At 35.0% G+C, this 57,671-nt stretch carries 42 protein-coding genes, 1 tRNA gene and 3 pseudogenes (1 of these 46 running past the window's edge); 26 read left to right on the top strand and 20 right to left on the bottom strand.

What is annotated here, in order from left to right:
• The 4 genes in view from SP041_RS14690 to sdhC are tightly spaced (at most 13 nt apart) and all read right to left on the bottom strand, a layout consistent with a single transcriptional unit that may run on beyond the window.
• Nucleotides 1-388: the 5' portion of a succinate dehydrogenase iron-sulfur subunit gene (locus SP041_RS14690; RefSeq protein ID WP_025562956.1), read on the bottom strand. It extends 329 nt beyond the left edge of the window; the window shows 388 of its 717 coding nt (coding positions 1-388); it begins with the start codon at nucleotides 386-388; the stop codon falls past the left edge of the window.
• Between the two features lie 13 nt (nucleotides 389-401).
• Complete coding sequence (gene sdhA / locus SP041_RS14685) at nucleotides 402-2,168, bottom strand: succinate dehydrogenase flavoprotein subunit (protein ID WP_025562955.1); 1,767 nt, start codon at nucleotides 2,166-2,168, stop codon at nucleotides 402-404.
• A 1-nt stretch (nucleotide 2,169) separates the two neighbouring features.
• Complete coding sequence (gene sdhD / locus SP041_RS14680) at nucleotides 2,170-2,514, bottom strand: succinate dehydrogenase, hydrophobic membrane anchor protein (protein WP_025562954.1); 345 nt, start codon at nucleotides 2,512-2,514, stop codon at nucleotides 2,170-2,172.
• Entirely contained in the window at nucleotides 2,508-2,882 is a 375-nt protein-coding gene (gene sdhC, locus SP041_RS14675) for a succinate dehydrogenase, cytochrome b556 subunit (RefSeq protein WP_137297900.1), read from the bottom strand. The genes sdhD and sdhC overlap by 7 nt, the downstream gene beginning before the upstream one ends.
• A gap of 395 nt (nucleotides 2,883-3,277) precedes the next feature.
• On the opposite strand from sdhC, the gene gltA reads away from it, so the two are divergent.
• Complete coding sequence (gltA, locus tag SP041_RS14670; RefSeq protein WP_025562952.1) at nucleotides 3,278-4,555, top strand: citrate synthase; 1,278 nt, start codon at nucleotides 3,278-3,280, stop codon at nucleotides 4,553-4,555.
• Between the two features lie 69 nt (nucleotides 4,556-4,624).
• Here the strand turns inward: gltA and SP041_RS14665 are convergent, their stop codons facing one another.
• Complete coding sequence (locus SP041_RS14665) at nucleotides 4,625-5,230, bottom strand: hypothetical protein (RefSeq protein WP_025562951.1); 606 nt, start codon at nucleotides 5,228-5,230, stop codon at nucleotides 4,625-4,627.
• Between the two features lie 331 nt (nucleotides 5,231-5,561).
• Between SP041_RS14665 and aat the strand changes: the two genes are divergently transcribed.
• Nucleotides 5,562-6,272: a leucyl/phenylalanyl-tRNA--protein transferase gene (aat, locus tag SP041_RS14660; protein ID WP_025562950.1), complete on the top strand. Its 711-nt coding sequence runs from the start codon at nucleotides 5,562-5,564 to the stop codon at nucleotides 6,270-6,272.
• Between the two features lie 255 nt (nucleotides 6,273-6,527).
• Here the strand turns inward: aat and SP041_RS14655 are convergent, their stop codons facing one another.
• The gene (locus SP041_RS14655) at nucleotides 6,528-6,926 is read right to left on the bottom strand and encodes a CBS domain-containing protein (protein WP_025562949.1); all 399 of its coding nucleotides are present in this window, start codon (nucleotides 6,924-6,926) and stop codon (nucleotides 6,528-6,530) included.
• Nucleotides 6,927-7,063: 137 nt separating this feature from the next.
• Between SP041_RS14655 and SP041_RS14650 the strand changes: the two genes are divergently transcribed.
• A complete protein-coding gene (locus SP041_RS14650) occupies nucleotides 7,064-7,609 on the top strand; it encodes a DUF2058 domain-containing protein (RefSeq protein ID WP_025562948.1) in 546 nt (181 codons plus the stop codon).
• Nucleotides 7,610-7,728: 119 nt separating this feature from the next.
• On the top strand, nucleotides 7,729-10,056 hold the full coding sequence (locus SP041_RS14645) for a PilZ domain-containing protein (protein WP_025562947.1): 2,328 nt from the start codon (nucleotides 7,729-7,731) through the stop codon (nucleotides 10,054-10,056).
• 284 nt (nucleotides 10,057-10,340) lie between these two features.
• Here the strand turns inward: SP041_RS14645 and serB are convergent, their stop codons facing one another.
• Nucleotides 10,341-11,366, bottom strand: coding sequence for a phosphoserine phosphatase SerB (serB, locus tag SP041_RS14640; protein WP_025562946.1), 1,026 nt, complete (start codon nucleotides 11,364-11,366; stop codon nucleotides 10,341-10,343).
• Nucleotides 11,367-11,481: 115 nt separating this feature from the next.
• On the opposite strand from serB, the gene SP041_RS14635 reads away from it, so the two are divergent.
• The 3 genes from SP041_RS14635 to SP041_RS14625 all read left to right on the top strand — a co-directional run bounded on the left by SP041_RS14635 (nucleotide 11,482) and on the right by SP041_RS14625 (nucleotide 13,739).
• Nucleotides 11,482-12,132, top strand: a complete 651-nt coding sequence (locus tag SP041_RS14635; protein ID WP_025562945.1) for an AhpA/YtjB family protein — start codon at nucleotides 11,482-11,484, stop codon at nucleotides 12,130-12,132.
• A gap of 117 nt (nucleotides 12,133-12,249) precedes the next feature.
• Nucleotides 12,250-12,325: transfer RNA gene (locus SP041_RS14630), tRNA-Val, on the top strand.
• 172 nt (nucleotides 12,326-12,497) lie between these two features.
• The gene (locus tag SP041_RS14625) at nucleotides 12,498-13,739 is read left to right on the top strand and encodes an integrase domain-containing protein (RefSeq protein ID WP_025562944.1); all 1,242 of its coding nucleotides are present in this window, start codon (nucleotides 12,498-12,500) and stop codon (nucleotides 13,737-13,739) included.
• A 909-nt stretch (nucleotides 13,740-14,648) separates the two neighbouring features.
• Here the strand turns inward: SP041_RS14625 and SP041_RS14620 are convergent.
• Nucleotides 14,649-14,903, bottom strand: coding sequence for an AlpA family phage regulatory protein (locus SP041_RS14620; RefSeq protein ID WP_037048000.1), 255 nt, complete (start codon nucleotides 14,901-14,903; stop codon nucleotides 14,649-14,651).
• 476 nt (nucleotides 14,904-15,379) lie between these two features.
• A complete protein-coding gene (locus SP041_RS14615; RefSeq protein WP_051368429.1) occupies nucleotides 15,380-16,090 on the bottom strand; it encodes an ATP-binding cassette domain-containing protein in 711 nt (236 codons plus the stop codon).
• Between the two features lie 1,824 nt (nucleotides 16,091-17,914).
• Between SP041_RS14615 and SP041_RS14610 the strand changes: the two are divergent.
• A pseudogene (locus SP041_RS14610) lies at nucleotides 17,915-19,081 on the top strand (IS3 family transposase).
• 672 nt (nucleotides 19,082-19,753) lie between these two features.
• On the opposite strand, the gene SP041_RS14605 reads toward SP041_RS14610, so the two are convergent.
• The 5 genes from SP041_RS14605 to SP041_RS14585 all read right to left on the bottom strand — a co-directional run bounded on the left by SP041_RS14605 (nucleotide 19,754) and on the right by SP041_RS14585 (nucleotide 23,149).
• Entirely contained in the window at nucleotides 19,754-21,010 is a 1,257-nt protein-coding gene (locus tag SP041_RS14605; RefSeq protein ID WP_025566086.1) for a Y-family DNA polymerase, read from the bottom strand.
• The gene (gene umuD / locus SP041_RS14600) at nucleotides 21,010-21,420 is read right to left on the bottom strand and encodes a translesion error-prone DNA polymerase V autoproteolytic subunit (RefSeq protein WP_025566087.1); all 411 of its coding nucleotides are present in this window, start codon (nucleotides 21,418-21,420) and stop codon (nucleotides 21,010-21,012) included. The genes SP041_RS14605 and umuD overlap by 1 nt, the downstream gene beginning before the upstream one ends.
• A gap of 145 nt (nucleotides 21,421-21,565) precedes the next feature.
• Nucleotides 21,566-21,982: a hypothetical protein gene (locus SP041_RS14595; RefSeq protein WP_025566088.1), complete on the bottom strand. Its 417-nt coding sequence runs from the start codon at nucleotides 21,980-21,982 to the stop codon at nucleotides 21,566-21,568.
• Nucleotides 21,975-22,430, bottom strand: coding sequence for a tyrosine-type recombinase/integrase (locus SP041_RS14590; protein ID WP_025566089.1), 456 nt, complete (start codon nucleotides 22,428-22,430; stop codon nucleotides 21,975-21,977). Before SP041_RS14590 ends, SP041_RS14595 begins: the two co-directional genes overlap by 8 nt.
• On the bottom strand, nucleotides 22,376-23,149 hold the full coding sequence (locus SP041_RS14585; RefSeq protein ID WP_137297899.1) for a hypothetical protein: 774 nt from the start codon (nucleotides 23,147-23,149) through the stop codon (nucleotides 22,376-22,378). The genes SP041_RS14590 and SP041_RS14585 overlap by 55 nt, the downstream gene beginning before the upstream one ends.
• 413 nt (nucleotides 23,150-23,562) lie before the next feature.
• On the opposite strand from SP041_RS14585, the gene SP041_RS14580 reads away from it, so the two are divergent.
• From SP041_RS14580 to SP041_RS14550, 7 genes are all read left to right on the top strand, one after another.
• Nucleotides 23,563-24,195, top strand: coding sequence for a restriction endonuclease subunit S (locus SP041_RS14580; protein WP_240791479.1), 633 nt, complete (start codon nucleotides 23,563-23,565; stop codon nucleotides 24,193-24,195).
• Nucleotides 24,196-24,264: 69 nt separating this feature from the next.
• Nucleotides 24,265-25,782, top strand: coding sequence for a type I restriction-modification system subunit M (locus SP041_RS14575; protein ID WP_025566092.1), 1,518 nt, complete (start codon nucleotides 24,265-24,267; stop codon nucleotides 25,780-25,782).
• On the top strand, nucleotides 25,772-26,989 hold the full coding sequence (locus SP041_RS14570; protein ID WP_025566093.1) for a restriction endonuclease subunit S: 1,218 nt from the start codon (nucleotides 25,772-25,774) through the stop codon (nucleotides 26,987-26,989). Before SP041_RS14575 ends, SP041_RS14570 begins: the two co-directional genes overlap by 11 nt.
• A gap of 12 nt (nucleotides 26,990-27,001) precedes the next feature.
• Nucleotides 27,002-28,927 carry an AAA family ATPase gene (locus SP041_RS14565; RefSeq protein ID WP_025566094.1) on the top strand — a complete coding sequence of 642 codons (1,926 nt, stop codon included), beginning with the start codon at nucleotides 27,002-27,004 and terminating at the stop codon, nucleotides 28,925-28,927.
• On the top strand, nucleotides 28,924-32,226 hold the full coding sequence (locus SP041_RS14560; protein WP_025566095.1) for an HsdR family type I site-specific deoxyribonuclease: 3,303 nt from the start codon (nucleotides 28,924-28,926) through the stop codon (nucleotides 32,224-32,226). Before SP041_RS14565 ends, SP041_RS14560 begins: the two co-directional genes overlap by 4 nt.
• A gap of 5 nt (nucleotides 32,227-32,231) precedes the next feature.
• The gene (locus tag SP041_RS14555) at nucleotides 32,232-33,083 is read left to right on the top strand and encodes a SprT family zinc-dependent metalloprotease (protein WP_081695457.1); all 852 of its coding nucleotides are present in this window, start codon (nucleotides 32,232-32,234) and stop codon (nucleotides 33,081-33,083) included.
• 5 nt (nucleotides 33,084-33,088) lie between these two features.
• Nucleotides 33,089-34,327, top strand: a complete 1,239-nt coding sequence (locus SP041_RS14550; RefSeq protein WP_025566097.1) for a hypothetical protein — start codon at nucleotides 33,089-33,091, stop codon at nucleotides 34,325-34,327.
• 58 nt (nucleotides 34,328-34,385) lie between these two features.
• Here SP041_RS14550 and SP041_RS14545 read toward each other — a convergent pair.
• Nucleotides 34,386-34,589 (bottom strand): annotated as a pseudogene (locus SP041_RS14545) (N-6 DNA methylase); the annotation flags it as partial.
• 323 nt (nucleotides 34,590-34,912) lie between these two features.
• Nucleotides 34,913-35,758, bottom strand: a pseudogene (locus SP041_RS14540) (IS982 family transposase).
• An 825-nt stretch (nucleotides 35,759-36,583) separates the two neighbouring features.
• Here SP041_RS14540 and SP041_RS14535 point away from each other — a divergent pair.
• Nucleotides 36,584-37,057 carry a GNAT family N-acetyltransferase gene (locus SP041_RS14535; RefSeq protein ID WP_025566099.1) on the top strand — a complete coding sequence of 158 codons (474 nt, stop codon included), beginning with the start codon at nucleotides 36,584-36,586 and terminating at the stop codon, nucleotides 37,055-37,057.
• Between the two features lie 1,890 nt (nucleotides 37,058-38,947).
• Nucleotides 38,948-40,125, top strand: a protein-coding gene (locus tag SP041_RS14530; protein WP_137297898.1) for an IS3 family transposase whose coding sequence is annotated in 2 segments (ribosomal slippage) — nucleotides 38,948-39,206 and nucleotides 39,206-40,125 — 1,179 coding nt in all. Because the reading frame shifts where the segments join, the coding sequence is not laid out codon by codon here.
• Between the two features lie 450 nt (nucleotides 40,126-40,575).
• Here the strand turns inward: SP041_RS14530 and SP041_RS14525 are convergent.
• Nucleotides 40,576-41,079 carry a hypothetical protein gene (locus SP041_RS14525; protein ID WP_025566102.1) on the bottom strand — a complete coding sequence of 168 codons (504 nt, stop codon included), beginning with the start codon at nucleotides 41,077-41,079 and terminating at the stop codon, nucleotides 40,576-40,578.
• A gap of 492 nt (nucleotides 41,080-41,571) precedes the next feature.
• Between SP041_RS14525 and SP041_RS14515 the strand changes: the two genes are divergently transcribed.
• Complete coding sequence (locus SP041_RS14515) at nucleotides 41,572-42,495, top strand: IS1595 family transposase (protein WP_025566103.1); 924 nt, start codon at nucleotides 41,572-41,574, stop codon at nucleotides 42,493-42,495.
• Between the two features lie 162 nt (nucleotides 42,496-42,657).
• Here the strand turns inward: SP041_RS14515 and SP041_RS14510 are convergent, their stop codons facing one another.
• Nucleotides 42,658-44,037 carry a DUF4172 domain-containing protein gene (locus tag SP041_RS14510; RefSeq protein ID WP_025566104.1) on the bottom strand — a complete coding sequence of 460 codons (1,380 nt, stop codon included), beginning with the start codon at nucleotides 44,035-44,037 and terminating at the stop codon, nucleotides 42,658-42,660.
• Between the two features lie 1,085 nt (nucleotides 44,038-45,122).
• Between SP041_RS14510 and SP041_RS14505 the strand changes: the two genes are divergently transcribed.
• The 4 genes from SP041_RS14505 to SP041_RS14490 all read left to right on the top strand — a co-directional run bounded on the left by SP041_RS14505 (nucleotide 45,123) and on the right by SP041_RS14490 (nucleotide 49,456).
• Nucleotides 45,123-45,425 (top strand): hypothetical protein, encoded by a 303-nt coding sequence (locus SP041_RS14505; RefSeq protein WP_025566105.1) that lies wholly within the window; start codon nucleotides 45,123-45,125, stop codon nucleotides 45,423-45,425.
• Nucleotides 45,426-46,170: 745 nt separating this feature from the next.
• Nucleotides 46,171-47,628: a hypothetical protein gene (locus tag SP041_RS14500; protein WP_025566106.1), complete on the top strand. Its 1,458-nt coding sequence runs from the start codon at nucleotides 46,171-46,173 to the stop codon at nucleotides 47,626-47,628.
• Between the two features lie 1,130 nt (nucleotides 47,629-48,758).
• Nucleotides 48,759-49,031 (top strand): hypothetical protein, encoded by a 273-nt coding sequence (locus SP041_RS14495; protein ID WP_025566107.1) that lies wholly within the window; start codon nucleotides 48,759-48,761, stop codon nucleotides 49,029-49,031.
• 53 nt (nucleotides 49,032-49,084) lie between these two features.
• On the top strand, nucleotides 49,085-49,456 hold the full coding sequence (locus SP041_RS14490; protein ID WP_025566108.1) for a PEP-CTERM sorting domain-containing protein: 372 nt from the start codon (nucleotides 49,085-49,087) through the stop codon (nucleotides 49,454-49,456).
• 26 nt (nucleotides 49,457-49,482) lie between these two features.
• Here SP041_RS14490 and SP041_RS14485 read toward each other — a convergent pair whose 3' ends face one another.
• Both SP041_RS14485 and SP041_RS14480 read right to left on the bottom strand, forming a co-directional pair.
• Complete coding sequence (locus tag SP041_RS14485; protein ID WP_137297897.1) at nucleotides 49,483-50,088, bottom strand: reverse transcriptase domain-containing protein; 606 nt, start codon at nucleotides 50,086-50,088, stop codon at nucleotides 49,483-49,485.
• Between the two features lie 345 nt (nucleotides 50,089-50,433).
• Nucleotides 50,434-51,612, bottom strand: a complete 1,179-nt coding sequence (locus tag SP041_RS14480; RefSeq protein ID WP_137297896.1) for a helix-turn-helix domain-containing protein — start codon at nucleotides 51,610-51,612, stop codon at nucleotides 50,434-50,436.
• 88 nt (nucleotides 51,613-51,700) lie between these two features.
• Here SP041_RS14480 and SP041_RS14475 point away from each other — a divergent pair, with 88 nt between their 5' ends.
• The 4 genes from SP041_RS14475 (at nucleotide 51,701) to SP041_RS14460 (ending at nucleotide 56,462) form a co-directional block, all read left to right on the top strand.
• Complete coding sequence (locus SP041_RS14475; RefSeq protein WP_137297895.1) at nucleotides 51,701-51,901, top strand: helix-turn-helix domain-containing protein; 201 nt, start codon at nucleotides 51,701-51,703, stop codon at nucleotides 51,899-51,901.
• Between the two features lie 104 nt (nucleotides 51,902-52,005).
• Nucleotides 52,006-52,956, top strand: coding sequence for a DNA-binding protein (locus SP041_RS14470; RefSeq protein ID WP_137297894.1), 951 nt, complete (start codon nucleotides 52,006-52,008; stop codon nucleotides 52,954-52,956).
• Between the two features lie 54 nt (nucleotides 52,957-53,010).
• Nucleotides 53,011-54,057: an IS110 family transposase gene (locus tag SP041_RS14465; RefSeq protein WP_137297893.1), complete on the top strand. Its 1,047-nt coding sequence runs from the start codon at nucleotides 53,011-53,013 to the stop codon at nucleotides 54,055-54,057.
• 863 nt (nucleotides 54,058-54,920) lie between these two features.
• Nucleotides 54,921-56,462: an amidase family protein gene (locus SP041_RS14460; protein ID WP_137297892.1), complete on the top strand. Its 1,542-nt coding sequence runs from the start codon at nucleotides 54,921-54,923 to the stop codon at nucleotides 56,460-56,462.
• Nucleotides 56,463-57,671: the final 1,209 nt, after the last annotated feature.

Below are 57,671 nucleotides of genomic sequence, written 5' to 3'. Positions count from 1 at the left end.
CAGGCGGTGTACGATCGTCATTAATTAAAAACGGTTTCACTTTTTCATACTGAGTATAAAACTGTGTCATATCGATAACTAAATCGCGTATCACTGGCAAGCCTGGTAGTGGACGAATAATTACTTTTTTGCCTTTTGATAACACGTCAGACAATGGCGTAATACATGCAAGTCCATTTTTACCATTCATATTAACACCATCAGATCCACAAACACCTTCGCGGCATGAACGACGGAATGAAAGTGACGCATCTTTTTCTTTAAGTAAGATAAGGGCATCAAGGACCATCATGTCTGAACCTTCAGGCACATCTAATGACGAGTCCTGCATATAAGGTTTCTTATCAACATCAGGGTTGTAACGGTAAATTGAAAAATTAATATTCATATCTATAAACCTTCTAGTAAACACGCGCTTTAGGTGGGAAAGCTTCACGTAGTACTGGCGCCATATTAACGTCACGTTTACACATACTTTCTGTTTCTGCAATGTACATACTGTGGTGTAACCAGTTAGCATCATCACGATCAGGGAAATCGAAGCGGCTATGCGCACCACGACTTTCTGTACGGAAATTAGCAGACTTAGCGGTTGCTAAAGCTGTTTCCATTAAGTTATCTAATTCTAAACATTCGATTCGGTCAGTATTAAACTCACTGCTCTTATCGCTTAGTTTTGCATTTTTAAGACGTTCACGAATTGCTTCAAGTTCAGCAAGACCTTCAGCCATTGCAGGACCATCACGGAATACACCAAAATTATTCTGCATACATTCTTTCAAATCTTTACGAATTTCGTTTGGACATTCAGTGCCAGCACCTTTTTCCCAACGATTATAACGTTCTAATGCAGCTTCAATATTTTCTTCAGTGGGTGCTTTCGACGTATTTTCTTCACTTAATACTTTACCAAGATGCTTACCTGCAGCTCGACCGAAGACCACTAAATCTAATAAAGAGTTACCACCTAAACGATTAGCACCATGAACGGATACACATGCGATTTCACCTACCGCAAACAACCCTTTCACTTCAATATCTTTACCATCTGCATCAAGTTTTAATGCTTGACCGTTAACCGTTGTTGGAACACCACCCATCATATAATGACAAGTTGGAATAATTGGAATCGGCTCATGTACTGGATCAACATGTGCAAACGTACGAGATAATTCACAAACACCTGGTAAACGACTTTCTAAAACATCTTTACCAAGATGATCTAGTTTCAATTTAATGTGCGTTCCCCAAGGACCTTCACAACCACGACCTTCACGAATTTCAATCATGATAGAACGAGCAACAACATCACGACCGGCTAAATCTTTAGCATTCGGTGCATAACGTTCCATGAAACGTTCGCCGTCTTTATTAAGCAGGTAACCACCTTCACCACGACAACCTTCTGTAACCAATGTACCCGCACCCGCTATACCGGTTGGGTGAAATTGCCACATTTCCATATCTTGTACTGGCACGCCAGCACGTAATGCCATACCAACACCGTCACCAGTATTAATGTGTGCATTAGTCGTTGAAGCATAAATACGCCCTGCTCCACCCGTTGCGAGTACTGTCGCTTGCGCCTTAAACATGCAAACTTCACCCGTCTCAATTTCAATGGCTGTACAACCTACAACATCACCATCGTCATTTTTAACTAAATCAAGTGCATACCATTCAGAGAAAATGGTTGTCTTGTTTTTAATGTTCTGTTGATAAAGCGTATGTAGTAGTGCATGACCTGTTCTGTCTGCTGCCGCTGCAGTACGTGCCGCTTGTTCGCCACCAAACTCTTTAGATTGGCCACCAAAAGGACGTTGATATACAGAACCGTCTTCAAAACGAGAAAAAGGCAGTCCCATATTTTCTAATTCACGAACAGCTTCAGGGCCCTCATTACACATATATTCGATTGCGTCTTGGTCGCCGATGAAATCAGAACCTTTAACCGTGTCGTACATGTGCCATTGCCAGTTATCAGCATGTGCATTACCAAGCGCTACAGTAATACCGCCTTGAGCTGATACCGTGTGTGAGCGCGTTGGGAATACTTTCGTAATCAACGCACAGCTTTTTCCTTCCTGCGAAATAGACAATGCCGCGCGCATACCTGCACCACCAGCACCAATAACAATCGCATCAAATTCACGAATAGGTAAACTCACCTTAAACACCCCACAAAATTACAAAACCAAAAACAACATACGCAAATGCAACCGTCGTTAACACAAACTGTAATGTGCCACGTAATAACGTACATTTAACGTAATCTGTTAACACCTGCCAAATACCAATCCAAGAATGGACAAGCATAGCGACCAACGCCATTAGCGTTATCACCTTAGTAAATGTTAAAGAGAAAAAGTCCGTCCAAACCTGATAAGTAATATCAGTAGAAACAATGAAGCCTACAAGATATATAATGTAGGCGAGAAGAATGACAGCACTGGCACGCAATAAAATGTAATCATGCACACCACTTCGTCCAAAAGTACCTGCAACCTTTACCATACTAAAATCCCCGCTAATATTGACAGTACAGCAGTAATAGCAAAACAAACTTTTGCACTTAATGAAGCACTCTCTAACTCTTCCCAATGTCCTAAATCTTGAATCATATGTCTAATACCAAATACAGCGTGGTATGCAAGACCTGTTAATGATCCCCAAAAAACAAATTCTACAATAAACAAGTCAAAGTAACCTTGTACATTTTGAAAGTCTTCAGCGGATGATAACGAACAGTTTAGGAGGGTTAAGAATATTGCCAAGGCAATAAAAACGATAATCCCAGAAACACGATGCAGAATAGATGCTGTTGCAGTAATGGGAAATTTAACCGTGGATAGGTCTAAATTTTTTGGTCTCTCTTTGCGCACAATTTTTCTCTTTATTAATGGCTAAAAGTAAGGGGTTGTTTTCACGGGCACTATTGTTAGCATATTGTTAACAATTTGTAACAAGTAAAATATTTCTTTTGTGAACCAAACACAATTAAAAATAAAATTTGTGACTTATCAGACATAAAATAAACACAAAAAATTTCAGCTCACTCAGGTCCCAGATTACCAGAGACGCGGGCAGACTTGTAGTGCTAATTAAGATAATTTTATTTTTTATTGATTGTACTTTATGCAAGTTCAGGGTAATTTTAATTGTTAACAACTTCAGCTCTCAAAGTTGAAATGTTAAATTTGACAAGGTCAATGTTAGACTGTAAAAATATGCCATCAAAAAAAAGAGTATAAATAATTTTAAGTCAAGGGAGAGAATAATGTCGGATAAAGTCGCAATACTTCATTTACCGGGTCAAGATCCTGTAGAACTACCTATCCACCAAGGATCAGCTGGTAATGATGTAATTGATATTCGTAGCTTAGGTAAAACTGGTTACTTCACTTACGACCCTGGATTCCTTGCTACAGCTTCATGTGAGTCAGCAATAACTTACATTGACGGTGACAAAGGGATCTTATTACACCGTGGCTATGCGATAGATGAATTAGCAGATAAGTCAGATTACTTAGAAGTTTGTTATCTGTTATTAAACGGTCAATTACCTAGCACAGAAGAATTTGCAAAATTCAAACATACTGTACTTCACCATACAATGCTTCATGAACAGCTTGTTGCTTTTTACCGTGGATTCCGTCGTGATTCACACCCAATGGCTATCATGGTTGGTGTTGTTGGCGCACTATCTGCTTTCTACCACGATTCATTAGACATCTCTAACGAATCGTGTCGTGAAATAGCAGCATTTCGTCTTATTTCAAAAGTACCAACACTTGCAGCAATGAGTTACAAATATTCTGTAGGCCAACCATTCATGTACCCAGATAACACATTATCTTATGCGGGTAACTTCTTGAAGATGATGTTTGGTATTCCTTGTGAAGAATATGTGGTTAACCCTGTTTTAGAAAGCGCGATGGATAAAATTTTAATCCTTCATGCTGACCATGAACAAAATGCATCAACGTCTACTGTACGTTTAGCCGGTTCATCTGGCGCTAACCCATTTGCATGTATTGCAGCGGGTATTGCTTCTCTATGGGGTCCTGCACATGGCGGCGCTAATGAAGCATGTTTAGAAATGTTAGAAGAAATTGGTTCTGTTGATCGCATTCCAGAATTTGTTGCAAAAGCGAAAGATAAAAATGACCCGTTCCGTCTAATGGGCTTTGGTCATCGTGTTTACAAAAACCATGATCCACGTGCAACAGTAATGCGTAAAACATGTCATGAAGTGCTTGAAGAATTAAACATTGACGATCCACTTCTAGATGTAGCAATGGAATTAGAGCGTATTGCGCTTGAAGACCCATACTTCATCGAGAAAAAACTTTACCCTAATGTAGATTTCTACTCAGGTATCGTTTTACGTGCAATGGGTATCCCACGTACCATGTTTACAGTAATCTTTGCTGTATCACGTACTGTTGGTTGGATTTCACACTGGAAAGAAATGTTAGATCAACCTGGCCAAAAAATCGGTCGTCCTCGTCAGTTATACACTGGTGAAGTAGATTTAACGTACCCAGAGAAGTAAATAGTGAAAGAAAAATAGCCATAAAACGCTAAATCAACCCTCACCTTAATTCGTGAGGGTTGATATTTTTTAACTCGACTGCTTTGACCATTGAATTAACTTTTTCTTCGGATATTTTTTCATTACTTCTCTTTGAACCTGCAAGCAATAATCATTGTTAACATCATCTACTTTAAGTAACGTATTGGCATAGAGCATTCGCGCATAAGTGTATTTTTTAAGCGTAAGATGTTTCAGCGTACACACCTTAGCGTAAACCTCAGCTTTACATAAATCTCCTGTTTCCGTTTCTCTATCAACATTGATGCTGTTTTCAACATCACTGATATGTGCCAATTCGTTTATAAGAAAAACATATCGATATGCGGCATTCATTACCTGAACATCAGAATCAGCACGGTATGGGATAAATTCACTTTGAATGAACACAACCGCTTTATCTTCGTTATTTAATGTAAAAAAAGCTGTCGCGCCGCCTTTCTTTGCAGCTGTCATATTAATCATCGCAGACGTTTCTTTAAAATTAACAATATGATCAAATTTAATACGGTGTCTAATCATCAAATCTTGCGTTGGAATACTTAAATCAGGGGTTAAAATAATCGTTACCTTCCCTTTAACGTCTTCTTTTTGTTTCAGAACTTCAAACAAATTTTCATAATTAACATCGCTCATCAATACTCACTTCACTTTTTATTACAAAAAAAGAAATTTAAACACACTAATTAAAGATAAGATAACTTATATTTAAGTTAAATTGAGTTAAGCGCTTACTACTTGAATCTAAGAAAGTATTAACAGATAACCGTTATGATTTACTTTTATCTGTACGTGATTATACTATTTTCACTATATTTGGACTTATTGTGAATAAAACAAGCACAAAACGCAGCTTAATAGCGTCACTTAGTGGTTAATTTGCATTGTAAACAATGTCGTGAAAAACGTTGTAAAAACCTTACTAATAAAGCCAAATTACTCATTGTTACAATACTTTAGAGATCTTATGTCAAAAAAACTGTTTGTATTATCTAACGATGATATATATTTTCCTGACCCAATAAATGCATTGGATGATCCTGAAGGTTTACTGGCTATTGGGGGAGACTTATCGACTTCACGTTTACTCAATGCTTATCAACAAGCTATCTTTCCGTGGTTTTCTGAAGGAGAGCCTATTTTATGGTGGAGCCCTATAGAGCGAGCGGTGATCAAACCTCAAGAAGTCTATATAAGCAAAAGTATGGCCAAGTTTATCCGTCAAACTACTTTAACCATTACTATCAACCATGCATTTTCTGATGTGATTGATGCTTGTGCCCTACCGCGTAAAACGCAATCAGAAACATGGATAAGCCCAGTAATAAAAAAAGCGTATATCGCATTGCATCAAATAGGCGCTGCGCACTCAGTCGAAATATGGAATAAAGAAGAATTGGTCGGTGGTTTATATGGCGTGAACATGGGTGGCGTATTTTGTGGCGAATCGATGTTTCATCAACAAACTAATGCGTCAAAATTAGCTTTCATAGCCTTATGTAAACATTTCAGTTTTTACCAAGGGCAAATCGTTGACTGTCAAATGATGACGTCTCATTTAGCAAGCCTAGGCGTGGTCGCCAATACAAGAGATAACTTCATTCAACAATTAAAACAAACAAGTAACATGGTCATCGATAAAAGCTGTTGGGATAAACAAAAAATTACCCTGCTTTAATTTTTCTGCTGAGGTTTTATCGTCAGCAAGCGTTAAATGAGATCTAAAATAAAAACAATGGCAAAAAGACTATATCGACATATTGAATGAACAAATGAGCAGGCGCATAAATAAACAAATGAACAAATGAACAAATGAACAAATGAACAATCACTTAAACAAAAAATGTGCAAAAAGTTGCACATTTATTTAAGCGATATAATTAACAGCGGGCTATTAACAACATTAATAAACATTAATAACATTGGCAACAAACTATAGCTGCGTTTTTATTGCTCCTAACACCATTTTACGCGTGATTAATCCCACATAAATATCATCTTCATCTAATACCGGATACATCTTTGGTTTTTCGTGTATCATTTTTTGTGCTAAATCAACAATACTAAGTGTAGAGGGAATACTTAAAGGAGAATCAGACATAACATCTTCAACTAGCGCAGAATGATCACTGTAGTAGCTAGCTTCAATAATTTTAGCTAAACAATCTTGCTCTGATAACCAGCCAACCACATGCCCTGACTCATTAACAACCGGACCACCAATCAAATTCGAGGCTAATAGTTTTTCCACTGCGGTTTGTAAATTCATCTCTTTCGTAAACGCGATACTTTTACCCGTCATGAATTGCTTTACTTGTAGATTTTCTAACATAGTTAGCTCCTTTTATCGTTGTGTACATCCTATACCCATAGTTTTAATCTAAACCATTTTAATAACAAAGTCGATATTTCGAATAATATAGTGTGATAAACTAAAACCTATATATATCATCACTAAAGGGTTTCAATATGGCTTCATTACAAGATCAATTAATGAATTCAGGTTTAGTTAATAAACAGAAAGCAAAGCAAGCACAAACAGACAAACGCCGCCAAGCAAAACAAAAAAAGAAAAAAGGCACCGTTGTCATCTCAGACGTACAACTTGCTGTACAAGCAAAAGCAGAACAACAAAAACAGAAAGACCTTGAAAACAACCAGCAAACTCAACAAGAGCTAGCGAAGCGCGCTGCACATGGGAAATTAATACAAATGATTGCCCAACATTGTGAAAAGAATTATCAAGGTGAATTAGACTATCACTTTACTTATGACAATAAAGTAAAGCGTATTGCCGTTAAACCAGAAATTCAAAAAGGCCTAATCAAAGGCGCCTTTGCTATTTGTGTATTAAACGAAGAATTTTATCTTATCAATAAAGAAGCCGCAGAGAAATTACGCGCTATTGATGAGTCAGTGTTAGTTGCATTACACGACCAAACTGATGTTGAGTCTAAGAGCGATGAAGACGACCCTTATGCAGAGTTCGCAATACCCGATGATTTAATGTGGTAAACGACTAAAAAATCTAGATAAATAAGTGACTTATTGCCAGTAGGACTTAAAATGGTTTAACTAAACTATGCTAATTCACTCTGGCAATATTCTATCAACAATATGAGACTTTCCCATTTATGAACGTGAAGGATTACCAATCACAAATCGAAACCTTAATACCATTTTATAATAGTGCTGATTTTAATAGCATGATTGATAAGGTTTTTTTTGGTGAGAGTAATAGTGATAAATTTTTAATTAAAATGGAAATAAGTCGTATTGCAAAGCCTTGTACACGCATTATCGATCTACGTGAAAAAGTCATTGAGAAAACGGCACAATATACCTACTTCAATTTAACTCACTACCTTACAACCGCTGCTGATAAAGAATTAGCGACAGCTATTAAGGTATATGGTGAATATACCGTTGGCGCTTACGAGCAAGTTTTAGGTTATGTGCAAAAAATAAAACAACAACAAAGCACCGAAGCAACGCCAAAAATCACCACCGATATCAATCAAAACATAACTGAAAATATTCAATTAAATAATCACCGTAAACAAACAGCTGCACGCATGTTTTTTGTTTCAAAAATAGAAGTCACCTTTGAAGATGGTGTTGTATATCAAGCAACCACGTCTAATATTTCTATTTCAGGTTTAAAGATAAAACTACTAGAGCAACGCAGTCATTTAGATGGTCAATTAATCCAAGTTAGTTTTACAACGCTCAGTAATGAATATAAAGATAAAGCAATAGTCGATCAAAAAATCAATTATCGTTTAGTCAAACAACAACAAGAAAAAACGGGCTTTTATCTTTACCTAAACCTTGAGGACGACAAACCAGAGTTTGTTCAATTCATTAAATCATTCATCAGAGCGAACCAACATAAATATAAATTAGATGTGCTTTATTATTTCCGCCTTGCTCGTGAAAAGTCGCTAAAAAACAGTACATTAATGGCAATGAATAGCTTACCTATTTACCTTAACGCCAATAGTCATAAACCCATTTTATTTATGTTGAGAAATGCGGTCAATAAAGACATATTGAATGATTGGCGCTGTGAAAACACCAACCAACTGCCTTTTTTATTCAGCGAATCGCGACTCAAAAAACTCCTCTCTTTCGCAAAACCTAAACTGGTGACAACGGTTTATAGCTTTACCTATATTAGTGAGGGTGAAGAGTTTCTCTTGTCAGCGACAGAAGAAGAATTGCAACAAGATAATTTAAAACATTTGTTCATTGAATATGGCAGAAGCAAAGCAAACTGGCGGTGTTACCACCTCACATTGCAAAGCTACACATACCAAGCTATTAAAAGTTACCAGTTAACAGATATACGCCCACAAATCTTTAATGACATAACGCATCTAGCAACGTTAACGTCAATCTCAACCAAAGAAATAATAAAGATCGATACACGCTCAGAAAAAGGTAATCCAAACCTATTAAACAAATACGTGCATCGCGAAAAAGAAGAAGGGTTTACACCTGTTTATGATTTATTCCCTGAAGAACTGCGTAAAGAGGAACGTTACCGTTACAGCAGTTCAATAACCTTACACACGAGTGATGCCGCTTTAGCCGGTAAAGTTGTTGATTTCTCTAACTCAGGTTTAAAAATACAACTTGATACACCTAAACTGTTAACTAGACGTAGTTTGGTCACCATCGATTTTCTTGACCTACAAAAAATATCAACTCAATTTACATTGAAGAATATAGAGTACCGTGTCATTTCATCTAGTCCAAAAGGTGTTTATCATTTACAAATAGCATCTCGTGAAAGCTATATGACCATGTATCAGTTCTTTTCAGTGTTAGTCGTCAAGAACCCTACACACTTTAAAGAGATCCCACTCAAATCTCACAAACAGCCCGTAACAACACGGTTACATGAAGCGGCAGAATCAGCCCTCTCTCAAGCGTTCTTTTATGTATCGACTCAAAATGGGCGACCTAAAATCAGTTTCTCGTCAATCGCTGAAGACGCTAAAACGTTGAAACAACTGTTTAACTTTGAGTGTAAAAATGAAAATCAAAATAACCATATCGCCCTGTCTAATAACAAACTATTAGACAGGTTGTTAACGGCCCCACTTCGAGCGGCTTGCACACAACAAGAACCACTCAATTTTGAGCGAACTATTTATATTAACAAGATACAAAACGACAGTAATAAATGGTCAATTGAAAGTTATTTAGATGAAGATTTTGAATCTCAACAGAGTAAAAGAGACTTTGTCATAAAACATAAAAAACTGAATCAATTACAAATACTACATTACCGTCTAACACCGATAGAAGCCCCGAGCCTAAAAGTGATCAGTTCAGAATTAAACGTTATCTCTTGTTATGCAATGCATCTAAGTAAGCGTATAGAAGATGAAATATTGAATATCAATGCCATCATTGAAATAACGGATCGCACCGAACAAATATTAGGGGGATAACTTAAGTTAGTCGTTTAGATTACTAACTTAAGTAGAACTCTTAACTAGGTAACTTAGATAGATAACTTAGTTAGATAGCTTAGATAGGCAATTTAGATAGATAACTTAGTTAGGTAGCTTAGTTAGTTAGGCAGCTCGATAGCTTAAGTTAGTCGCTTAAATAAATAGCTTAGCTAAGTCATTTAAACAGAGTTTACATAAACCGTTAAAGCAGACAATCAATGCAAAAGGTTAAACAAGGCTGACACGACTAAGTGGTTCACCTTGTTTAACCTTAACTAACTTTAATGAGAGACTGAACTCGCGTTTAATAAACACAACGCACCGTCTAAATCCAAGTTATTTAATGCAACAGATGCTTTCTCTTGCACAATTGGCTTAGCATGAATAGCAATACCAAGAGAAGAAGCCGCCATCATCACCAAATCATTCGCCCCATCGCCAATAGCAACCGTTTGTGACATAGGAATGTTATAACGAGTCGCTAATTCCTTTAACGTACGGGCTTTAACATCCGCATTAACAATCTCACCCGTTACTTGACCTGTTAACGTATTATCAACGATCTCCAGCGTATTTGCATAAGCCGCATCAAACCCATGATCGTCTTTTAATCTATTAGCAAAATAAGTAAACCCGCCAGACGCAATAGCCACTTTCCAATGAGCCGCTTTTAAGCCTTTAACCAACTCAACTAAACCAGGCATTAATGGCATATTATCCGCCACTTCTTTAATCAAGCTTTCAGGAGCGCCGGCTAATTTCCCAACACGAGTACGTAAACTTTCATTAAAGTCTAACTCACCACGCATTGCAGCGGCTGTCACAGCAGAAACTTGCTCTCCTACACCATATAGACGTGCGATCTCATCGATACACTCCATTTGAATAAGCGTCGAATCCATATCCAACAACACTAAACCGGGTAGATTAAAATCAGGTAATTTAGCCACTAATGCAATATCACACCCCTTTTCACTAGCAAATAACTTGACGTTATCTTTTAAGCTCGCTTCTGACGCATTAAGAGATAATCTAATAAAATCAACACCTTCAACAGAGCCTAAATGTGTTAATTTAACTTGGGTAACGTCGTTATTAACTAATAATAAAGTTAATTCCACTAACAAGTCTGTGTTCAATTCTTTACCCATTAACACTAATTCAGATTCAGGTAAAAATGCCATATCAAGTTCATCATTAATTAAAAATAATGCATGATTATTGTCAAACTCTGATTGTAAATCAGAATGCCATTGCATAATTGAAAGAGAGTTTGTAGGAAGTTGAAGTGCTATAGTAGTTTCCACTGTAGTATGCCTATGGGTTAATTGCTGTAAATTCTGTGATAAAAATAAGACTCACAAGATAGCGATTGCTAATTTATAATGCAAGCATAGATAGAATAACTGGAAGGTAAAGCATATGAGTAATAAGTTTTTTTGGTTTACACGTACATTACAAATAGTAGCGATACTCGTATTATTTGCGGTTATAGCTTATCAATTCATTACCTTACAAAATGAATCGAATGCTGTGCGTTATCAACAAACCGAAAAATTCTCTTATTCTTTAACTAATTTAGCAGCAGCAGAAGCATCTCGTTACTTATCTCAAAAGAAAGAAAAAGATCTACAACTATTAATAGATGACCTAAGCGGCGACCCTATCGTAAGAGATGCCACCATTTATGATGAATTCGGCAAAATCATATACCAATCAAAAGAAACCTTACCTCTGCCATTACTCTTAAAGCTGGGCGACAAAGAAAGTGATGAGGCAGAAGGCGTTATCCCCTATATTGCAGAACTATACTCTGAGGACACTAAGATTGGTTATATACGTGTGACATTAGAGCAAGACCGTATATTAAGTTTAATCCAAAACTATCAAGAACGTGGTTTATCTATTTTAGGTCTGTTAGTTATCTTAGCGTTCGTCGCAGGCATATTATTAATGGCCGTATTCTATAAAAAATTAAACCGTTTTTATGAACAACTTATTTCTGAAGTACCAAAATTGATTGAACGCACTAAACAAGAAGCCGCAAAACTACAAAAAACGGAGCATAAATAAGCACTTAATCACCACAGTGCACAAAAATACATCAAACAAACTAATGTTAGCAAAGTTTTATTGACAGCGTCACCGATATGCAGCAAAATCACTTCACTTTCAACAGCTTCTATATAAGCTCGCTTAACTCAGTTGGTAGAGTGCCGCCATGACATGGCGTAGGTCACTGGTTCAAGTCCAGTAGCGAGCACCACTCTCTTGTTTCATAACGTCCCGTAAAGTACCCAAACACCTATTAAAGCCACTAAAATCAGCTATTTTAGCCTTTAAGGAATCCCAGAACGTCTATTACCATCTTGTAGAATCCACGTTTTAATGTAACACTCAATGTAACACATACACAAAATAGGATTCAGCGTGTTACAATGGCAAATAAAACAACCCCGCTTAATGCTACGCAAGTAGATAAATCAAAACCTAAAGAAAAAGAATATAGTCTTAACGATGGCAATGGTTTAGCGCTTCGAATAAAACCGATTGGAACAAAGGTATGGATTTTTAATTATCAACGACCAATTACCAAAAAAAGAGCTAATTTAACTTTAGGCAAATACCCTGCCCTTTCTCTGGCTAAAGCAAGAACTAAAGCAATAGAAGCACGAGAACTTCTCGTTGATGATATTGACCCTAAAGATTATAGAGATGAACAATTACAATCTAAACAAACAAAGTTAAATAACACTCTACAAATTGTGTTTGATAATTGGTATGCCGTTAAAAAGACAAGTATTAAAGAATTAACCGCCAGAAAACTAAAACAACGCCTCGATAAATACTTATTATCCTATATGGGTAAATCCCCAATTAATGAAATAACTGCTCCTCAAACAATCAAAGTACTACAACCTTTAGCGAATGAAGGGAAACTAGAAACAGTGGGGAGAATATGTCGTAATCTGAATGAGATCATGACTTTTGCTGTGAATACGGGAATTATCGAACACAATAGATTAGCAGGTATAGGTAAAGCATTTGCAGCTCCCAAAGTAACTAATCAAGCTTCTCTAAAACCTGAAGAGTTACCTAAACTATTAACCGCTTTAAACTATGCTAGCATTAAACTCATTACTCGCTGCTTAATAGAATGGCAATTACATACAATGACCCGCCCTTCTGAAGCTGCAGGTACACGTTGGGATGAAATTGATATAGATAATCAACTTTGGAATATCCCAGAAGAACGAATGAAAAAAGGAAGACCGCACACGATCCCTCTTACAGCTCAAACTTTAGCTTTGCTGCAAACAATAAAATCAATCACACCAGAAAGTGAATTTGTTTTTCCTGGCCATACTAGTCGCAAAAAACATGTCAGCAGCCAAACAGCAAATAAAGCATTAGAAAGAATGGGATTTAAAGGTCAGCAAACTTCACATGGCTTACGTGCACTTGCTAGCACGACTTTAAATGAACAAGGATTCGATGTAGACGTCATTGAAGCTGCACTATCACATGTAGATAAAGATAAAGTAAGAAGCGCTTATAATCGCACTGATTACCTCGAACGCCGCAAGGTCGTAATGAACTGGTGGAGTAACCATATTATAGAAGCATCTAATGGTTTTAACTCTATAACGGGATTACAAGCATTAAGAGTTGCAAGATGACAACCAACATCAGAAACTAAGTGGCAACACACAGCCACATATTACGCAAGCGCTTAAACTATAAATATAATTAAATCGACAATCAAATTCACGTATCAAAAAATTATATTTACACCTTACAAATTGAAGTATGGATACCTCAGTTTGATCAATACAAAAACAAAGCATAATGGCTATAATTATTACTAAAATAGAAAAATATAAGGAGCATGTCGTGTTTTATGTCTATGAAGCAGGAAGGATGCAATTCTATATCAAACCAGGTATGTGCCATTATTATTAAGAAGAGATGTTTCACTGAACCATCAATAAAAACAGCCATTTCTAATGGCAATATTTACTGAACAATTATGTTATCCACCTACTTTAATATATCTTCTAACATTAATAATAATTTTTCCTATTAAAGGTAATAAAACAGCTACTGAAAATATGTTTAGATAAGTCATTGGTAAAATAATATCAATAAGTAATGACGCTATACAATTGCTTTACGGGAAATTCCTTTTTGATTGCGGAGTCTTTAACATCTAAGTAACGAGCAACCGAAGAAAACCGAACAGATTTAAATGTGAATTTTGACCAATTAAAATAAGGATGTCACCAGTTATTTTTAAGTCAATATCACTTACACTTTCTATTCGAATCAAAATAGCTTTGTTTTTGATTCGAATAAAGTGCTTATTCGAATCATTCGTTCATTATCGTCAAAGTTTGTGCGTTTTGATGAAAATGTGAGATCACTTAGAGTGTAGACGTAAATTAATAAATTTTAGATTAATCTTTCTTATTAAAAGTTAAAAGCAAATCAATTATCTACTGCAATAAATTTCTAAATAATGAGTATTATAATAGCTAGTTGCTTAACATTTAAAATACTCATTTTATTAAATATTTTAGAAAAAAGTTTTATATTAATAGCTGTCTTTGCTCAATTAAGTCGCACACTATGCTCTTAAGAACATCATGGTTTTTCCCAGAAACTAAACCTCTTAGAATTGTTTGTAATTCACTTTCTACCCAGCCAACCGCTCGATCTCCAAGTGAAATTGGTGGAGGGTAAATGCCGATTTCAATTCGTTTATAAAAACAAGATCTGCTAATCCCAAACATATTACAGGCATCTTTAAGTCTAAGTATTTTAATTTTTTGTATTGGTTCCATATTTGAATTCTTATTCTAAATGTTAATAAAGCTTGCAAACTTTAATAGTCTTTAAAGCTTTAAATTAACTATATAATCCCATGTTTTTTTACATAGTCAACAAGAATAAAATTAAAAACCCAATTATAACAACAACTTATAGTTATGCCAATGATTAGGTAACTGTATTTTATAGGTATATAGAAAATACTGATTGAAATTTTTTTTATATTTATATTAAGTTTAAATTTAATTTACACATCAGGTACAGTTAATAACAAACTACTTTTCTAAGAATATTACATAAATAAACATTTGATTTAAATAAGCCAACTTCATTGATTATATTCGCTGTTGTACTTTTATAGTTTTGCCCACCAATAAATCGATATTTAGACCGTAATAATTAGCATATAACTTGTTCCTACAGAAAACATACATTCCAATATCCACTTAAATATTTTTACTTCATCACATTCCTACTAGCTACAACGCGATTAGTTAGCAGCTTCAGAAATAATGCTAATTAATTGCAACTTCATGTTTCTATTGAAAATTTCATATTTAGTTAACTCTTCCTTCGCATTACTCCAATAAATCGGATTTACTAACTCATGAATGTCTAATAAGGACTTAAAATCACGTCTGCTATTTAGTTTTGCTATAGGTACAGCTTGCATAAGTCTTTTTGTGTAGCTATGTCGCGGGTACTGTACAACTTGTTCAGTAGGCCCCATTTCCAATATCTTCCCACAGTCCATTACTGCAACTCTGTGGCATATTTGTTCAATCACAGCCATATAATGTGAGATAAATAGAAAACTAATACCTAGTGTTTTTTGTAAATCTTGCAATAACTCTAAAATTTGAGCCTGTAATGTTACATCTAAAGCAGATACAGATTCATCAGCGATAATTACTTTCGGTTCAGAAGCGATTGCTCTAACGATAGAAATGCGTTGGCGTTGGCCGCCCGAAAATTGATGTGGATATCGGTCTAAAGCACTATCATCTAAACCGACTTGAAATAACAACTCTGAAACACGTTGCCTGACTTTATCTTTGGTTACTATTTTATGTAATAATAAAGGCTCTGTAATTAAATCAATTATCCGCTTTCTTGAATTCAATGAGGCATAAGGATCTTGAAAAATCATTTGTATGTTTTTACGTATATTTCTTAATGCCGAACCTGACAAACCATTCATTTCTGATTGTTATAATTTAACACTCCCTTCAAAATTAATTAAATTCATGATTGCTTTACCGGTTGTTGATTTTCCATAACTACTTTATCCAACGAGCCCTAAGGTTTCAGCAGGCATAATGCTGAAACTTATATTGCTAACGGCCCTAATTTCAAAATTCTTGCGACTAAAAATGTCCTTAAAAAATTAAAAAAAAAGGCTAAAATAAAGCTGTGTCATAGCTTTATTTTAGGCTTCGTTACCAATGAACTTTTACTTGAGGCTTATATCTTGCACGCTTTTAGCTCTTAAATTGTGCCAAATAGGTGCATATATACAGAATGCTCATTTATAATATGTATATAACTGGTAAAGGAAGTTTCATGCCAAATTTAAAATTTTATTAGAATTATTTAGAAAGATAAACTGAAAATTCACATTCTAAAGTATGCAAATTGACGTTTTAGATTAAAGTCCAAATACGAATTTAAGACTCGCGAGGATAACCTTCTGCTCTAAAGTCATATACCCATTTACTGCTTTTGAGATCTAAATACTCTTAGAACGTTTCCTTCCTACACCCATTATGTTGCATAGAAATATTGCCAAACCAAGATATGATATGCTTTATTTTCTTTTAAAAATCATAAAAAGTTATAAATAGTTTAGTAAACAATGGATGGTTAGATTTATCATCTATAAAAGATCGAAATTTAAAAATTCACAAAACAAAAAAAATATATTATAACTATTATAACTATTGTAATTATTATAACTATTATATAACTAATATAAGAGATAAATGCTCTTAAAGTAGTTTTTTGGTTATAACAGTTAAAATACACTAATAATTTTACTGCCGTTATTGGCAGATCAACTGCCACTTCCGGCAGTTTAACTTCCATATCCGGCAGATCAATTGCTAATCATTCACACACTTATACTGTGAAATCATTTTTATACTGCAACCAACGAGAGTGAAATCAACTTTTCACCACTCTCTCCCACTGTGAAATTAATTTTAAACCCCAACTACCGACAGTGTTTACAACTAGTTCAACTCAATCTATTTATTTTAAATCTAAGACAGATTATTCAATAAACTGAAAAGGAGTGTCTGTTCTAATCAATTTATATTGCATGTCGAAAGATATATGAGCAATATGATGACAAACTAGAATGTTAAGAATTTTCAGACACTCCTAGTAACTTGGTGGTCATGTTTTTGATTTACAAATAATACTGCGAGTGCAGTAACGACGAACATAAAAGTATGCTAATTGGCTTCGCAAAGTAGAATATAATAAGAGTCAAACCTTTTACACCTAATCATGGTCATGTTGTACCAGCAAAGTGTCAAACCTTATACACCCTAATCATGTTGATGTGGTCCCATAAAAGTGTCAAACCTTTTACACCCTAATCATGTTCATGTGGTCCCATAAAAGTGTCAAACCTTTTACACCTAATTATTAGCATATTGCACCAGGAAAGTGTCATACCTTTTACACCCTAATCATGTTCATATGGTCTCTGAAAAGTGTCAAATCTTTTACACCCTAATCATGTTCATATGGTCTCTGAAAAGTGTCAAATCTTTTACACCCAGTAATGAGTATGCCATCTAATAAAAGTGTCAAACCTTTTACACTCAGTAATGAGCATGCCGTCTAATAAAAAGTGTCAAACCTTTTACACCTAATCATGGTCATGTGGTACCAGCAAAGTGTCAAACCTTTTACACCCTAATTATTAGCATGTTGCACCAGGAAAGTGTCAAATTGACGTGGTTTAATTGATACGACTAACCCAGTTAAGACATAATTGATTCAACTGGAGATTAAAATGAAAACACGTCAAACCTATTCAAAAGAATTCAAACTTGATGCTATTGCGCTAGTAAGGGAACAAAATTACAGTACTGCTGAAGCAGCTAGAAATTTAGAGCTTCCTCCTCAGATTCTGGGACGTTGGATAAAAGAAGCAGAAAATGACGATGGTCATGCATTCAGAGGAAACGGTAAGCTCACACCTGAGCAGGAAGAGATCCGCAAGCTAAAAGCACAAGTTAAACGCTTGGAAATGGAACGTGAAATATTAAAAAAAGCGACGGTCTTCTTTGCCAAAGAAACGAAGTAAAATACGCGTTTATTGCCCAGAATAAGAAGATCTGGCCTGTGATATTGAAGTGTCACATGTTGGGTGTGAAAAACAATAATTACTACAGTTATCAAAAGCGGAAGTCTCTGAAACCAGTAAATACAGATCACCAAGAGATGCTGCGATGGGTTAAGAATATTGCCGAGTTTAGATAATACCTACGGAGAAAGACGTATTCAGTAAGCATTAAATGCCCTTGATTTCGGCGTTGGGCGTAGGAAAACAGCACAACTAATGAAAGAAGCAGACGTTTGGGTGCGGTATAAGAAGAAATATAAAGCAACAACGAATAGCGATCACAAGAGGCCTGTATATGATAATGAACTCAAACAGGATTTCGATGCTCAACATCCGAATCAAGCATGGGTACAAGATATCACGTACATATGGACTTCTGAGGGATGGTTGTATTTAGCCGTCGTAATCGATTTGTACTCTCGTAAAGTTGTTGGCTGGAGCATGGGTAGCAGAATGAAAGCACAGCTTGTTTGTGATGCGCTCACCATGGCTATATGGCAACGCAAACCTAAAGCTGGCTTGATAATACACTCAGACCAAGGCGTTCAGTATGCGAGTCATCAATATAGACGGATACTGAGATTGCATAAGTTTGTAGGCAGTATGAGTAAAAAAGAATGTTGCTGGGATAATGCAGTAGCCGAAAGCTTTTTCGGTAGCTTGAAGCAGGAGAGAGTTCATTGGCGCAATTACAAAACACGTTATTCGGCTCAGCAAGACGTCTTGAATTACATCACGATGTGGTACAACAGCCAACGAATGCATTCATACATTAATTATCAAAGTCCGAATGAATTTGAGCGTATGGATAAAGCATTAAAAGAAGTAGCTTAACGAACTTAACTAGGGTGACCGAATTCAGTTGACCAGGTCAAACCTTTTACACCTAATCATGTTCATATGGTCCCAGAAAAGTGTCAAATCTTTTACACCCAGAAATGAGTATTCCGTCTAATAAAAGTGTCAAACCTTTTACACCTAATCATGGTCATCTGGTCCCATAAAAGTGTCAAACCTTTTACACCCTAATCATGTTCATATGGTCCCAGAAAAGTGTCAAATCTTTTACACCCAGTAATGAGTATGCCTTCTAATAAAAGTGTCAAATCTTTTACATCCTAATTATTAGCATGTTGCACCAGGAAAGTGTCAAACCTTTTACACCCTAATCATGTTCATGTGGTCCCATAAAAGTGTCAAACCTTTTACACCTAATCATGGTCATGAGGTCCCATAAAAGTGTCAAACCTTTTACACCCTAGGTAATTATTATTGAATCAGCAAAGTTTATTTAAAATTAGGCCATTTCAGGCAAAGCCTGGACACTAAATATATTAATTAAGCAACAATCTATACTACCGAAGAAAAACTATTAGAAAAATTTTATTAAGTTTCACACAGAATAATATTCAACAATAATAAATATTAACGAAGAAGTATTAAAAATCTTTTTTTATCTGCTTTGAAAAAATCTCATGTTATGCATGACCTTTATTGGTAATTATTTTAACAAGAAATATACGGAATGTGATGCCAGTTAGTGGTGTATTGAGGTGTCAGCAGGTTTCTACGCATTGCCCATTTTTCAGCGATCCCTTGCGCTATAAAAAATGCGCTATTAGTGCCATAGCGTTGATTAATATTATCAAGCACATTCATTAATGGCGCATTTCCATGTGGGGGATTAAATAAATCCCACTGCTGATGTGTTTCACTGCTTAAATTGAGTAACCCAACGCCTATTTTATAATAAGCAATGCTTGGATTAAAAATAAGGTAAATATAATCACTTATTGCTTTAAGAAAATGAGTAGTATCATTAGTAGCAGGATTAAAATGATGTAAAAATTTATAGCTACATGGATTGTCATCAAAGGGACTATTCGCCGCAAAGACTAATAACGTACCGCATAATGAACCTTGCTTTCTGGCTTTTTCAGCGGCGATACTCGCATGCTTTGCTAATGCTTGGTTTAGAGATTCAATACTTGTGATTCGCGCTCCTAAACTTCTTGTAGAGAATATTTGTAGTTTGTCGGCTCTGACGCTATCCCATAATTTGCAAGCCGTACCATTCAACTCTTGAATCGTTCTGTCTAATTCCACATTAAAACCAACAGGTAGGTTTTTTATATTCAACTCACTTAACTGGCGAACGTTTACAACACCATTTTGCTTTAGTTTTTCATTCGTTTTTTTACCAATACCCCATACATCGCTAGGCGATAGTTGTTCAAACACTTCTTGTTTAAATGCATTGTCATCAAATACACAAACACCATTAAATCCGGGCCATTTTTTAGCAACGTGATTAGCGACCTTTGCTAAGGTAAGTGTTTTCCCAATACCAACACAAACAGGTAAACGCGTTTCTTTCCAAACAGCAAGACGTATTTTTTGAGCATGTAGGGCTAAATCTGGGATGGCCTGATTACAACCATTAAAATTTAAGAAAGATTCATCAATCGAGTAGATATATTGCTCAGGGCCAAACCGAGCAATGACTTGCATCATTTTGTGGGATAAATCAGCATAAAGCTCGTAATTAGAAGAGCAAACAATGATGCCGGCTTGCTCACAAAATCGTTGTACTTTAAAAAATGGTTGAAATTTTTTGATGCCTAATGCGAGTGCTTGTTTATTCGCAGCAACAATACAGCCGTCGTTATTAGATAAAACAATAATGGGCTTACCTCGCCATTCAGGCCTAAAGACTTGCTCTGCACTACAGTAAAATGAATTGGCATCAATTAAAGCAAACACTAAATATGCGCCTCTAAAAGCTGGCTAGGACGGTGACAGCGGATAGAGCGGATAACCACCCCTTCAATCGTAAATTGGTCATTTTCATTAATTGGAATTGTTTTATATTGTTTGTTTGCAGAGAGTAAAAGACGCTCTTTTATATTGATAATTTTACAAATAAATTCACCATTCAGGTTGGCAACAATGACATCGGCATCTTTTGCTGTGACATGGCGGTCAACAATCAAGACATCACCACTAAAAATACCAACACCCTGCATAGAATGACCATACGCTTTGCCAATAAAGGTAGCGCTTGGATGCTCGATGAGCAACGCATCGAGACTGAGAGGAAGTTGTAGATAATCACTGGCAGGACTTTCAAAGCCGGTAATTCCTGCACTTGCTGTAATGGGAATAAACTTCATAATTAATCACTGTATAAAAAAACAGTTAAATTATATGATAGATAAATATAAGTGCAAGTGGGTATTAAAAAATAAATGCCTAGGACTGTTTATCTTTTAAGTTTATTTTTGTGACAAGTTGCTGGCTTTATCTACAAGGCTGAGCTTATGATGTGTAGTTATTCCAAATAAATAAGCAAAAACGCAGTAGATGTCCGAGTCGAAAGCTTTTTCTATACCAATGTAATAAATCAATGTCGGTATCAAAAACCTTTACAGCACTGGGTCTTATTACAGAAGGCTCCATACATTTAGCAAAGTGAAACAAACAACGTCTAAATAGCACATCGTCACCTTTATCTAATTGCTCAGCCAATATTTCAAAGTTCAACCACTTGTCATCAGTCAGAAAAACATGAATATCATCCAGTATTGTCTTGGTTTCTGAGCGTAATATGGCGTATTTTAATAATAAATTTTTAAAGAGCCTTAAATGCAATAGCACTCGTTTAGCATTTTCTTCTGTCATAAAAGCAGCAAGCTTGGTTGTGAGGTTCGACAAATCAATAGTTTGATCAAGCATTAGCGTCTGCCTCGATCTCTGCTTTAAATGCGTCTTCTTGTAACGGTGCAACAAACTCACCAAACAATTTGTCTACCCAACTTGCCATTTGCTTATCAAATGTTAAAGAACGAGCAAAGTTGATATATTTTTGTGTTGTCGAAAAATCAGCATAACCCATTAACTGCATTAGTTTGAATTGCACAAAGCCAATAGGCAGGTTTTTATGGATCAAAAAGCCAGCAAGGTTTGTGGCAAATGTTGATCGCAAGTAGTGGAAATCACGTTTCAATACCTTTCCAACAAGCCTAAGTTCTTTACGTACTTTAGAGATCACATTTCCAACTGATTTAGGTGACATAAAATTGCCTGAGCGATTTAAGAACAAAGGCGCATAATCACAACTGCCTTTGGCTAATTGCCACTTCGAAAGTCTGTGTTGATGCTCTTCATCGTTACGGTTAACCATAATGATGTTATTAATCCTTTTGAAACCATGATGGTGCGTTCTTTATCGTACTTACCAATAATAGTGACGAAGTAAATAGATTTATCACTAAGAGCAGGATCAACAACATGGTTAGCTTCAAAAGTTGCCACCTCATCTGCCCTAAGTCCACATTGCACCGCTAAATCTACTCTTAATCTTGGCCCAAGTTTACTTAGTGCATTACTGGTATAAAGTAACTGCAACTCATCTTGATCATATGGTGATAAACTCGTATCGGTAGATTTTTTCTGCTTGTATTTTTTGGGGATCAATAGATCTGTAGTGGTGACAGTAAAGCCTTTTTCTTCAGCACCATATTGAGTGAACAATAAATGAATGTTGCCGTCTTTACGTTTTTTCTTAATCACTTTTGTTTTATATTTGAAAGGAAGCTTCTCAATGCGGTGTTGCTTTCTAGCCCATTCGTAAAATTGACGCACATGATTGATATACAAATTTGCTGTATCTCTATCAATTTTCTTAGTAATAATCTGATCAATAAGGTACTTACGATAACGATACACAGGCAACCAATATTTAGATTTATCGCTATCACTCACCGCATATACTTCATGCCAATCAACGTTATGTAATTCTATCCATTGTAAAAATAAAGACATCGAATTTGCCAATGAATGCATGGTAACAAGCGACACCCGACCCAAAGCGTTCTTTTTACCGCCTCGCTGGGGTGGCATAAACAAACCTTTGTACCTGTGTTCCAAAAATAAGTTAATTTCTAGCGCATCTACAACTCGCGTTAGTGATAATACTCTTGGAAATCGATCAACAATATGATCTTGATGGAACATAACTATGTGCTTTCCATTCTCATCAACATCAGAAAAATAAGGCAACTTTCCTAAATTAACGGTTTTTTTACAACTTTTGGTAAATTTCCGCTCATATTTAATGATCCATTTCAATATAGCATTAAATATGGTGTCGAAATGAATGCCTGTCAATACAAATTGCTATATTTAAATACTGCATAAAATGATTGATATTTACTTGCATCTAAGTCAATATAATTAAGGATAAATTAAATAAGTGTCAATAAGTGCCTTCAAAGTACTTATTGGCTAGATATGTTTGCCCATAGATCAATAAAATGCCCAACAAGGTTAAAAATCTAATGAATACGAGTATTTATGACGCTACTCATGGTACTAGGCTTGGTGATATTGCACATATCTGTTCAGGACACCCATTTAGGGGCTCTATAGAGCCAGATATCAATGGTGATGTGCATGTTGTACAGGTTCGAAACACAAAAGCCACTGGTGAGATAGTTCAGGATGAATTGATCAAAACCACGCTAACAAGTAAAAAACAGCCCGATTGGTTAAAGTCTGGAGATATACTCTTTGTGGCAAAAGGAGCCAAACATTATTCCGCAGTGGTAGAAGACTTACCAAAGCAAACGGTGTGCTCACCACATTTCTTTTTAGTACGAATAAAACTAGCATTTAAAGAGTTAGTGACGCCAGAATTTATATGCTGGCAACTAAATCAACTCCCTGCACAGCGCTATTTTCAGACAACGGCAGAAGGCTCACTTTATTTGAGTGTACGTAGGCAAATTTTAGAATATGTGCCTATTACAATGCTGCCAATAGAAAAACAACGACAATTAACAGCTATGCACCGCTGCGGAGTAAAAGAACAAAAAGTATTACAGCAACTCATTGAAAACAGACAACAACAACTTGATGCGATTGCATACAAAGCGTTAACAGCGTAATGAGCAATCAAGTTGATAAAAAACAATCGACTAAACAAACGAATCTATAGTTATACAAGGAATAAAAAAATGCCAAATAGCCAAATCAATCAGGACGATATCAACAAAGCAGTATGGGCCGCTTGCGACACCTTTAGAGGTGTTATCAACGCAGATACCTACAAAGACTTCGTGTTGACCATGTTGTTCTTAAAATACATCTCTGATATTTATAAAGACGATCACAGCAAGCTAGTTGAGCAATATGGCGATAATCCGAAATTAATAACAGCCATGATGTCTAAGCAGCGTTTTGTATTACCTCAAGGTGCTAGCTTTTGGGATTTATACGAACAACGTCACCAAGCAGGTAACGGGCAACGTATTGACCAAGCACTACATGCTTTAGAAGAAGCCAACGGCACTAAGCTTAAAAACGTATTCCAAGACATCAGTTTTAATACCGACAAATTAGGCCAAGAAAAACAAAAGAACGATTTACTGCGTCACTTATTAGAAGATTTCGGCAAAGACATTCTTAACTTAAGCTCGGAGCGTGTGGGCAGTTTAGATGTTATTGGTAATGCCTACGAATTCCTCATTAAACACTTTGCCGCTGGCAGTGGTGCCACCGCAGGTGAATACTACACTCCGCCAGAAGTTTCAGACTTACTCGCAATCATTTTAGAGCCAGTTGAGGGTGATCAAATATGTGATCCGTGTGTCGGTAGTGGCTCATTATTATTAAAATGTGGCGCAATGGTGCGTAAAAACTCAGGTTCAAAAAAATATGCGCTATTTGGTCAAGAAGCCATTGGTGCAACTTGGGCACTAGCCAAAATGAACATGTTCCTGCACGGTGAAGATAACCACCGTATTGAATGGGGAGACACTATTCGCAACCCTCAGTTATTAGATAAAGACGGTATAGGTTTATTACACTTTGACATCGTCACAGCCAACCCACCATTTTCTCTTGAAAAATGGGGGCATGAAGATGCTAGCAGTGATTCATACGGCAGATTTAGACGAGGCGTACCACCTAAAACCAAAGGTGATTATGCGTTTATCAGCCACATGATTGAAACCCTTAAACCAGAAACAGGTCGCATGGGTGTAGTTGTACCGCATGGCGTGTTATTCAGAGCATCATCTGAAGGTAAAATTCGTCAACAACTTATTGAAGAAAACTTACTTGATACCGTTATAGGTTTACCAGAAAAACTATTCTTTGGTACAGGTATTCCAGCCGCTATTTTGCTCTTTAAAAAGCAAAAAACGGATAATAATGTGTTGTTTATTGATGCCAGCCGTGAGTTTAAATCAGGCAAAAATCAAAACCAATTAACACCAGATAATATTCAAAAAATCATCGATACTTATAAAGCCCGTGAAACTGTTGATAAATATGCTTACCTAGCCAGTTTTGATGAAATTGCTGAAAATGATTTTAACCTCAATATTCCTCGTTATGTTGATACCTTTGAAGAAGAAGCTGAAATTGATTTGGTGACAGTACGTACTGAGCGTGTTGAGCTTAAAAATGAACTCAATACCCTTGAAGCAGAAATGGAAGGCTACTTAAAGGAGTTGGGTTATGGTGCCTAATGGATGGGAAAATAAGCACTTATACGAACTAAGTACAAAAATCAGTGATGGAATTCATTCAACTCCTAAGTATGTTGAATCTTCTGGTATTTATTTTGTGAACGGTAATAATTTAAAAAATGGTTCAATAAAAATTACTGAAGGAACTAAAAACGTTTGTGCTGAAAATGCGGAAAAACATTGGCGCGATTTAACTAATAGGACAATCCTAATGTCTATTAATGGCACTATCGGCAACCTAGCATATTATAATGGAGAAAATGTGGTTCTTGGCAAGAGTGCTTGTTATATCAATGTAGCCGAGTGTACAGACGTAGATTATATTTACTACGCTTTAAAAAGTTCCAAAACTCAGTCTTTTTATACATCTGAACTGACTGGTTCAACGATTAAAAATTTGTCGTTAAAAACTATCAAGTCTACAAAAATTTTAACCCCACCACTCCCAGAACAACAAAAAATCGCCACTATCCTTGGAACTTGGGATAAAGCGATTAGCATCACCGAGCGCCTAATCGACAACAGCAAGCAGCAGAAAAAAGCCTTAATGCAACAATTACTCACAGGCGCTCATACCCAAAGAAAGCGCCTACTTGATAATTCAGGTAAACCGTTTGAGGGTGAGTGGGAAGAGATTGAAGTTGGTCAACTCACCAAGATCTATGATGGTACACACAGTACACCAAAGTATGTAGAGAAAGGAGTTCCCTTTTATAGTGTTGAGCACTTAACACGCAATGATTTCTCACGTACAAAGTTTATTTCTGAAGACGTATTTGAAAAAGAGAACAAACGAGTGAAGCTAGAAAGAAACGATATATTGATGACAAGGATCGGAGATATTGGAACAGCCAAGTGTTTGACTTGGGATGTACAAGCTTCTTTTTATGTTAGTTTGGCTCTTTTTAAGTCTAATGTGCAATTCGATTCCAACTATCTAACTTATTACATTAATTCTAAAGAGTTTCACAGAGAATTATGGAAACGAACAATTCATGTAGCCTTCCCAAAGAAAATAAACTTAGGTGAAATAAGTCACTGCTTTGTAAAACTACCATCACTAGAAGAGCAACAAAAAATAGCAGCTACGTTAACTAATTCCCATAAAGAAATCGAATTACTAGAACAACAACTTGCCGATCTAAAACAAGAGAAAAAAGCGTTAATGCAGCAGTTGTTAACAGGTAAGCGCAGGGTTTTAGTCTAGGGATTGACGGTTATGAAATTAAGAATTAGCTATATAAATTTAAAGAACTTCAAAACATTCGCAGAGATTTCTATACATCCCAATCCAGATTTTAATATCATTATTGGTGAAAATAGCTCAGGTAAATCTACCGTTTTTGAAGCAATTCATTTGTGGGAAAAGTGTTATCAAACTTATATTCTTGGCTCAAGAAAAGGATTTTACAAGGTCAAAAAATCTACTAATCGATATGTAAACTATCAAGATTTAGACTTTCTAAGGATAACGAAAGACGAAGACTTATTTCATAACCCTAAAGATCCTGAGCTTGGAAAGTGTTCTGAAATTACTATTGCCTTAACCAATGATGAGGAAGAAGCTCAAACTTGGAACTTAGGGTTTAAGGTAACTTGTCCAAGCTCGATAGAAAATGCTTTTTATCGTGTCCAGCCAACAGATGAGGAACAGTTTACCGCTTTTGCTGAAGCGTTTTGTGGCGCAGGTAAATTTTTAGATGAAGCCATTTTTATTTATCAAACTCGACCTGTGGCTGGAGTCCATCAGTTTGAGCCATATTACAACGAGGCCCAAATTAAGAAGAAAATACAAAAAGGCTCTTCTCATGAAGTTTTAAGAAATAAAATCATATCTAAAAGAAAGTCCATTTCTGACCTAGAAGCAAGTATTTCAGAAATAGTTGAAAAAGAGGTTAAATTTACCCTACCACCAACTACCAGACGAGAAAAAGATGAATATGTCCGCCTTGATGTTTCAGTTAATGGTTCTAAACCATATGATCTTCATTTACAAGGCAGTGGCTTTTTACAAATAGTCGAGATATTAGCCACCGTTGAATTTATTGATGCTCCTTTAAAACTACTATTAGTTGATGAACCTGACTCACATATCCATTCTAAACTGCAACAAAATTTATTGAATCACCTAAGAAAGATCGATCACAACCAGTTTTTTGTCATCAGTCATAATGACCAATTTGTTACAAATGCTGGAGAAGGAGAAGTTTTCTTTTTAAGTGATGACGCTAAGCATTCTGGTTCACTAGAGCCAATTGATATTACAGGCTTTGATGCAATAAAGAATGCTCTTGGTGGAGTAATATTATCGCTAGAGTTATTAAATCAAGCTAAACATATAGCTTTTGTTGAAGGGAGCGATGATGCTAGTTACCTTCATTTGATTAATCGAAAAATTAAAGAGATTCATCCTGTTCAAGGATGTTTGTCGGAAGTAACTTTCTTTCCTTTAAGAGGAAAAGATAATATTGTCAAAAAGATTGAATATAACAAGCGTACATTATCATCCTTAATAAAGGGGAAGTCGTGGAATGCAATATTTGACAGAGATTTCTCAACAGCAGCTATTGATGAAAGTCTGAAAAATATAATCATTGGAAAAAAATGTACTCCACATAGTCATGAAGGGTATTGTATTGAATCAGTGATCTTTTCAGATATAACAATATTCAAAAGGTATATTTGTTCATTGATTGACTTTTTACCTGATGCTGAGACAGAAATTCATATAGTAGATCTATTACAACAACTCTCCGCTGATATACGCAACCCTGATTCACCATTAAATAAATCTGTCGAAGAGCGTTTCAATGGACAGAAAAACAACAGACCTGAGTTTGAAAACTTACAGTTTGTTGAAGTTATGCGCTCTTGGTCTGACGATGGTCAATTTAAACCAGAACGAGTGATGTCAAAACCGTTGATTAGAGATTTCGTGATTCAACTTGAATCCAAAATAAAACAGTCTCTTTTTATTAGAACTTCAAATAAAGATGAAGAAGTAGCATCAATACTTTTTAATAAATATATCGAATTTATAGCATCAATTGATGATTTAGTTCCATCGTTAAAACAGTTGTTCACTCAGCTTGGCGTACTTGCTGTGCCAGACAATGAAGCAAATGCAGAGGGACAAGGCGCATGATAAATAATACACTTAATTTCCAAGAAGAATTTAGCTCAAAAATCCCTGCACTAACCTTGCTTACTAATTTAGGTTATCAATTTATTCCGCCTAGTGAGTGTGAAGCCTTACGTGGCAATCCATTTGTGGCAGATAAAAAAAGCACCCATCAAGTGGTGTTAATGCCTGTAATGCGCGAGTTTTTAGCTAAACAAACCTTTCCCTTTGCTGGCAAACAACACAAGCTCACTGAGGCCGCAATTGATAAAGTGATGCACGAGTTAAACCCAGCAATGAATTTAGGGCTTAAAGCCGCTAATGAAAAGCTCTATAACGCTATGATGTATGGCGTGAGTGTTACTGAGTTTGTTGATGGAAAAAAAGCCTCTCCGACTATTCAGCTTATAGATTGGCACACTATCGAAAACAACCAATTCCATTTTACTGAAGAATTGGTTGTACAAAATGCTGAAGGCACTGGTAATCGCATTCCTGATATCGTTTGTTTTGTAAATGGCTTACCTTTAGTGGTGATTGAGGTAAAACGCCCTGACTCTAATAAAGAAGGTAAATCGACCAATGCCGAGGCAATTTCTCAGCAAATTCGCAATCAAGGACAGCAAGAAATTCCACACTTGTTTGCTTATAGCCAGTTACTGTTATCGGTTAATGGGCACGAAGGTTTATATGCTACATGCGGCACACCTGAAAAATTCTGGGCAAAGTGGAAAGAAGAGTTAATACCTGAAGCTGAGTTTGTTCGCTTAAAAAATCGTAGTCTTAATGATAAACAGCTTAATAGTTTGTTCAATCATCGACCTGCTTACGCTAAAGATGACTACTTATCGTTAATATCCGCAGGTGATTTAATCGTTACCGACCAAGATAGACTGATCATCAGTTTATTACGCCCTGAGCGTTTACTTGAGATGACCCGATTGTTTACTTTGTTCGATAAGAAAGCAGGCAAAATTGTCGCTCGTTATCAGCAAGTATTTGGCATTAAAGCTTTAGTTGAACGCATTAATACCTTTGACGCAGCAGGTGCTCGTGAAGGCGGTGTTATTTGGCATACAACGGGCAGCGGTAAGTCGTTTACTATGGTGTTTTTATCCAAAGCCCTTGTTTGGTTGGAAGAGCTATCACAAGTTCGTGTGATCATCGTAACTGACCGAGTTGACTTAGAAGATCAGCTTAGCCGTACTTTTGCCTCTGGTGGTGTACTGACTGACAGAGATAAAAAAGATGCTATGGCAACATCTGGCAAGCGTTTAGCCGAGCAAATTGGTAAAGGTAATGAACGTGTTATCTTTTCAATCATTAATAAGTTTGGTTCAGCCATTAAGCAAAAAGAATGCTTTAACGACAGTCCCAATATTATTGTATTAGTAGATGAAGGTCATCGCAGTCAAAACGGTGAAAACAATATTCGAATGCAGCAAACACTGCCCAAAGCTGCCTTTATTGCATTCACAGGTACGCCACTATTAAAAGATGATAAGACCGAAAACAAGTTCGGTAAAATTATTCACTCTTACACCATGCAACAAGCCGTTGAAGATAAAACCGTAACGCCTTTATTATACGAAGAGCGCATTCCTGAGTTAAACGTGAATGACAAAGCCATTGATGCTTGGTTTGAGCGCAGCACCAGTAAATTAAGCGAAAAACAACGAACTGATTTAAAGAAAAAGTTTTCACAAAAAGGTCAAATTTACCAAGCTGAAGGCCGAATTGATCTGATTGCTTATGATATTTCTGATCACTTTCAAAACTTCAAACAGCAAGGTTTAAAAGGCCAACTGGCCTGTGACTCTAAAGCCTCGGCTATTCGCTATAAGAATGCATTAGATAAAATAGGATCTTTGACTTCTGTTGTAGCTATGTCACCGCCTGATACCCGTGAAGGCCATGACGTTGTTGATCAAGACAGCAAAGACATCGTTCAAAACTGGTGGAAAGGTAACGTAGCGCAAACCTATGGGGGCGATGAAAAAGCTTACACAAAAGCCATTATAGAAGATTTTAGCCGTGACGATGGCCCAGACATCATGATAGTGGTCGATAAGCTACTAACGGGCTTTGACGAGCCTAAAAATACGGTACTTTATATCGACAAGCCACTTAAAGAGCACAATCTGATACAGGCTATTGCACGCGTAAATCGTTTACATAGTAAAAAGCAGTTTGGTTACTTAATTGATTACCGTGGCATTCTTAAAGAACTAGATACCACCATTGAAAAATACCAAGACTTGGCTGAACGCACCCAAGGTGGCTTTGATATAGATGATCTTAAAGGTTTGTATAACCGCATGGATACGGAATATAAAAAGTTACCAGGCTTACATAGTGAGCTATGGGATATTTTTGCTAATGTTAAAAATAAGCAAGATGGCCCTGCATTAAGACAAGTATTAGCCCCTAAAGTACAGGATGTAGATGGTAAACTGATTGATACTAATCTTAAAAAGCGTGATGACTTTTACTCTGCCCTGACTGTTTTTTCTAACTGTATTAAGGTCGCTTTACAATCTGCTAGCTACTTTGAAGATAAGTCTTTCGATAGCAAACGTGATTTGTATAAAAGTGACTTAAAAGCCTTGGTAGATTTACGCAAACAAGTGCGTGAAGATGCCAATGAAACCGTCAATTACGATGAATACGCTGAAGATATCCGTAGCTTATTAGATAAACATATTGCGGGTATTGAGGTAAAAGAACCTGATGGTGCTTACTTGGTTGGTAATCTGGGTAAAAACGTCAAGCCACAAGATCTGAGTGATGATGAAGCTCGAAACCAAACAGACAAGATCACGGGCCGCATCACCAAGATGATTGAAGAAGATCTTGCTGATGACCCTTATGCACAAGAGTATTTTTCTAATCTGTTAAAGAAAGCGATTGAGAAAACCAAAGAAATGTTTGATGCGCCAGTTAAACAATACATCTTGTTTGCTGACTTTGAACAAGAAGTAAAGGAGCGAAAAATTGCCGATATACCAAACGACTTTACCGATGATTCAGGCAAGTTAAACAAACATGCCCAAGCTTATTTTGGTTTGTTTCAGCATGTGTTTGGCGCAGACTACTTAATCGAACAATCATTAGATAATGAGAAATTAGTAGAGTTTGCTTTTAATATTGATGAAGTGGTTAACAATGCAGTAGCTGAATACTCTATCAACCCTGCCGAAATTGAAAATGCCATCAGTATGAAATTACTGCCGATGTTATTTGGCGATATAGGTATTGATAACGCTGAAAAGCTCATTGAAGCAGTGCTTAAAATTACCCGCCTTGGTTTATCAAGAGGTTAATGGTTATGGCGAATTCATTAACAGGTGCTAGTTCTTCAATTGCGGCTGACATTGTTACTAAAAAAAGCAACACTAAAACGGATGAGCGTGGTGCTTTTTATTATGGTAATGACATGATTCATTATGATGTGATACGTAAATCACAAAGTAGTAAATTTAGTTCTAGTAAAGCTGTTGCTCGTAAGGTGGTAATAAAGGTGCATCCCGATCAACGTGTGGTTGCAACAGTGCCACATGATGCCACCGATGATTCGATTCAAGATGCGATGCTAAAACGTGCCCGATGGATTTGGCAAAATATAGAAGAATTTGCAAAGCAAAAAGATTACGTTTTACCCAAGCGCTATGTCAGCGGTGAAACCCAGTTTTACTTAGGCAGACGCTATGTTTTAAAAGTTCTCATTGATTCTGAGCAAGTGTCTAACGTTAAGCTTAGTCGTGGTAAATTGAACGTAACGCTTAAACATGAAATAGGCCAAGATAATGATGATCGGGTAGTTAAAGTTAAACCACTAATAGACAAGTGGTATCAACGTAAAGCTAAAGCAATTTTTCATGAACGCTTAAATAAAATGTTAACTAAAGCGACATGGGTAACAGATATTCCATCATTTAGAGTGATGGCTATGAAGAAGCAATGGGGAAGCTGTTCTACCAAAGGTAATTTGATGCTCAACCCTCATTTAATTAAAGCCCCTAAAGAATGTATTGATTACGTGATATTGCATGAGCTTTGCCATATTGAAGAACATAACCACAGTGACAAATTTTGGCGTTTGTTAACCCAAGTAATGCCTAATTGGAAAGAAGTTAAATCCAAACTGGATGATATGGCGGAGATGTATTTGAATGAGTGACTATCATGGCTAAGCCTATATACACATGGAAGAAGAACCTTAAACCACAAGTTCTATTAGATAAGCTATCACAAATAGTTCAAGTAACGGCAGATGGAAAAGTGTCATTTGTTGGCTGGGATTATCATGAAATCATTGTTGCGTTAGAAAATATGGTTGAAATTAAAAACGCTTCACGAGATTTATACTTACCTTCTCTCATATCTAAAGCTGTTACTCAGTCGGCAAAAGAAAACCTAGACAACAACACTGTACTGGAAAACTTGAATAGATTAGCAAGAGATCATTTAGCTACAAAAATTAAAAATTATAGAGTGCTTACTTCATTATCACTACCTCTGTCATACCCACAAAAAAAATTCAATGTCGGCAACAGTCAAATTCATATTGTTGCTGACTTCCCGAAAAAATATCAGGTACAAAGAAATGATTTATTATCACAAGCAGATGATATGTCAAAAAGTAATGGTTCAGACACCCATTACTCAAAAGTTATTGTTTACTGCAAATCGAAATCACCTTATGGCGCAATTAAACAAGCGCTTGAAGATTTAGATCTATGGCGTGGAATATTATGTCTTTTCACTAACTATAAAATGGAAATGGTCGGTGACTCGTACAAGCCAGTTAATACTATTAGGCTTGGCAAATTCCATACATTACATGAAGAGAATGGCAATGCCGCATTGAATAAATTGTATTGGTTTGAACCAAACTTTGTATCCGCTAACAATTCAAAATTGAATAATCCTAAATTACTTATCAAGAATACTCTTTTTTTTATAAACACAATTGCAGAACATAAAGATAAATCACTTCTGACCGAAGGAGTTGTTCGCTATGTCAGATCTCTTGATGAAAAAGATCAAAACACTGCGGTAGTAAAATTATGGGCTACTTTAGAAACTTTAGCGACCAGAGGTGAAAGCAACTGCGATGCAATATCACGAAGAATTTCTTTTCTCTTTGAAGAATATAATTACCATGCTCAGATCTTAGAGCATATCAGAGAGTATAGAAATTCAAATATTCACTCAGGTTTAGAAAATCAAAATGCTAAAAACTTCGCATTTCAACTTCAGTTTTATTTTTATAGATTGTTTCTATTTTATGTAAAGTCTATAAAGGATTTTAAAAGTATTGATGAAGCGAATAAGTTTCTTGATAGCCCGAAGGAAAAAAATAAAATAAAGGAAGAAATTGAAAAGCTAAAACTAGCCTTAAAAATGCATGGCAAAGAGTAACAGTTTATGCAGCTTTATGAAGGTGGCATTCGTTGGGTAAAAATAAAGATGACATTATATAGAACTCACCCGCTTTTTTACCCGCACCACTGGCAAACTGACCAATCAGGTATTCATAAGCATCGCCTAATACATCAATCTCAGTATCATCAAGGCAGAAGTCAATCTCATCTAAATGCCCTAAGAATGTGGTGATCAGTTCATTTTTAGCCTTTTCACTTTTTCCCAGTTTATTAGAGGTTAAATCGATATCATCAAACAACTGTTTATTAATACCTTTTAAATAAATCTACTAATTTGATAACCTTTTATGAAAACAGAGCTAAAAAATGATTTTTAGTAACAAGGTTCATAAATTATAAAAAAGTAAAAAAACCCCAAAATTGATCAATAAATAAGCAAATAAACACTATTTACAATTATTTACTGTAAATTTTTAAAAAAGTGTCCTCCTCTTATATTTGAGAACAATAAATTATTTAAACAGAGTTGCTAGTTTGTTTAACCTGAGATCTGGATAAGCAATAGCATTTATCAAACTGCCTTCATCTCTAATTCACTTTTAGATACCTTAATACGTGGCTTTTACTTATTTTAGGCAATAAGCCACTATTCCTGAAATAACATTGAGCATAAACCCTTTTTCACTTCGGTGGGGGCTATGCTCTATTTAATATATGTTTTTTAGTTGGTTATTAACCGTTTCTATTATTTATCTCTTTGATAACATAGCTCTATCGAAAGCTGATATTACTATTTTTTTCATATTCTTACGAACAGTCGTGACTAAATCAATATCTGACATCTTTAGTTTTTCTTTTACTTATTTCCAATATCCCTTATCTGCATATAACTTACCTGCTAGATTTCTACATAAATCAGGTATTGGTGTACCGTCATTCGTGCTACCTGGACTAATGTTTAACGCAAGGATTTAACCTTGATAATTACTTAAAAGGTGAAGTTTAAAACCGAAAAACCACGCCATCGTACCTTTCCCACGTTTTTCTGTCTTAGCAAATACTTTATTACTAGGAATTCTAATATTGTGGCATCCCTTAAGACTTGTCGAATCGACAAATGCAATCCCTGTCGGTTTACCTTTAATTGTTTGGAAATAAGCACACATAGGGGCAATAAGTTCAGACATAGTATTGATAAGACTGGTATAACTTATGAGAGTTGGAAAGTACTCTGTCCAATATCGTTCAACTAATCCGATGTAGAAGTTCTTGAAATCTCTGTGATTTGATTGATAAAATGAGAACATAATGGTCATCCTCTCACCGAAAGATATTGCCGAACTGCGTTTTCGCTTACGAATCCCATCAGTGATGAGTTGTATTTCCAATTGAGGTATAAATCCAATTGAGGTATAAATTGATGACAAAAATTATCCACATCACAAAATAATTCTACTAAGTTATTCATCTGCCCACCTTATGTTGCTTTCAAATCGTTATTGGTCGAAAGATCTGATCGCTAGGTGGGCATTTAGTTCAATTCCTTAAGCAGAATTGAGGTTATTTATTAAAAAATAATAATTGCTTTGTTTAATATATCGTTGTTTTTTTATCGCGAAGCGACGCCACCGCATTGCGGTGAAATAATCGAGTTGACTAAAAGAAATAAACGCCTACTTAATTGTAATAATTTTTTATTCAATAAATATAACTTTATTAAAATCAGATAGTACATTTAAACACATTTTAAATAACCCAATGAATACAATAAGAAAACTAATCAGAGCAAGTGGATTAGGTAAACTCGCTTAAATTAAGTCGAACGAAGTGAGACTGGCAAAATAATACATTTGAAAGCAAAAACACAAAAAACTAAAGCATTAGGGGGACTTCAGCATTTAAGTGCCCATCGATAAACTTAAGATGTACTATCAATCAATGAAGATAAAGAGAAGGTAAAATTCATTAACGAAATTAATTATTTAATAATTGATTTCTTTTTTTATTTTTTGAATTACACAAATAATCTACATTGCCTTTGTAGCTAAAAATCTAAATAACAGCATCTGAGCAGTGTTTGAAGTTAATTAATACGATTACCAATTTTGAGCAATGAATGCTTTAGACGCATTGTTTTAACGCTTAAAAATTAACATAACAATTATTAATTCTAGATTCGTTGCACATGGATAATAACAGAAGGCCTTTTAACACGGGTGCTTGTAACAAATTATAATGGAACGGAAAAATTAAATAATAACCAAATAAAAATACTGCCTTCAAAGAGCAAAGTATGCGTATAAAACTCGGAAAGAATCTAAAACAAGTATTAAAAACACCTAAAACTGAAGTTAATATAACTACTGGTAATAATATAAAATCTCATAAAGAAATTCTTATTCAAAACAATCAGTTCTGTAATCAATTAAGAAACTACTTTAATAATGAATTCTATGATTCAACATTCAAATACGAAGATAGCAGTAGTTCAATACTTAATATAGTAGATGACAACGTAAGGCTCTATCTACGCATTCAAGTGATTTCAAATCCAAATCTAAAAAGAACTATAGAGATTGCAACTATTGGATTCAAAAATGAAAGATCAGGTCATGGGACAGCTCTTTTAAAGTACATTTTAGGAATTGCAGAATCGTTTAATATTAAAGAAATTAAAATTTTAAGCACAAACGATAAATCAAAAGCTTTTGCACTAAAAAATGGATTTGAATTATTAAATTGCAATGACTATATTGCTAGGCTTTAATTATCTTGTTTATAAAAGAACACAAATTAACTATAATTTTTTACTGCTAAAAAGCTGAATTAATTATCTAGAAGCAACGTTCCAGTTACCTAATGCCGCTTTAATAAGGTTTAAAATTTAAAAGCATGGTGAAATTGACATGCTAAACAGTTAAAGCTTAATAAAATTTCAACGGTTCTCCACCTAAATGGAGTCCCCAGTAAGTAACTAATCCTTTTAGATCACATGTAGTAGTAGCATAAATAATTTTTCATACTCTTTATTATCCAGCTAAATCATACAATGCCCTGCTTTGCGACTATCCTACAGAGTGTAAAAACTTTGAAACTTTTATTACTACTTTTATTTAAGTATTTTCAGAAATACACTTAGCTAACTTAACTAGTGTGACCGAATTCAGTTGACCAGATCACGTCTTCTTTACTGATGGACTATTAAGCATTGAATACATCGCCTCACTGAAAAGTTTACTTACATAAAGAATTTATGTTCCTAAGTATGACATGTCAACTTTCATATTTGTAACCTATTATTTTTAATAGATTCATATTCTGATTAGTTAGGTGTGCTTCGCTAAAAGCATAGAATCTAACGAATCAACTAAATAGTCTCATTTAAGTATACTTAACAAAAACCTCTCCTACTGAATGGAGATAGTATTATTTTGTACACTGCAACAACTTAAATGATAATGTGTCACATGAGTTACATATAAGTATTTTTGGCTCACCCGAGCCAAACTGTTGCTGAAGAGAATAATCGTCATTTTATACGCATACCTCGTTTATTAGTCCTTGTTCCATAACTTTTACTACCAAAACGAATGACACTCCGCGTTTTATTGAATTTTTCTTACTGTAAAATTCAATATTCACCCATTAATGGTTAATTTTTTTCTTTTATCTAATAATTAGCTATGTTCATTGGCAAATAAATACAGCAACCAATGACTTCAGTAGGGATCTTTATGAAAAAAACAGTGTAATCATATAAATTAAGTAATAAAACTACGTAAAATGAATGACACTCCTCGTTTATCGAATGACACTCCTGACTTTTAGCTTTAAAACGAATGACAATTCTTGTTTCTCGTAATTTTATTACTATAAATAGTCTTATTGTTTAAAAAAACAGGCACTTTCACCCTATTTAACACACAATTTAGTAATAATATTAAAGCTAAAAAAGAAAATTTCATCATAAGATGTTCTTTTTTATTGCCAATAAGACATTCAAAAAAAATTATTTATTTTAAAACAATGACTTGCATTTTTTTAGAGATATATAACGAATGACACTCCGCGTTTTATTGAATTTTTCTTACTGTAAAATTCAATATTCACCCATTAATGGTTACTTTTTTCTTCTATCTAATAATTCGCTATGTTCATTGGCAAATAAATACAGCAACCAATGACTTCAGTAGGGATCTTTATGAAAAAAACAGTGTAATCATATAAATTATGTAATAAAACTACGTAAAATGAATGACACTCCTCGTTTATCGAATGACACTCCTGACTTTTAGCTTTAAAACGAATGACACTCCTTGTTTCTCGTAATTTTATTACTATAAATAGTCTTATTGTTTAAAAAACAGGCGCTTTTACCCGATTTAACACACAATTTAGTAATAATATTAAAGCTAACAAAAAGAAAATCTCATCATAAGATGTTCTTTTTTAGTACCAATAAGACATTTAAAAAAATTATTTATTTTAAAACAATGACTTGCATTTTTTTGAGAGATATAAAACGAATGACACTTTTTCTTTTAAGAGTGTTATTTCTATTGGTTTTTTCTAATCTATTTATTTGTAGTGGTACAGTGATTTTGGCCACCTAGTTAGAGGTGATATTATTCATCTCACTCATTAAATAGGTGACAAAATGAAGAGAACAGGCAAACGTAATTTCACTCCCGAGTTTCGATTAGAATCAGCTCAATTAGTTGTTGATCAGGGCTACTCAGTAATAGAAGCAGCAACTGCAATGAATGTTGGTAAGTCCACCATGGATAAGTGGGTTCGCCAACTCAAAGAAGAGCGTAAAGGTGTTGCCCCTAAAGCCACGCCAATGACACCTGATCAGCTTAAAATTAGAGAGCTAGAAAAGAAAATAGCGCGTATTGAAGAAGAGAAAACCATACTAAAAAAGGCTACCGCTCTCTTAATGTCAGACTCCCTGAACAGTATTCGTTAGTTAAAAAGTTACGAGAGAGCCACTCAGTCAAGCGATTATGTAACGTGTTTTCAGTGCATCGCAGTAGTTATAAATATTGGGTTAATCGGGATCGGAAAATATCACCAGAAACCGTAAAGTTGCATAGCGAAGTTCGTTCAATACATAAGCTCAGTAATGGTTCAGCAGGTGCGGGAACGATTGCTAGTATTGCAACAAATAATGGACTTGAGTTAACCCGCTATCGTGCAAGTCGACTGATGAAACAGCTTGGTTTAGTTAGTTGCCAACTTCGTAAGCATTCATACAAAAAGTCTGCTACTGAGCATATCTGTATTCCAAATACATTAGCGAGGGAGTTTAATGTACTAGGACCTAACCAAGTTTGGTGTGGTGATGTCACTTACATTTGGACTGGAAAACGTTGGGCGTATTTAGCCGTTGTACTTGATCTATTTTCAAGAAAACCGATTGGTTGGTCTATTTCATACTCCCCTAATACAGAACTAACTGGTAGCGCTTTAAAAATGGCATTTGAATTGCGTGGTCAACCTAAGGGCATCATGTTTCATTCTGACCAAGGCTGTCATTATACAAGTAGGAAATACCGCCAATTGTTGTGGCGATTTAAAATACAGCAGAGCATGAGTCGTAGAGGAAACTGCTGGGATAACGCACCAATGGAGCGCTTCTTTAGAAGTTTAAAGACAGAATGGGTACCTGGAATAGGTTACTCAAATATCGATGAAGCTAAGTATGCGATAACCGATTACATTGTTGGGTATTACAGTCAAACAAGGCCTCATCAACATAACGGTAGAATAAGTCCAAATAGAGCAGAAGAGTTATATTGGAATGACTACAAATCCGTGGCCAAATTAACTTGACCACTACATGCCATAAGCTACGTTAGAGATGAATAACACAGATGGTAGTAGTAATTTCATATAGTTCTCTCTTTTGAATGAAGTACGAATAATAGTTTCAAGTCACACAATTAATAAGGGAATACTATTCAATAATCCTCCTTCCTAAGAATAACACTCGTAACAATAGAACTTTTCTAATTACTGTTTAAAAAAGATGACCTTCTTAGATGAAGTCTAAACAAAACACCTTTAGAAGAGTAACCGAATCATAATGAGCAAAGCGAATACAACCAGTTAGTGTAATGAACCAAGTGAGTAATAATAGGTCCATATTATTAGAGCTTTTAAGCCAACACACCTTATGATGAATCAACCTAATTAGCTGTGCTAAAAAGAAGGGACTAATCGCTTTTAAAATTTTCAATTAAATAGTTAAATTTCATTAGTGGTCTATCTCAGGACACGTTGTTAATTGTTAATTAAGTCAAGTCGCTCTGCGCTTTGTAATAACAATAAGATATCTGAGTCAGTTAACTCTTCATATTGTTTATAAACTACGCCAATTTTTTTCAGTTCGTCAGAGTCATAAATTAAATAAGATGTTTCATCAAATAAGTTTAATATATTTAATATATTTGAAATCACTTCAGGTTTGTACTTGGAATGAATTGCTCTAAATATTGAAAAATCGTAAATCGTACCAGAAATAGAAACCCAAGCATGACCTCCCCAATTCCTCAATATGTCTCCGCTAGGAGATATAGCGGATGCTATATCCGAATGATTAAATATAATTTCATCTTGAACGACTAAACTACCAACCACTAATTTTGCATCTAATTTAGTATTGTCATTTATCATAGCTACAAACAATGCGCTGATATACAAACATTCGCCGTAAACTCTAGGCATTCTATCTAAAATAACACGAGCACTATCTACAATTTGAGAAATGTCTTCAGAAACAATCATATGACTCCAATCGATGAAAAACTACTAACCAGGTGGTAGAATTCATCATTTTAAACTCTAATTATAGCAACACAATATTTCATATTTACTTAATATTCAGATAATTAAATAGAAGCTATTAAGGCACCATTTCATGTTGGGAAAACGGTAATCGCTTGCGGTAAGTTAGTCGAATTAAAAAATCTTAAAAGTAAAACGTTTCTTAATCTAGACAAAAAATACCCAAGTCAGTCTGTATCAATATTAATTTGGAATAAAAACTTAGATAAGTTTAACAAAAAACTAGGTAATTTAAGTGAGCTTAGAGGAAGAAGGCTCTGCGCTAGAGGAAAAATCACCGAAAATAAAGATAATTTACAAATATCTGTCAGTAAAGAAAATAACTTACGGTTAATGCTTTAATCGGATTATATCTTTTATAAAGGCTATGTTGTCTTTCGGTGTGGGTAAACTATACTTAATGTACTGAAACCTAATAACGGTAGGTGCAACATGGCTTCCAAGCAGTTTCAAAATATACTACATAACGTTACAAATCTAAACTACGCCCAGCTTAAAAAACTTCGCCATGAAGTCGAATCAAATATAGCTAGCAATCAGGTAGGTCAAGCTATTGCCGATCATGAAGAAACAATATCTCACTGTCTTCATTGTAATTCTCATCAATTAAATCGTTGGGGGATGACAAGGCAAGGAATTCAACGGTTTAAATGTAAATCATGCAACAAAACTTTTAATGCACTTGCTGATTCACCTCTTTATCGCATGAAAAAATCGGAGAAATGGATTGAGTACACGAAACTAATGTGGGAAGGAGTATCCTTGAGGAAGTCTGCTAAAGCCTTAGACATAACGCTTAGAACGTCATTTCGCTGGCGACATATGTTTATCAAAACCCCTGCCAGCTTCAATCCATCAGAACTTACAGGAGTTATTGAAGCCGATGAAACATTCTTACCGGAATCTTTTAAAGGTAAGAGAGTTATTGACCGTAAATCACGCAAACGTGGTGGTGGACGAATCAAACAAGTCCCTATCTTTATTGCGCTTGATCGTAGTGGTGCTGTATCGCACAAGGTTTTAGAGCGCAATACAAAAGAAAATATTCAAGCCCAATTAAAACCGCTATTATCATCAGGCTCAGTGCTTTGTACGGATGGTAATTTATCATACAAAGATATTGCGAAGGAACTAGATGTTGACCATAAGCGATTGATAGCACTTGATAATCAACTAGTTATCGATGGTGTATACCATATTCAAACCTTGAATAATTACATGAAACGCTGGAAAGGTTGGTTGAAAAGGTTTAATGGCATTGGAACAGACTACGTTGAGAATTATTTAAGTTGGTTTAGATTTATGGAAGATAACGGTGAGTATTCAGATCAAACGTGGATAAAAGAGGCTTTATGATCTTAATTTTAAACTACAACATAGCCATTCAAGAAAGTGCTCAGCTAAAAAAATAATTAAATCAATTTCAGAAAATACTTAATCTTATAGGTGTTACTGTTTTATTTGTGTTTACAAAAGTGTATACATTAGTTGGGGTCGCAACATGCGATCTCAATCAATTTATGGTGTAAATCCACTATCATCAAGTTGTGATAATAGCTCATTTAATTTCTCTAGATGCTCAGGGTTATCATCAGAAAAAACTTTATACTTATCAATAAGTTTATTTAATTGCTTATTTGGAGACTGATGAAAATTAATGTTTCTCTGAATATCCTCTGATAATTTCCTGATACTGATCTCTATTAACTTTTTATCGTTTCCTTTCGGAAAGATATTAAATACAGGCTTTTCTTCAATAAGGTTTATATGGTAACGCAAGCTACGTCCACCAGATTGAGATGGAGTTAATATACCTTTTTGAACAAGATCTTTTAAATCACGCGTAGCTGTAGCTGATGAACAGTTAGTTATAGACTGGTATTTATCAGGGCTTATCCCACTTTCAATCAAACCTTTCTCGCCAAAATCAAAGAACTTACTAGTGATTTTTTTCTGACGTTTATTTAAGCTTGTATCTTTGTGATGATCCCAGAAGATAGATTTCTTTAAGATGAAATCAATTTTGTTTTTAGCATCAACTTGGGCATTTTTTGTTGTTTCAGAAAACCATTTTACCCAGTTGGTTAGATCTACAGATGGGTTAATACGAGAACTTTCGGCAAGCATTTTGTAATATTCATCTATATTTTCATTAATTGTTGTAGATATACTAAATAAAGGTGGTATTTCAAAATCCTGAAATAGTGCATGTTCTGATATGGCACGAGCTATACGTCCATTGCCATCACCAAAAGGATGTATTGAGGTAAACCACATATGAGAAATTGCAGAGCGAACAGGGCCGGGAAGGAATGTGCTATTATCATTAAGTGGAGATGTTTCATTGTACCAATCAATAAAAGCAGCCATTTCAATTTCAACTGTTTCACCTGGAGGTCCTTCGAAAACCACTTCTTCATAATCACCATTACCAGTAACAATATCTACTGGTCCATTACGATAATCGCCTACTTTAATATTTCTTCTAGCGCAATAATCCTCTTGTCCTGTTAAAAGTAGTTTATGCCAACTACAAACAATTTCTTTAGATAAATTATTGGTAAAATTGTTGCGAACATCAATAAGCAATGAAGCAATACCATTTTCTTTATGGAAGATACCTTTAGGTTGAGATAATTCTAGATCTAAATAACGAGTAACAGATGAACGCACTTCTTCACGATTTAAGTTTTCACCCTCAATTTCACTGGTATTAATTGCTTCTTCAACCATTAAGTATATATAGGCTTCAGATTTATTATTTTGATCAAGTTGGGAAACTTGCCCCTGAAGATTAGAAGAAATTTTAGTATATTCACTTATGATCTTGTTAATACCATTAGATTGAAATGTAAATTTTGGCCAATTAGGATGTTGCCAGTTATATTTTAAGCTCATATTAGTTACCTATTGCATTCTAATCATAATAACATTATTTTTGATTAGAATAAAGGGCTTATTCTAATCACCCCTACATTCTAATCAATATAAGTATGTTTTTGATGAGAATAACCTCTCTATTCTCATCATTTTTATATTTACGATAAATTTTGAACGGCATTGCCAGTAATCCGCCTACTCCAATTTTCCAGCCAATAACCCACACTAAACTACAACATAGCCTTTATAAATGGTTATATATTTAGATTTAGACAGTTATCAGTTTTAAGGAAAATGGTTGTTGATATAAAAAAGATGCATAATGAAATGCTATATTATTTCATGTAAGTTTCAGCTCATTGAATAAGCAATTAAGAGCTACCTTCCACATGGATAATTACATGAGTTATGCCACCCAATTACACCCAAAATGCCAGGCATGATCATCTAAAGCGATCATTAAATAACATTTACTGTGAGCACTTAATTATCTTGGGTTTTCGATTAATAAGTTAAGATCATTTTACGGTTAACTGACATTGGATTTTGTTTTACTAACGCCCGCTGTTCCGACAAGGCAGACATTAACCACTTATATAATTTAAATGAAATAAGGTTTTACTTCTAGACATTTTCACCCTCTTTACGTCTTACAAACCTACAAATTTAAATCTGTTTTACTTTTTTCTCTTTAGTGCATTGATCAATGTTTCTGATCTAAATTTGCAGGTATATGTTTTGTACTGACGTTTTGTATTCATATTCAACTATGTAGTGGATTGTATTATCCAGAATTAATGTGCCCTGTTTAATCAGACCAGAATAAAGTGTTGTGGTTAAGTGATTTCGCCCACTGATACAGTGGTAAATCTAGATGTGATCAACTGACAAAACTAATGTAATTAAGTGACCAATCTAATGTAACTCTCACATTAGCATTAATAGCTTCTCAAACTGTTTACAGTGTTCAGAGTACGTATGCTTACCTTTATTACTAACAGTCGAAAAAGCCACTACGGTAGTCATACAACTAAGTTTCGTTGACAACTAACATCGTAGTGAATAATGACTTATTGTAGCTATTTTTTTCATGGGAAATATTAATGAAAGTTTATGCAGAAAAACTTGTTGAAACTGTGGTAGATAAGATTTGTGATGTTTGTGAAGAGAGCGTCATGATCGAGTTGAATGGCGAAAAATACCAAGAATCCGGTAAGTTAAGTGCAACTTTTGGCTATGGCTCACAAGAAGACGGAAATGTTTATCATCTAGATTTATGCGAGAAATGTTTTAAAACAGCAATATATGCACTGAGAGACAAACGCAGAGCAACATTCATGTTTGATGCAGAAAAAGATTTATCAGATGAAAAATTTGGACTAGACCCCAAACGCTCTGCCATATAAATTGCGCGTTACCGGCTGGTATGAGCTTAGAGCTGATTCACAAATGATTAGAAAATTTTGGTTAATATCAGCCTAAATATGTTCAGAGTTCACAAAACATCAATGACCGATCTAAGGTTCAAAAGCGTCCATGCTTATTTAACAATTAATGACTATATATCGGTGTGCTCAGAAATTTCTAATGCATCATCAACTTCCACACCAAGTGTAGTGGCTCATTATAGTCCTGTCCATAGCGAAAAATCTAGTTCTTGGTATTCAAAAATGTTACTAAACCTTCACTCATATTATAACGTCCAAATTAATTATTTAACGACAATAAGAACAGGTAATAGAATAATTATCAATGTCCTTTGTCACTTTAGCTAAAGTGCTTAGTGTTGAATTTTCATACTGTCGTATGCATAAATATAATGAAGACCGTTAAATCTATTATTATAATTAACAGTGTATTGCAGTAATACTATCCCAATCAGTCGAATTTATGGGGTACTTCAACAGATAAATTGAGCAAGATATTGAAACCTTAACTGACCGACGTATGCATCCTAAGAAAACGAGTCGTCCAATTGGATGGTGAAAGAAGAAAGTTTAATTTTAACCTGCCTCAAATTATTAAATATTGAATTATTCGATACTCATCACCTAAAATAATCAAAGGTTCCGCTAAAGTCTGATATATATTGTAAGCTCTACTCCGATGTAATATTGCCTCAATAGTTTTGTTACTCAAAGGAATTGAATCATGTTTAAGAATGGAATCTTAGCTTCACTGTGTATCACAGCACTCTCCGCGTGTAGTTCTAGCCAACTTACGGTTTTTGATGGATTAGCCTATACCGCAAAAAACGAAGGTTGGTATAATGATCCTGTTCGGGGTTATCCGTTACAAACAACACAAGTTAGCCTCGACGGTCAACTACACTATAAAATTGGAGACCTGTGTTATGCCGATAAAAACCGTTCACCAATGACAGCAAATTGTTTGGCCGACAGTCTTAGAAATTCTCAATACGAAGCCTCTGTCATTGTTCATAGTTACCCATTTAGACCTGAATCAGTTGGAAAAAACGATTCAGCCCCCCCACCTACCGACATAAATACCGCAGCGCTAGACCTAACAAATGCTCTCAGTGCAACAGCCCTCACTTTAGCGACATGCCAAGATAAAGCCGAATGTGCTGAAGAAATAAAGAGCAACAGAGAGGCAATAATTAAAGCTAACAAGATTCTTCAGGATAGCACTAACGAAGACAACGTTCGTGTTTACAATTGGAACGATAATGTGTCGGCATCAGCCTCTAACAATAGTAAAAATATAGATACTTCGAGTGAGAAAAAAACAGAAGGTTACACCATTGTGTCAGGCTACAAAGTATTTGAATTAAGAATGAAGTGTATAGATGAAAGTCGTATCTCATCCGAAAAATCAGGCCACTTGAAAGTTGTTACCAAACTAATCTCAGCTGACTCTATTGCATTTGTCAATACACAGTCCAAATTAAACAAACTGAAATTACAATTAGACGTTGCAGATATTAAAAACGGTACAACGGCGTTGTTAAAAGAGTTGGCAACTCTTGAAGTTGCTCTCCAATCCGCTAGCACTATATCGAGCATGGCTAATCTACATAAACATGATACTAAAGACTATGTTCTGTATAGTAATGACCTAACAAAGCCTACTGAAATAGCAAGAATCGCATTTGAAGAAGCAGAAAAGTCCAAGGAAAGTGCTAGGTCTAAACACGCTGATACAACTAGAGCCTCTAAACATGCTCAAAATAATTTATCCACAGCAAAAACTGAGAAAAAGAACGCAACAGCTGTTCTAGAAGCAATTAACTCTATTGAAACGACCAATCAAGAAGAGTTCGAAAAAGTTAAAGCCAATGCTATTGAAGCGGAAGTAAAAGCAGATAAAAGGTTTAAAAAAGCTCAAGAGAAATTTGATTTAGCACACGCCGCAAAAATAGCAACAGAGACAACAAAAAGAGAAGTGGATTTAGATTTCTACTCAGCTAAGAAAACTCTCTATTTTGCTAACCATAAGCTTAAAACATATGAAGAATATGCACAGCCACTAATCGACAAGTCTAAGGCTAACAATAATACTCTTCCAGTTGCAAATTCTGTATATCTGGCAGTACTAACTGACTTAGACGACCTTAAAGAGCACTTTCCTTCGTGTAATAGAAACTAAAGTTTCACATACCTGAATTTAATTTTTCAATATAGAACGAAGAAAAAGGAGGACAGAGACAGGTCTTTAATTTTGAATTTAAACAAATTAAAAACGTCCCACTAAAGAGGAATTGAGTGACCCGTTAGTAAATTTCAGTCAATGGACAAAGATTTCGCAAACTATAAAGACGAAAAAGCCCCTGTTTACGTAGGCAAACAGGGGCTAAAATAGTTTTAGTCAGACGATAAGCCAATCAAGAAGTCATAAAGCTCTGATTTAATAATTAAATATCGCTAAATAAAAGCATTTGTGTAATCTAATGTATAGCTAAAAAGAACCAACCTGGCAGTACTAAAGTCAATAACTGGTACTTCTCAATGCAATATAAACTATCAATAACAAACACGTACAAAATCAAAATCAGGTTGATTTACCATCCACTGAAATAGCCGCACTATAGAATTTTTCGAAGGCCTATTTTCTCTCCTACGTGATAATAAGTGCTTAAGTACCTGTCGATTCCCTACTTCAAGAGAATTCAAATTATTTCTAAAATCCTTACTAAACTCTCCTGTTTCTCGTAGGGTAATTACATCACAAATACTATTTGCTACTGTTGGTAGTTTATTAAAAGTACGAATTATAAGTAAAAACTGTAGTGGCTAAGTAATTTAGGGTACAGATTTAGAGGGAAGCGGTCATTGATGCTTTATGAAACGATGAATATATTTAGGCTAATATTAACTGAAATTCGCAGCTCATTTATGAGTCAGGTTTAAGGTTCATTGTTATCATTGGCAATACTTTTAATGAGCGTTAACTATAGGAACTATATCCATTATATAATCATCTTTTGTCTAACTCACTATTGGCTGCTAACCTGTTTAATATTTTTTGCTATATTCACTTGATGAGGTCATTCAATTATTCTTATAACAGCGTTAATTGGTTTCCCCCCCCCATTAAAGCCGTCGATTTGTTTTACAGCACTATATTTTTATGATTTTACCACTTTTTTATTATGTTGAATTTACGTAACATTTTAACTGTGGCATGCCTTTTGCTCTAACTCAAAGTTACACGTACCAAAAAAATTTGCACCAGCAGAGGTTTTTAGGAGAGGCATTGGGCGTCAAAGGGAGAAAAAAATGAAATCTAAATTTATAAAAACTGGATTAGCCAGTTTAATTTTGTCTGTTAGTGGTTTTTCGAATGCAGGGTTGATTACTCATAACAATTACACGTTAGATACGAACACTAACATAGTATCTAGCGGTGCGACAGAATGGCTCCAATGGGATGAGACCGTAGGTGAATCAATAACTAGTGCTTCTGCAAGCTACGCAGCAGATGGGTGGGTCGTCGCGGATAACAACCGCATGGCTAGTTTGTTCACGGATTTCGGCTGGACGGCCCCGTAACATCCGCCAATTACATTACGCACAGCGCGTATACAGAAGATGACACTGCGCTGATGGATAATTTCATAGCGCTGTTCGGTCCTACACGCGAGTCCACGCACTTCACCTATGGAACGGGTGTTAATAATTTAGTAAGCACGACAGCATTTTTCATCGATGCTGGAGACGCAGGTAGCCGCTACGCTGCCATCAGCAGCGACTACACACGCTTAGGCAATGAAATAGTTTATCGTGCTGCGGTCATAGGGGACAATGGCCAATTCGACATATCTTCGACCCACACCCTTTTTGGCGTCGCATTATATAGGAATGCTGAGACTATCGCTTCTGCGAACACGGTCACTGTACCAGCACCATCTACATTTGCTATTTTTGCATTAGGCATGATTGGTTTGGCCTCACGTCGATTTAAGAAAAAATCTTAACTGTATTGATTCATTATTAAAATTAATTACCGACGACTGTATGCCCGAATAAACCCATGTAACCTAATGTTGACGATAATCATCAAGAAGCATCTTCCAATTAGGTAGATGCTTTTTTTCTCATAAAGCTGCTTTAATCGATGAATGTGATTTTGTAATGTTCGTTTTGAAATCGTAATTTTTTCTTGTCCAAACTGATACCCTAAAAAATCAAAACCATTAATAATCCTACCAATGGTAGTTTTATTAGGATGTTGTTTTAACTTTAGTTTTTCAAAATATTGGCTGACCGTTTTAATCGCTTTCCTGAATTTCCACCTTGATGGTGATAACACAATAATGTCATCCATGTATCGCATGTAATAAAGGGCTTTACCTTCCATTTTTTTATCTAACTCAACGAGATAAAAATTCGATATGATAGGACTTAACGGACAACCTGATGAAATACTTTGCGTTATACCCCTAAACAGCCCACCCGATTCTATATTCTTTTTTAGATACTGTGACAATAAGTTCATCATCATTTTATCTTTAATATAAACCGATAACTTATCTAGCAATATCTCGTGATTGATAGACTCATAATACGATTTAACGTCCGTTCTAAATACAAACGTATCACTTGGCATTTCTGAAATGGCAAAGTTGTATGTAATTTAATGGCGGGACTAAATGTAATTGGGTGGCTAACCTACATGTTATTTTCCATTTAAGGAAAATGGTTGTTGATATAAAAAAGATGCATAATGAAATGCTATATTATTTCATGTAAGTTTCATCTCATTGAATAAGCAATTAAGAGCTACCTTCCACAGGCTTTTTTCAAAAGGCATCCTAAAGGCTTATAACAAAAGCACAACTCGATGAATCATGGCGGAGCAAGGCCAAAAAAAATATTTGATTACTATTATGTAAACCTCAAAGAAATGAAAGATGCTAATGAGAAATTTAATTTCAATCTATGATGATGAACATCATAACTTTTGATTTCTAATATTTTTACATATTTTTTCGATCAAGCTCTTACTAAAATTTACTTCATTACTTATTTTTCTGAGTGACATGCCCTCCCTTCTTAACTTAATTATTTTCTCATCTCGCTTCAATGTGTTCTTTACACGCAAATCCGGCACGCTTTTAGCTAGATCTTCAGCTTTAAACCAATATTCAGCTTCTAAAAGAGTAAAGAAAAACCATAGTTCTGAGGTTGAAGTTTCATACCGGTTATCTAAAATATTAGGCTTGTATATTATTCTTACATAGTCTGAAAAAGAATCTGCATCTGTTGTCAGACCTTCGACAATAGTATTTACCATCGGTAATTCACTTTTAATGAAATTATCAATAGCATTTTTTCCACATTTCCAATCGACTTGAGAGAAAGATTTAACTAAATCATAAATATCATGCGGAATAGCAACAGTATTTTTATATGAATTAATCTGTTCATTCACCATTAACTTATGCTGTCCCATCCCTGAAGGGATTAAATTAGGGTGATCTCCTAGCCACTCTCTCTTGTTTTTCCAATTTTCTATAAAATTTTTATTTTCTAAATCTTGAAATTTCATAACACGTATCGTCTGTTGATAAAAATCAACATTGGCAGTTTTATGTAGCCAGCAGTACTTATTTGAAAGAATTTTTCTAAAGCAAGCTTTACACTTTTTGAAAGAAAAGTCTGATACAAGTGAATAGATATTTAATATAAAAAATCGAATTATAGTCAGATCAGATACAATTCGATAAGAAGCGTTAAGTTCAATATTTAATGACACGCTCCGAGCAGCATTCATTAGATTATCGCAATACTCAGAGACTTTGCTAAGCTTGAAGTTAATCAATGAACTCTTTGTCAGATGAATATCTAAGTTTAAATCATCATGTAAAACTTTTTGCATTTCTACGATGTGAGAATCAATATGTTTTTCAAGCAGCCTAGATAAATTTGCTTTTCCAAAAACCAATACTGGCTGTTCTGTATTCTGACGAGTTAAAGAAACCCCCTGGGATTTGAAGGCACTTAAAAGAGCATTTAAACCTGCACATAACCCCTCACTAATTTCATGATTATAATCCGATAATAATTTTTCTAATGAAACTAATAGTTGTTCTTCTAAAGATTCTTTTTTGTCTACATTTTCAACGTTCAAACTGTCCACCCTTTTATAAAAAAACCATACGATAAATTTATTATAGTTGATTAATATAAATTCAAGTTAACAAAATTGGATGATTATTATGAAAAAACCAAATTATTTATCTCGAAAAGAGGCTGCTGACTACCTCAATATTAAGCCACAAACATTAGCAGTCTGGGCATCAGTACGACGTTACAATCTTCCATTCCTAAAAATAGGACGCAAAGTCTATTACTTGAAAGAGCACTTAGATGAGTTTTTAAGAAGTAGAACTTATACCGCTACCTTGCGACATGAATAGAAGAATAAAACTGTTTTATGGGTAACAGAAAATAAAGGAAATGATTGTTTCCCGTTTCCTTTATGGATTCATTTAAAAGTAATTAAACAAAGAGAGTATAAAAAATGGCAGCACAGAAAATCACTTATGCACAAGTAGCGAAAATAGCTTTAGATATGCTTAGTCAGGGAGTTAAACCGACAGTGAGGACAGTTATACGACTAACTGGAGGTAAAACAGAAACAGTATCTCGTTTTCTCAGAGATTTTTACAATAAGCGTGATGAAGAAGTCTCTCAAATGGCAGATGAACTCGGTAATAGTAAGTTAGCAGAATTATTAGCCACTGAAATTCAGGTTGTCATTGATCGTAAAACGACAGCATTAACAGAGATTGTAGATCGTCAAAAAGCGCAGTTGTCAGAGCTTGTGGAGTTGTTAGATGAAAAAGAGGAAGAATGCAAACACCGCATTGATATAACAGAAGCTCAAAGCGATCAAACAGTTAATGAAATGAAAGAGAAATTAGAAAATAATTTAAAAATACTTGCAACAACTGTAGGAGAAAAAGAAAAAGCAGAGGATGAAGTCATTTCAATCCAAGATAAAACAAATAAATTAATCGCTTTTACTGAACAAAAATCTCAATCAATAGTAGATGCATCAAAAAAAGAAACAGATTCCCATATTCGACTAGCTAATCATCAGATTATTAAAATGGAATCAGAAACAGTGACGTTAAGAGAGCAAGTTAAAATACTCACTGTTGAGGCTGCTAAACATGAAATTGAACATTTACATTATGGACAATCTCAAAAAAAGTTAGAAAAAGCCCTTATTTCTATATCAAATCAACAAATATTGATCGCTCAACTGCAAACTGAAAATTCTGCTATCAATAAAAACAACTTGCGTCTTGAAATTGACATAAAAGAATCAAAAACAAAAGCCGATCAGTTTAGTCAAGTACAAGCTCTAATTATAGAAAAACAAAATCAGATTTCTCAATTATCGCATGATTTAACACAGTCAAATAGAGAGCGTGATTCGCTTTCGCAAGCTTTAAATGCACGTTAATAAACGAACTTACTAATACTTAGTAAGTCATCACAAACTAGAAGAAGATGAATAATGAAATTTTATAACAAATCTCACCCGAATTATTGCGGTATTGATTTACATGCACGTAGTTTATATATCTGCATTATTAATAGTGAAGGAGAGACAGTATTACACAGAGAAATAAAGCCATCCCGAGATACATTAATCGAAATATTAGCTCCTTACCAAGATGAAGTTGTGGTTGGTTCAGAATGTATGGATTGTTGGTATTGGGTCTCTGACTTATGCCATGATAATCATATCCCTTTCGTTTTAGGTCATGCTTTGTACATGAAATCAATACATGGTGGTAAAGCTAAAAATGACAAAATAGATTCCTATAAAATTGCACGATTGCTACGAGGTGGAACTTTTCCAATGGCATATGTATACCCCAATGAGATGAGAGCAACACGAGATTTACTTCGAAGACGAAAACATATGGTAACTTGTGGGGCTCAATTTAAAGCACATACAAAAAGTACTGCTAATCAATATAATTTTGATAACCCTACTGCTGATTTGCGTTATCCGAAAGATCGAGAATTAATGAAGGATGTTTTTACAGAGGCTAACGAATCCGTAAAGCGAAGCATTAATATAGATCTGGATATGGTCACTCACATTAACAAAGAACTAGTCAAAGTTGAGCGATATATTGAAAAACAGGCAAAACAACATAATGAGGACGATTATTTGTTACTGAGATCAATTCCTGGAGTCGGCCAAATTTTAGCATTGACTATTATTTATGAAATTGGCTATATCGATCGTTTTGATTCTGTTCAAAAATTTGCTTCATATGCTCTTTTAATAAAGTGTAAAGCAGAATCAGCAGGTAAAACTTACGGAAGCCAAGGTAATAAATTCGGTAATGGTCATTTGAAGGCAGCATTCTCTCAAATAGCTGTTTTATATCTTCGTAACAACCCAAGTGCCACAAAGTATTTAAAAAATCTACAAAAACGAATGAGCAAAGCTAAAGCATTGTCTGTTTTAGCACATAAATTAGGACGATGTGTTTATTACATGTTAAAAAAGAAATGTGTATTCGATGAAACTAGATTATTGAATTAATCAGATTCATAAATCAGCTAACGAACCCTATCTAGATTTATACATGGTTAGGAAAAGAGCTGATTTTTATTACAATTAAAAAGATTAATATTATAAAATCACACCTTTTCTGAATCTGAAAATAACTAGCCACAAGAGCTATCAATTCTAAATAGCATCAGAAATAGGTTAACCAAAAATGTCTAGACCCCTTATTCAATAAGTTTAAGGCAGTGGTGAGACCACAGTAAGAGAGTCTCTATATGTGTTTGCTGAGCAATATGCTGACAGCCAATTTGACAGATGAAGTGGTTAAATAATATGTATCTACTCGATTCGTTCAATATTACCGAAGGATTATTATTACCTAAAAAACAACAATAACAACGTATGTGTTATGTATGAATCAAATAAGAATAGAAAGTCATTGTATCCATCATGTTTGACTAAATTTTCATTCAGATGGGTAATTACATGAGTTATGCCACCCAATTACCCCAAAAATGCCAGGCATGATCATCTAAAGCTACCATTAAATAACATTTACTGTGATCACTTAATTATCTTGGGTTTTCGATTATTAAATTAAGATCATTTGACGGTTAGCTGACATTGGATTTTGTTTTACTAACGTCCGCTGTTCCGACATAGCAGACATTACTTCTAAGTCGCCCCAAAGCGAGTTGGAAAGCTAAATCACAATTGCCTCTTTTGTGATTTAAAAAACAAATATAAATTAGTTGAAAATAATTTTTTATATTTAACTAGCCCCCTTAATAAAATGATATTTATCAACAAATGGGTAATTTAAAAATATTTCATCCCACTTTTAAAACTATGGTCTATTTTTTGCTTAGTTTTTTTATTTTAGGGATGTTATTAACATGAAAGCTTATTTACCAATTTTATTAGCACTATCTACATTGAATGTATATGCATTAGATCTGTCTGATGCAACAATTTCTGATATCAAAAAATCTTTGAAGAATGGAGAGGTCACTTCTGAGTATCTTGTAGAGCAATACATAAAAAGAATTGAAAAATATGATGATACAGGGCCTACACTGAATGCAGTAACTCTAATTAATCCAGAAGCATTAGAGCTAGCAAAAAACTGGGATAATGATAATAAGAAAAAAGATCTACCTTTAGGAGGGATTCCATTTTTAATAAAGGATAATTATGATGCTAAGGGATTAGTTACTAACGCGGGTTCAATTGCTTTGAATGATAACCTAGTTAAAAAAAACGCTACCTTAGTGCAGTTGTTGATCGATAATGGTGCAATATTACTAGGTAAAACCAATATGTCAGAATTAGCAGCTTCATATGGAAAACTTGGCTATAGCTCATATGGTGGACAAACATTAAATCCTTTAAATCTTAAAAGAGATCCATCAGGTTCGAGTAGTGGTTCTGCGTCAGCAGTATCGTCTGGATTAGCTGCTTTTTCTTTGGGGAGCGATACTAGCGGTTCTATTCGAGGGCCTGCATCTGTTACAGGTCTAGTCGGTTTCAGACCATCTATAGGGTTAACTAGTAGAAATGGAGTTGTACCGCTATCATTAACCGCAGATACTACAGGCCCAATTACTAGAAGTGTAGGTGATTTGGCATTAATTCTAGATGTTATCGCAAAAGAAGACGAAAATGATGAGGCAACGACTTACTACCCTAACCGAGATAATAATTTCGAAAAAGCATTAAGTACAGCAACATTAAAAGGCAAGAGGTTCGCTTTTATAACAAATTTTTCTGGTGCGAATAGTGATGTCGATGATATAACTAAGAATTCGTTGGATGTTCTAACTGATAATGGGGCTAAAGTTATTAATGTTAAATTACCTTCGACGTTTGAAAATCTATGGTCTGAAGTATTAGGTCCAATTGGTGATGCAGAGTTCCGCTCTCAATTTAATTCTTATCTTGCAGGGCATAACTCAGATAAAAGGCTTAAGGATGTAGTGGAACAATTACAGTCAAAAATGGCATTGGAATCATCAACACCACCGAATTTAAGTCGAGTACAAGGTTTACAATCTAATTTGATGACCCTAACCTCAGATGGTCCTAAATACATTGCAATCCAAAATCGTTTAATTCCTCAATTAAGAACTAAACTATCTAAAATTGCTGAAGATAATGAAATTGATGCATTTGTTTTTGCTACACAAGCTTGCCCAGCGGCTCCACTATATGGTTTAACAGATAACAGTTTTAAATGTGAATCCAATGACATTTGGGCTGCAGGTTATATTGCCTCTGCTTTAGGTTACCCAGAAATAAGTGTGCCTGCTGGTTTGGCTGCAGGAAACATGCCTGTTAGCTTGTCATTTATGTCTACGTTTGGACAAGATGAAGAAGTAATTGGATTTGGAAAAGCATTTGAAGATAAAGTTGATTTTGATGTAGAAGTTGCATACTAAATTGTATCTCCTAGTTATGCGTTTTCTATATGGAGAATGCATAACAACCATCTAGGTAACAATCTTCTCAATTACTTTATTAGAAGTTACTGAACATTTTATTATGTCCCTTTAATAATGGAGTAACTTAAATAATTTCTATCTCGGTTTGTCCCCCAAAGCGAGATAGAAAAAGCAACACATTTTACGTCCGATTTAGGCTCTGAGCTGCCATCAATAAAAATTATATCAATGACCGATTTTGTTAGTATTGGCATTTCTGAAATGGCAAAGTTGTATGTAATTTAATGGCGGGACTAAATGCAATTGGGTGGCTAACCTACATGTTATTTTCCATTCAGACAATACTTTAGATTTTTACCCGGCTTTTAGCCGGAAAATTATCGATACTATAACGGCGCTGAATTGCAAGAGCTAACAAGTTTTTCGCCTATGCTCTGCTTTAAAATTTTTTACTTTTAATGTTCTAAAATATTACTTGATCAACATGCTGAAAGTTTTAATAAAAACGTCCGAAAATAATTCTTCTAACAACTAATATAATAAAAAATATAAGAAGATAAACTTATAATCTTCTCAATGCTGTAAAATAACAACACAACTTAATATATGTCACTAACAGTGTGGATAATGTATTTTTGTAATTATTCCTTTTAACTATGTATAAGATAGATAAAAAACTAACAACCCAAAATAAAAATTAATTATATTTTTGAATATTACTGGGTAGGAATACTCAAATGTAACACGCAAGGTAACAAGGAAGAAAATAACCCTCTAAAAAACCACTTAAAATCAGCAACTTAAGATTTAAAATTGAGTCCAGTAGCGGCACCACTTTTTAGCTTCAACCTTTCGATTAATATCAAAATCTCATTTAAAACCCTTTCTATATCAGTCTTAAGTCTATTTCTCATTCTTTTAGTGTCTATTGACGTCTTGTAGAATCTATTGCTTATGGCAACAATGGAAGTAATACAGAAATAAATGATATGAGACGATGTAACCATTGCTATATCCCTCCCCCCTCTTTTAACAACACAAATACAACAAGCTAAACCAAAAGAGAAAGAATACAACTTATACCAAAAGAATTAATAAGGTGATCATTCTTGCCGGTTAAAATTACCCCTAACTGCGTTGTGAGTTTTGAAGTGAGAACAACTATCTCCTACAACTCACGCCTTATTAGTGTTAATTTTTCCTGCG

Origin of the sequence: Psychromonas sp. SP041 (assembly GCF_000470315.2) — a bacterium.
GTDB lineage: Bacteria > Pseudomonadota > Gammaproteobacteria > Enterobacterales > Psychromonadaceae > Psychromonas.
Note: the sequence above shows the minus strand (reverse complement) of the source record. Positions and strands in the feature narration are given on the sequence as shown.

What these genes read in the sequence shown, in the direction of transcription:
- SP041_RS14535 (WP_025566099.1), top strand. Translation starts at nt 36,584, where the DNA reads ATGCGTATAAAACTCGGAAAGAATCTAAAACAAGTATTAAAAACACCT.
- SP041_RS14570 (WP_025566093.1), top strand. Translation starts at nt 25,772, where the DNA reads ATGGTGCCTAATGGATGGGAAAATAAGCACTTATACGAACTAAGTACA.
- SP041_RS14655 (WP_025562949.1), bottom strand. Translation starts at nt 6,926, where the DNA reads ATGTTAGAAAATCTACAAGTAAAGCAATTCATGACGGGTAAAAGTATC.
- SP041_RS14615 (WP_051368429.1), bottom strand. Translation starts at nt 16,090, where the DNA reads ATGAATGGTTTGTCAGGTTCGGCATTAAGAAATATACGTAAAAACATA.
- SP041_RS14485 (WP_137297897.1), bottom strand. Translation starts at nt 50,088, where the DNA reads ATGCCAAGTGATACGTTTGTATTTAGAACGGACGTTAAATCGTATTAT.
- SP041_RS14475 (WP_137297895.1), top strand. Translation starts at nt 51,701, where the DNA reads ATGAAAAAACCAAATTATTTATCTCGAAAAGAGGCTGCTGACTACCTC.
- SP041_RS14580 (WP_240791479.1), top strand. Translation starts at nt 23,563, where the DNA reads ATGCCCAACAAGGTTAAAAATCTAATGAATACGAGTATTTATGACGCT.
- SP041_RS14620 (WP_037048000.1), bottom strand. Translation starts at nt 14,903, where the DNA reads ATGGAACCAATACAAAAAATTAAAATACTTAGACTTAAAGATGCCTGT.
- SP041_RS14525 (WP_025566102.1), bottom strand. Translation starts at nt 41,079, where the DNA reads ATGATTGTTTCTGAAGACATTTCTCAAATTGTAGATAGTGCTCGTGTT.
- gltA (WP_025562952.1), top strand. Translation starts at nt 3,278, where the DNA reads ATGTCGGATAAAGTCGCAATACTTCATTTACCGGGTCAAGATCCTGTA.
- SP041_RS14500 (WP_025566106.1), top strand. Translation starts at nt 46,171, where the DNA reads ATGTTTAAGAATGGAATCTTAGCTTCACTGTGTATCACAGCACTCTCC.
- umuD (WP_025566087.1), bottom strand. Translation starts at nt 21,420, where the DNA reads ATGAAGTTTATTCCCATTACAGCAAGTGCAGGAATTACCGGCTTTGAA.
- aat (WP_025562950.1), top strand. Translation starts at nt 5,562, where the DNA reads ATGTCAAAAAAACTGTTTGTATTATCTAACGATGATATATATTTTCCT.
- SP041_RS14650 (WP_025562948.1), top strand. Translation starts at nt 7,064, where the DNA reads ATGGCTTCATTACAAGATCAATTAATGAATTCAGGTTTAGTTAATAAA.
- SP041_RS14490 (WP_025566108.1), top strand. Translation starts at nt 49,085, where the DNA reads ATGGATAATTTCATAGCGCTGTTCGGTCCTACACGCGAGTCCACGCAC.
- SP041_RS14515 (WP_025566103.1), top strand. Translation starts at nt 41,572, where the DNA reads ATGGCTTCCAAGCAGTTTCAAAATATACTACATAACGTTACAAATCTA.
- sdhD (WP_025562954.1), bottom strand. Translation starts at nt 2,514, where the DNA reads ATGGTAAAGGTTGCAGGTACTTTTGGACGAAGTGGTGTGCATGATTAC.
- SP041_RS14505 (WP_025566105.1), top strand. Translation starts at nt 45,123, where the DNA reads ATGAAAGTTTATGCAGAAAAACTTGTTGAAACTGTGGTAGATAAGATT.
- SP041_RS14465 (WP_137297893.1), top strand. Translation starts at nt 53,011, where the DNA reads ATGAAATTTTATAACAAATCTCACCCGAATTATTGCGGTATTGATTTA.
- SP041_RS14635 (WP_025562945.1), top strand. Translation starts at nt 11,482, where the DNA reads ATGAGTAATAAGTTTTTTTGGTTTACACGTACATTACAAATAGTAGCG.
- SP041_RS14575 (WP_025566092.1), top strand. Translation starts at nt 24,265, where the DNA reads ATGCCAAATAGCCAAATCAATCAGGACGATATCAACAAAGCAGTATGG.
- SP041_RS14460 (WP_137297892.1), top strand. Translation starts at nt 54,921, where the DNA reads ATGAAAGCTTATTTACCAATTTTATTAGCACTATCTACATTGAATGTA.
- SP041_RS14595 (WP_025566088.1), bottom strand. Translation starts at nt 21,982, where the DNA reads ATGCTTGATCAAACTATTGATTTGTCGAACCTCACAACCAAGCTTGCT.
- SP041_RS14470 (WP_137297894.1), top strand. Translation starts at nt 52,006, where the DNA reads ATGGCAGCACAGAAAATCACTTATGCACAAGTAGCGAAAATAGCTTTA.
- SP041_RS14590 (WP_025566089.1), bottom strand. Translation starts at nt 22,430, where the DNA reads ATGGTTAACCGTAACGATGAAGAGCATCAACACAGACTTTCGAAGTGG.
- SP041_RS14510 (WP_025566104.1), bottom strand. Translation starts at nt 44,037, where the DNA reads ATGAGCTTAAAATATAACTGGCAACATCCTAATTGGCCAAAATTTACA.
- SP041_RS14645 (WP_025562947.1), top strand. Translation starts at nt 7,729, where the DNA reads ATGAACGTGAAGGATTACCAATCACAAATCGAAACCTTAATACCATTT.
- SP041_RS14585 (WP_137297899.1), bottom strand. Translation starts at nt 23,149, where the DNA reads ATGCCACCCCAGCGAGGCGGTAAAAAGAACGCTTTGGGTCGGGTGTCG.
- SP041_RS14625 (WP_025562944.1), top strand. Translation starts at nt 12,498, where the DNA reads ATGGCAAATAAAACAACCCCGCTTAATGCTACGCAAGTAGATAAATCA.
- SP041_RS14555 (WP_081695457.1), top strand. Translation starts at nt 32,232, where the DNA reads ATGGCGAATTCATTAACAGGTGCTAGTTCTTCAATTGCGGCTGACATT.
- SP041_RS14495 (WP_025566107.1), top strand. Translation starts at nt 48,759, where the DNA reads ATGAAATCTAAATTTATAAAAACTGGATTAGCCAGTTTAATTTTGTCT.
- SP041_RS14665 (WP_025562951.1), bottom strand. Translation starts at nt 5,230, where the DNA reads ATGAGCGATGTTAATTATGAAAATTTGTTTGAAGTTCTGAAACAAAAA.
- SP041_RS14550 (WP_025566097.1), top strand. Translation starts at nt 33,089, where the DNA reads ATGGCTAAGCCTATATACACATGGAAGAAGAACCTTAAACCACAAGTT.
- SP041_RS14560 (WP_025566095.1), top strand. Translation starts at nt 28,924, where the DNA reads ATGATAAATAATACACTTAATTTCCAAGAAGAATTTAGCTCAAAAATC.
- SP041_RS14565 (WP_025566094.1), top strand. Translation starts at nt 27,002, where the DNA reads ATGAAATTAAGAATTAGCTATATAAATTTAAAGAACTTCAAAACATTC.